Genomic DNA, 57,671 nt, shown 5'->3' with positions numbered 1-57,671 from the left:
TAACGTCGTAGACGAAACTCTTATGCGGGAAGATACGTGACTGCGCCACTTCGTTCTTGGCATGGCCAATCACTAAGCCACTTTGGTTGACATCAACTGCGCTGGTAAACAGGCGAACTGCGGTACCGTCCGAAATCAGCTCCAAGCCCGGAATCGTTCTCAACTCCCATTGAGGGTTTTCAAGGTCCGCGATATCGACACCGCCCTCTTTTGGTACAAAAACCACGGCGCGTGCCGCCATCGCAATGCCGTTAGCATTGATCCACTGCGAAGAATAACCCACACCATACGGTTGAGCACCGTCCCCGTTGCCGGTATCGACGATCTCGAAACCACGCAGTGACGCTTGGCGGGCACGATGGTCATTTAGCCATGATCCACCACCAATCCACCCGGAAACCATTGGGTAAGCTGTCCCCGCTTGATCCCAAACAACGGCTTGCGTCGCAAACGATAAGTTATTACAGGCTTCGCTGTCTGTACCTACGGTACAACTGTGAGCACCTGTTTTATCCGATGAGTAATTGGACCCAAAGACAACACTGGCACTCGACCCACCGACTAAGCGCTGGCCGCCAAAATCAACCGTATCAAAAGCACTGGTTTGGCCATGAGTATCAATAACTTCGTTAATATCAGCCAGCGGCTTCAACTCTGTGACCGTTCCACCATCATACACAAAGCCACGCTTGCGGAACTGACGAGGGTATGCGCCATTATTGTTCTCTATAAAGCCCGCACTGGTAGAACCAATAATGGTACCGTCAGAGGCAAATGTATTGACGACAGAGTTAACCGTTGACCCATCAGCGTCACCTGTCATTGCGCTTAAATCAAGCACAGTGCCGTTATTAATCGCGGTGGAATTCGCTTTGTATCCAGATCCCCAACCCGCACGCTCTCTTGCAATGGCTGACCACTCTGAGTCCCCCCAAGAGTCACAAGTACTGTAGCCAAGGAAGTCATAACAGTAGCGACGTAGATCATCGCTCTCATCAATATCGTTGCGGAAGAACCCCATATAAGGCACTTCATCACGATACGGTTCACCCATGCGACCTAACAAGGTTTCACCCGCGACCTGTGTATCGGCTACCGCACAATTCGCTGTAGTATCAAAACAGTTCAAATCGGCATTAGCGTATTCAGAGACAGCGCGCGCATAAGTGCTGGCTGGCATGTCTGTCACTTCTTCGATTTGATACAGCGCGGCATTCGCTTGTGCAGCTGCGGCAATACTTACTGTCAATACACTTAGCTTAAAGCCATCAATTTTTCGCATTATTGTCCCTTTTGCATTGCTTCTAACTCTTCCCAACGCTCAAAAGCGATTTCGAACTCTTGTTCCGCATCGTTTAAACGTGACAACGTCGCTTTGGTAACATCATCATTCTGTTGGAAAAAGGCAGGATCGTTGATATCTTCCTGCAACTTCGCAATTTCATGTTCAAGTTGTTCAATTTTTTCTGGCAGACTCTCTAACTCACGTTGTAGTTTGTAAGACAGTCGCTTGCTATTCGTTTTTTTCTCGGTCTGCTTTGCCGCTTTTTTCTCTTCAGAAAGGCGTTTCTTTTCAATCCGCTCTGCTTCGAGTTTGGCCTGCATCGCCGCTGAATTAGCGCGTTGATGTTGAGCGTCATGATAACCACCAACATACTCATCAATCTGCCCATTTCCTTCAAAAATCCAGGATGTGGTCACAGTATTATCGACAAAATGACGGTCATGGCTGACTAACAGCAATGTGCCCTCATAGTTGGCAAGCAATTCTTCTAAAAGTTCCAAGGTTTCGATGTCCAGATCGTTCGTTGGTTCATCGAGTACTAATAAGTTACACGGTTTGAGGAAAAGCTTGGCAAGCAACAAGCGGTTTTTTTCGCCGCCGGACAAGGCTTTTACTGGTGTCCGAGCTCGCTTGGGGTGAAACAGGAAGTCCTGAAGATACCCTAACGCATGTCGCGTACGTCCAGCGACGGTCACTTCTTGTTTACCGTCGGCCAAGTTATCCATGACACTCTTTTCAGGATCTAGCACTTCGCGATACTGGTCAAAGTACGCCACCTCTAGCTTGGTACCGCAGTGTAACTTACCTTCCATAGGTTTAAGTTCATCAAGCAGCAGCTTAAGCACCGTACTTTTACCGCAACCATTCGGTCCAATAAGCGCGATCTTATCGCCACGCATAATCGTAAAGCTAAAATCACTGACAATATTTTTGTCACCGAAACAATAGTGAATATTTTCCGCTTCAAACACAATCTTGCCAGAGCGCGATGAAGTATCGAGATTGATGTTCGCTTTCCCCATCACTTCACGTCGCTCACTACGCTCTCGACGCAGCTGTTTCAACGCCCTCACTCGCCCTTCATTGCGGGTACGGCGCGCTTTTATCCCTTGACGGATCCAGGTCTCTTCCTGAGCCAGCTTTTTGTCAAATTCGGCATTTTGCTCGGCTTCTACACGAAGTGCTTCTTCTTTACCATCAAGGTACTTTTGATAATCACCCGGCCATGAGCTTAACTTGCCTCGGTCTAGGTCAACAATACGAGTAGACATCGACTGAATAAAGGCACGGTCGTGAGAAATAAACACAATTGCGCCTTTGAAGTCTTTTAGGTAGCGCTCTAGCCATTCAATCGTGGTCACGTCCAAGTGGTTAGTTGGCTCATCGAGCAACAACACGTCAGGGTCGCAAGCGAGTGCTTTCGCCAGTGCAGCCTTGCGCTGCCAACCACCAGAAAGACTGGCCAATTGTGTCGCGCCGTCCAGATTCAAATCTTCAAGGACTGACGCAATCTTAGTGTCTGTTCGCCACGCATCCGCCAAATCAATCTGTTCTTGCAACTTTGCCAACTTGGCAAAATTACTCTCAGACGCATCGTGTGCGACTTTATCAAGCATTTGATGGTACTGATTCAGTAGTTTACCGACATCGGCCAAGCCTTCTGAAACAAACTCAAACACTGTCCCCGACGCATCGCGAGGCGGATCTTGTTCAAGCCGCGAGACACGCAGCTCTTGCATAAACTGAAGCGTACCGTCATCGAGCTGTACCTGCCCATCCAGTACTTTCATTAATGTGGATTTCCCCGCACCATTGCGGCCCACCAAACAAACACGCTCACCCGATTGTAGAATAAATTCTGCGCGATCGAGAAGCGGGTTATCACCAAACGCCAACTGGGCGTTACTGATCGTTACTAATGCCATGTTTATCTAACCAATCTGTTAACGTCGCCAAATCAAATGGCCAATTCAGCTCAGCGTCTTTATTTTCAAGCTTGAGAACAGGGATTGTGACCCCGTAACGTGAAAAGAGTGCCTCATCAAATGCAATATCAACGATTGAGACCTGATCTGAGACACCGAGTTGAGTGAGGAGCACATACGCCTCCTCACAGAGATGACAGCCTTCCGTGCTGTATAGAATCATAATCCTTTAAACCTAATCAAATACTTATTGATCGTGTGTGATGATCCAACAGTTGTGGATCTGCTTATTGCGAGCAAAGTCGAGTGGTAACGTCTTCGAGGAAATGTTATCCGCTTTCAAGCCTAATGTTTGAAGCTTATCCGCATCCATCTTAAAGCCGCGTTTATTATTCGAGAACACGATGGTTCCACCCGGTCTTAACAGGCGTTTTAAGTTTTCCATCAGCATGATGTGGTCACGCTGCACATCAAATGACTGCTGCATACGCTTTGAATTGGAAAATGTTGGCGGGTCGATAAAGATCAAATCATATTCGCCGTCCACTTGTTGCAACCACTGCAAACAATCTGCCTGAATAAACTGATGCTGACGACCCACTTGACCGTTGTGCGCCATGTTCTCTTGCGCCCAACGAAGATAGGTATTAGACATGTCGACGGTTGTCGTCGATCTCGCGCCACCGACTGCGGCATGCACGGTGGCAGAGCCGGTATAAGCGAACAAGTTCAAGAAATCTTTACCTGCCGCCATTTGACCCAAACGGCGGCGCGTAAAGCGGTGATCAAGGAACAAGCCGGTATCGAGGTAGTCGTACAAATTCACTTCAAGCGTGACACCGTACTCTTGCACTGTCATCGTCTTTTCCGCTTGAGACAGTTTTTCATACTGGTTAGTGCCTTTCTGGCGCTGGCGAACTTTAAGAATCACGTTATTAGGATCAACACCTGTCACGTCAATCGTCGCCCGCATGATGTCCATCAAACGCAACCGCGCCTTCTCTTCGGGCACAGATTTTGGTGCCGCGTACTCTTGAATGACAACGTAACCTTTATACCAATCAATCGCCGCGTTATATTCAGGCAAATCGGCATCATAGATACGATACGCTTCAATCCCTTCGCGCTTCGCCCATTTTTCGATTTTCCCCATGTTCTTTTTCAAACGGTTGGCGAAATCAGGGGCAATTTGTGCCTTTTCTACGGTGACATTGTCACCATCACGTTTCACGGCCCCACCAGTAATCAAATAGGATTTCAGTACCGCGTCGAGCGCACCATTTTTTAACTTATATTGACGATCTGCTCGCATACGCAAACAGCTCAATAATTCATTTGAAGAGGAATAAAACGACGCGGAGCAACCAGAAAATGCAATTTTTAGACGGTTACCCAGTTCTGTGTAGAGGTTTATCAAGGTTGGTGTCGTGCCCAAACGCTCACCATACGGTGGGTTAGACAGCAATACACCTTCACCAAAGCCTTCAGGAGCGGTTAACTGCGTTGCATCTTCTACGTCGAAGTTAATCAAAGCCGCTACACCGGCACGCCCTGCATTCTCACGCGCAATGGTCAAAACACGGCGATCCATATCACGACCAAAGAATGACGTTGTCACTTTCTTCGGACCACGGCGAGCCTTAACGGTGGCTTCCGTTAGCACGCCCTGCCAGATCTCGTTATCAAAATTCTCAAAAGCCTCAAAGCCCCAACGACGACGCTTTAATCCCGGCGCGATATCTGCAGCCATCATCGCCGCTTCAATCAATAGCGTCCCTGAACCACACATAGGGTCAAGCAGGTTCTTATCGGCTTGCCAACCACTTTTCATGACTAATGCCGCTGCATGTGTCTCACGTAGCGGTGCTTTACCTGCTTCAGTCCGGTAACCACGTTGATGCATACCACTGCCCGCCATATCAAGGCCTAAAATGCCTTTGTCACGGGACAAACGCATGTGTACTCGCAGATCAGGTCGCTCGCGGTCAATGTTTGGACGCTCAAAGCCAGCTTTAGTGAAACGATCGACGATCGCATCTTTGATTTTCAACGCACCATACTGGCTATTGCGAATTTCTCGGTTTGTCCCATTAAAATCGACAACGATACGTTTCGATGCGTGGAAGTGGTCTGGCCAATTGATGACCGACGCCCCCAAATAAAGCTCCAGATCATCACGAACCGAAAACTCACTCAACACATAAATAATTCGAGACGCTAATCGCGACCATAAACAACAGCGATAAGCCGTTTCTAAATCGGCTTTAAAGCGCACGCCCGCCCCAACCACTTCGACTTGGCTGGCACCCAGTTGAGTAAGTTCTTCACCTAAGAGATTTTCAATACCACGAGATGTGATAGCTAGATACTGATTCATGATGTCTTTCTTTGAACGATGTTGGCCGAGATTATAACTGATTAACCATCAATAAGCTTATCTATCTAGCCGCTTTTTAGCGCTTATTAGGCCTGTTATTTCTCATTTGACTATTTCATGTCCTTTACTGGCGCAGCCCGATGAATGCACTCCCTCTTGCGTAATGGCACCATTCAACTGTTTCCATTTGGAACCAAAGTTATCCACAGACAGCCCCTCCCCAAGTCCAGGTCGTGTTTCCAAATAGAAACAAAAACAAACACACATCACTCTTAGTTAGTGTGTATTTACTTTAATGCTATTGCCCATTTTCAGAGGACTCATCATTATTTCCTACTGGGAAACACGAGATGGATACTCGCCACAGGGGCTGTAATTAAATTACAGACATCAAATAAACAGGGAAATAATGAACAATTAGAGGGCGTTTTTGGCCGCAATTGCGTGAAATTGCCCACAATTTTGACGGAAAATTAATGCGCTTACATGGTATTGTTGATGCATTATTGGGATAGATATCACTATATCTAGCGCGGTACGATGAGGAGTGAATCGATGACAGACCACCAGCAAGGTCGGATTTAAGCTGCAGATGCAAAAAAGCCAGTGAAGTTTCCCGCACTGGCTTTTCAAAGAATAACGCTGTGTCTCGCTTAACTTACTTTCGCATATTGATGTTTCATCTCATCAAAGTAAGCGATTTGCATTCTGTCGTTCATCACTTTAATGGTATCGCAGAAATTCAGCATTTTGTTGCCATCGAGACTAACGGGCTCTAGGGAAGCCGACATCACTAAACTGGCATTACCGCTATTTTCTACAACGATGAAGTGCCCTTGCCCATGCTCGGTCTCTAATACCACCACTTCGCCAAGTTCTGGCGCGTCAATATCACCACACGCGGTGAAGAACCAACTCTTAGGTAACATAGGCTTATGATATCGATGTGCCGCAATCGCATTCAGCACAAGCTCAGCGCGACGGGGAGCGGTTAAAGGCAAATGATGCACCATATCACTGTAGGTTTGGAATAAGGTCGCATCTTCTACCGAAAACGGGATTCTGCGTGTCGCGTCAGGAATCAAGCGATTAGCGGGAATAGCCGTTTTGAACATCATATCAGCGCCCAAGTCCAGCATCAGTTGCTGCCCTTCAGCGTCATAAAACCAGGTCCATTGATTGTTGGGCTTAAGCATTAGACTGACCCACCTTCCCTGTTGGTTGATACGATGTTGCACTCAGACAACGGCTTTAATGTGAATTTTAATTTGCTAAAGACAAAAAAAAAGGGGAAATCCCATTCCCCTTTTTCGAACACTGCGCTTTGAAATGACTAGATATTTGTCACGATATCTTTGACCAACTTCGGGCCGTGATAAATGAAACCCGAGTAAACTTGAACAAGCTTTGCACCGGCTTCCATTTTCTCTCGTGCGGCTACCGCAGAATCGATACCACCAACACCGATGATAGGAATTTCACCCTTGAGTGCTTCCGCGAGTTTGCGTATCACTTCTGTGCTCTTGTTTTGAACAGGACGACCACTCAAACCACCCGCTTCATCGCAATGCTTCATACCTTTGACCAGTGTACGATCTAAGGTCGTGTTAGTACCGATAACACCGTCCATCTTATGGCGTAGACATGAGTCAGCGACTTGCATAACTTCCTCATCTTCCAAATCAGGAGCAATCTTCAGTGCCACAGGCACATACTTACCATGCTTCTCAGCTAACTCAGCTTGCTTCTCTTTCAGTGCAGATAAAAGCTCATCCAATGCATCACCGTATTGAAGCGAACGTAAATCAGGCGTATTAGGCGAGGAAATGTTGACAGCGATATAGCCTGCGTGTTCGTAAACCTTTTCCATACAGATCAGGTAATCATCTTTACCATTTTCAATCGGCGTGTCTTTGTTCTTACCGATGTTGATACCAATGATACCGTCATATTTGGCTTTCTTTACATTTTCAACAAGATGATCAACACCTTTGTTATTGAAACCCATGCGGTTGATGATGCCCTCTGCTTCTAAAACTCGAAACAGGCGTGGCTTGTCATTACCGGCTTGAGGGCGTGGTGTAACAGTACCCACCTCGATGAAACCAAAGCCCATTGCACCAAACGCGTCAATACACTCTGCATCCTTATCCAAGCCTGCCGCGAGACCGACTGGATTTTTAAAAATCAAGCCCATTGCTTCAACAGGTTTGTAAGGAACATTTTGACGATAGAAGAGATCAAGAGGTGTGCCGGTAAAACGAGAAAGGTTTTGAATAGTCAGTTCATGAGCATGCTCAGGATCCAACTTAAAGATTGCCGCTCTGGCAAGGGAGTAGAACATTACACCTCCAAAAAAAAGCCCCGAATAAACGGGGCATTATTATTCACTGATTTGGTCGACAATTCAAATTTAAAAGCACTAATTCACGCATTGCTACCGAGAACTTGGCGAATTCGTGGACATTACCCACTCGGAACTCCGCTAAAATACTCTCCCATCGTGATATCGCCACCTGATGTTCGTCTAGCCAGGCTTCAACACTTTCAACTGGGTCCGCATTCTCATTCAGGTCGATCACAATGGAAGCTGTCAATTGACGTTGCTGCCAATCCAAATCTTCTCTAAAGGTCGCACGCGCCAATGCTTGCCAATGATTCTCAACACTTTGATGGTTAATCTGATCCAAGAACCAGTGCAGCGACAGTTTCGCCCCCATCACAAAGTATGTCTTAGCAACAAAATCAATCTCTTTATGATGCTCTTCCGCAATTTGGGCAATATCCATTGCTGAGTAAAGGCTACTCATACGTGCAATGGTATTGGCCAAGTCTTGAGGTACGCCGCTATCAATGTAGCGCTGAGCATCACGATCGTGATCCGCCACTTCGTCGTCAACCAAGTAGTTCACTAAATTTTCTTTTAGATCATTCACTACAGGCTGGAAGATCGAAATTTGCTCTTCAATCCCTAGACGATCCTTGGATCTTAAGATCCAACGCGTTGCTCGGCGCAGCATACGACGACATTGATGCAGCATTTGATACTGAACCTTGGCCTCAACTTGATTATCGAGGTCGCGAATCTGCTCGAACAATTGACCAAACTGGAAAATCTCTCGTGCAACAGAATAGGCATTGGCAATGGCAATCACCTCAGCACCCGTCTCATCATGCATACGAGGCACAAAGTTACATCCCATGTCATTCGACATTTGGTTAGCAAGGCATGTCGCAATGATCTCTTTACGCAATGGATGTTGATCCATCGCGGAACGGTATTGACTCTGCAGTTCTGAAGGGAAATACGCAGGTAGCATGCGCGCATGGTAAGGATCGTTGGCAATCTCTTCCGACACCAACTGCTCTTTCAATACCATTTTCGCATACGCGATTAATACCGCTTGCTCAGGTCGGGTTAAACCCAGGCCTTGCTTCTCGCGCTCGGTCAACGTTTCGTCATCGGGCAAGTATTCGAGTGCCCGGTCAATGTGCCCTTCACGCTCTAGATGATGAAGAAAACGAATTTGCTCTTTGAGCGAATCCACACCCGTCATTTCAGACACTGATATCGATTCTGCTTGCCAATAGGCGTCTTTGAGTACGATTTCCGATACCTCATCTTCCATCGACTCGAGCAGTTGATTTCGCTTCTTAACGGTTAAATCGCCACTCATTACTAAGCTATTGAGAAGGATCTTGATGTTGACTTCGTTATCAGAACAGTCGACACCGCCGACGTTATCGATGAAATCAGTATTAACTCGGCCACCCTTCATCGCGAACTCCATGCGTGCGAGCTGCGTTAACCCGAGGTTGCCCCCTTCACCAACAATGGCGACATTCAACTCGTTGCCGTTGACGCGTAGCGCATCATTCGCACGATCACCCACATCTGTATGTGTCTCAGTGGTTGCTTTGACATAGGTACCGATACCGCCATTCCACAGCAGATCCGCCTTCATCTTCAAAATCGCGTTAATCAGGTCATTAGGTGCCATCGATTGCTTGCGCGTCCCCAACATTTTCTGCACTTGGCTGCTGAGCGGGATCGATTTAGATCGACGTGAGAACACGCCGCCACCCTCAGAGATCAAGGTTGGATCGTAGTCTTCCCAAGAAGATCGAGGCAGTTTAAACAAACGCTCTCGTTCTATGTAACTGGATTCTGCTTCTGGGTTTGGATCCAAAAAGATGTGCAGATGGTTAAATGCGGCTTGTAAACGAATATGACGTGATAACAGCATACCGTTACCGAACACATCTCCAGCCATATCGCCCACCGCAATACAGGTAAAGTCCGTCGATTGGCAATCAATCCCTATTTCACGGAAATGGCGTTTAACAGACTCCCATCCACCTTTGGCAGTAATGCCCATCTGCTTGTGGTCATAGCCGTTTGACCCGCCAGAAGCAAATGCATCACCTAACCAGAAGTTGTACTCATCAGAAACTTCATTGGCGAGATCAGAGAACGTTGCGGTGCCTTTATCTGCAGCGACAACCAAATAAGGGTCATCTTCATCATGGCGTACTACACTAACGGGCGGCACCAACTCACCGTCAATTATATTGTCGGTAACATCAAGCAAAGATTGAATAAATATGCGATAGCAACGTTGACCTTCCGCGAAGATTTCATCACGGGTCGATAATGAAGGTTGGCGTTTACAGACAAAGCCCCCCTTCGCCCCCACAGGAACAATAACCGTGTTTTTTACTTGTTGAGCTTTTACTAAGCCGAGTATTTCTGTACGGAAATCTTCACGGCGATCAGACCAACGCAAACCACCACGCGCGACTTTACCACCGCGTAGATGGACACCTTCGATATCTGGCGAGTAGACAAAGATTTCAAATGCAGGAACGGGTGCGGGAATTTCAGGAATTTCACTCGGTTTCAACTTGAAGGCAACCGACGACTTCCAATCCCCGTCCTTGCCTTTCTGGTAAAAGTTAGTGCGCAATGTAGCCAACATCATCTCGACATAGCGTCGCAGAATACGGTCGTCATCTAGGCTCTCAACTTCTTCGAGTTTTTTGTAGATTGAAGTGACAACGTCACCAATTAATTTTTCTGTATTTCGCTTCGCAGGGTCAAAACGTTGTGCAAACAGCTTCACCAGTAACTTAGCTATTTGCGGGTAGGTATTGACGGTCGATTGAATATATTCCTGACTGAATGGGAAGCCAACTTGGCGCATGTATTTGGTGTAACCACGAATGATCGAGACTTCCCTGCCACTGAGCCCTGCATTCAAGACCAGTTGGTTAAAGCCATCGTTCTCAAAACGGTTTTGCCAAATGCCCGCAAAGGTATCCTGGAAACGATCCCGCGTTTCCGCAAGATCATGATTTGACTTCGCATTATGGAGCATCTCAAAATCAAGGATCCAGAAAACACGCCCTTCATTGGTGACGATCTCATACGGCGCCTCACCGATGACACGTAACCCCAAGTTTTCAAGCATTGGCATCACATCGGATAAGTGCAATGGCTCATCACGGTGGAAGAGCTTCAACTTTAATTTCTTAGAATCACTGCTCTCTTCTTGCGGACGGTAGAGTGACATGGCGAGCTTGTTGGTTTCATTCAAGCTTAAAAGCTGTTGAATGTCTGCCACTGCACTGCCCGGCAACATATGCTCTTTGTAAGAACGCGGGAATGCACGAGAGAACTGTTTACCAACTGGCGTACCTTCATTCTCACCAAAGTGCGCCACCAGCGCCTCTTGCAAACGATCGTCCCACGATGAGGCGGCTTCCATTAAGTTGCGCTCCAGCAATTTCACATCAATATCAAAATTATTGTTATCTACACGAACAATATAGTGCGTTCGCGCAAGCGGGCTTTCAGAGAAGAAGGTGGTAAACTCCACATCCTGCTGAGAACCGAAGTAGTGCTTAAGTAACGATTGTGTTTTGCTACGTAGCTCAGTGTTGTAACGCTCTTTTGTGGTATACACCATGCAGGAGAAGAAACGACCAAAAGGATCACGTCGGACAAAGATCTTCAACAGATCGCGATCTTGCATCTTGACCACACCCGACCCAACATCAAGCATCTCTTTTTCAGAAGCTTGAAACAACTCATCACGCGGGAAAGTTTCAAGAATGTTTTTGAGGGATTTCCAAGAGTAAGACTCAGGTGCGTAATCACTCAGTTCCAGAATCCGTTGTACTTTATTGTTCAACAACGGAATGTTGTCGACACTCTGGTGGTATGCAGTTGCCGCATATAAACCGATAAAGCGATGCTCGCCAATGACTTCACCTTTCTTGTTGAACGTCTTCACACCCACGTAGTCGGTATAAGCAGGACGGTGAATTTTCGATTTAGTATTGCCTTTCGTTAGCAGGAGCACCTGAGGCTTGCGGGCTTCCAATCGCGCACTTTCCGGCAAAGATGACAACTTGATTGGGCGAGTGCGATCGCTGTTCGCCAAGATACCTAAGCCATCATCACCCGCGGGAACAAGTTGATGGTCACCCTCAATGGTTTGTAATTCGAAATAGTGATAACCCATGAAAGTAAAGTTGTGCTCGCACACCCAGTTCAAGAACTCGGCGGCCTCTTCTTTTTCAATCGGATTCTCTGGAAACTTGCTTTTCAACAGTTCTGCTTTGACTTGCTGCATCTTATCGCGCATTTGCTGCCAATCGTTGACGACTTGGTCCACATCAGCCAATACCGTTTCAAGTTCCTGTTTCATCGCTAGCATCTGTTGATCATCATTGAGTCGATCGATCTCAATATGAAAAACGGATAGCAATACGCCTGTCTCTTCACAGACTTTTTCGATTCTTCCCTCTTTATCTCTGCAAAAACGGTGCGGGCCATTAAGCATCATATGACTCGTCGTTTCCCGGCGACCTAATGTCATACGCACTGACTCAACTAAGAAGGGTCGGTCAGGACAAATTATTTCTACTACCGTGTGGGTAGATTGCCAACCATGTTGCGCCAAGGTTGGATTAAACACTCTGACAGAAAAATGGTTTTCTTTATTATCATTGAGGTGCTGCCATAAACTCATTACGGCACCATAAAGGTCACTCTCATTTCTTTCGACTAGGTCGTTATCATCCAACTGCGTTAATAGTTTTTTTGCCAATGCTTCGACTAAAGAACTCGCTGGTGGATCTACTTTTTCTTGAATCAATCGATACACTTTTTCGAGTAATACAGGAACAATGGGTTGCAATGCTGTCATCGGAGATGCTCCAACTTTGTAGTGTTTTTATAGATTTAGTATAGAGAGAAAAAGCACAGATGCTCGGACAACATTTTAACGCTGAGTTAACGGAGTGTAATAGAGAGTTGATTCACAAATAGTAAATTCTATGGGGAAAATAAGAAGAAATCAGACATTAACCTAGTCTATCCATCTGTTTTATGCGGTTATTTTCATCAATAATGATGCGAAAACGACCATTAATTCCAGCATGAGTTAAATAAGGTCTGAATCGTGTTGCAGGTAATTGTAAGCGCAACCCCTGTTCACATTCAATTAACACGGTTTTTGCAACCCCATTGTAGTGCTGCATAAAGAGGTGGTAGGAAATCGATATTCGAAAAGTATAAGCTTTCATCTCGCCAGAAACCAAAAAAAGGATCAATGTTTTACCATTGATCCTTTTAACGTTTCTCTAATTACTGTTCAAGCGCTTTATTAATTTTCTCGAACAAATCTTTTGCTAGACCATCAAGCTTAGCCAGTTTTTCCAAGCCTGATCGCATCAAGCGTTGGCGTGCTTCATCATAGCGTTTGAACTTCAGCAATGGATCAATCAGGCGAGATGCAACCTGTGGATTAACACTGTTTAACTGCGTCAACATGTCGACCAAGAATTCATACCCTTCGCCAGAACGGGCATGGAATCGCAATGGATTCTGGCCACAGAAAGAACCAATCAGGTTCCGGCATCGGTTCGGATTTTTGATATTGAATGCAGGGTGTGACAATTGAGCCTTCACGACATCGAGTGCATTTTCTGCTGGGTTCTTTCCTTGTAACATGAACCACTTATCCATGACGAGACCATCATGTTGCCACTTGTCACTGAAGTCAGCCATCAAGGTTTCACGACAAGGCAGCTTACCGGTATTGGCCGCATCCAATGCCGCTATCGTATCTGTCATATTATTTGATGAACGATATTGTGCCTTCACTAACTCATCGCCCGCCTCTGTTAACGCCAAAAAGCGAAGACAGGTGTTACGCAACTTCCGCTTGTTGATTGACGTATGCTCTACATCATAGTCAGCTTGAAGCAATTGATGGTACTTTTCCGTCAATGGCTCGACCATTTCCGACGCAAGGGTTTGACGAATAAAGCCTAGCGCGTTCGCGATCGCGTCGACATCAGCAACATCATACCAACCAGCGACTTCAGATTCGGTTGGTAGCGTTAACATCTCGGCCACGAATGCCGGTTCTAATTCCGCGTTGGTAAGTACACCTTCAAACGCTGCAATCACGGCCAATGGCAGCTCAAAAATGTTTTCTTGTTGCGATAAAGTGACGTTGTGACGAATATGCTTGGCCAGCAACATCTGCCCTGCATCCCAGCGCGCGAAGTCATTAGTGGCATTGACCATCAAGAAGCTCAGCTCTTCATCGGTATAATCGTAGTGCAACTTCACCGGTGCTGAGAACTCGCGCAGCATGGAGATTACAGGTTTTTCTTCAATATTTTCAAAGACAAATGTCTGGGTTGCTTGCGTGACATTCAAGACATTATCAACCGAACCACCGTTAAGGATCAACGGTAATACACGCCCATCTGCACCATACAGTTCGATATCAAACGGAATATGTAGTGCCTGCTTCTCCGCTTGATCTAACGTTGGCTTCGTTTCTTGTGACACGGTCACAGAGAAAGTTTTGGCTGTTGCGTCGTAATCAGTTGCCACCGTTAACTCAGGCGTACCCGATTGGCTATACCATAAACGGAACTGCTTCAGATCTGCACCTGACGCCTCTTCCATTGCGACAACAAAATCTTCGCATGTCGCTGCTGTACCATCATGGCGATCAACATACAAACGCATACCGGCTTGAAACTTCTCTTCACCGAGCAAGGTATGTAGCATACGGATAACTTCACTGCCCTTTTCATACACGGTGAGCGTATAGAAGTTATTCATTTCAATCACTTTTTCAGGTCGGATTGGATGTGCCATAGGGCCAGCATCTTCTGCGAACTGCGGGCCTCGAACAATGCGAACATTGTTGATGCGATTGACTGCACGTGAGCCTAGATCCGAAGAGAACTCTTGGTCACGGAATACAGTAAGACCTTCTTTAAGGCTGAGTTGGAACCAATCTCGGCAGGTAATGCGGTTACCGGTCCAGTTATGGAAGTACTCATGGCCAATGACGGCTTCTATGCCGAGAAAATCTGCGTCCGTTGCTGTCTCTGGCTTAGCCAATACAAACTTAGAGTTAAAGACATTTAAGCCTTTGTTCTCCATCGCGCCCATATTGAAAAAGTCGACTGCAACAATCATATAAATATCAAGATCGTACTCTAGGCCAAAACGCTCTTCATCCCACTGCATTGAGCGCTTTAACGACAGCATGGCATGATGCGAACGATCTAAGTTGCCTTTATCGACATAGATTTCAAGGGCTACTTCGCGACCACTCTTGGTGGTAAAGGTATCTTCGAGAATATCAAAGTCACCGGCGACAAGGGCAAAGAGGTAGCTTGGTTTCGGGAACGGGTCGTGCCACTCTACCCAGTGACGGCCATTTTCTACTTCACCTGCTGCTACCCGGTTACCATTACTCAGTAGTGACGGGAATGACGTATCCGCGATCACTTTGGTTGTAAAAATGGCCAGATTGTCTGGACGGTCCAAGTAGAAGGTAATACGTCGGAAACCTTCTGCTTCACACTGGGTACAAAACGCGCCTTCAGAAAGATAAAGTCCTTCGAGTGACGAGTTTTCTTTCGGATTGATTTTGGTATCAACCGTCAACTCAAACTCCGCAGGGACTTGGTGGATCTCAATCCCACCTTCTGTTAACGCATAGTCGGTATGTGCGACACCGTTAACCGCTAAGGCAACTAAATCAAGATCCTCGCCTGCAAGCACTAACGTTGAAGCTTCACTATGAGACTGACGCACTACCTTGTTCACAGCACGAACATGGGTGTCAGTTTCTTGAAGATCAAACGTTAAATGCACATGAGTGATAGAGAAATCTGCAGGTTTATAATCTTTACGATACTTCGCGGTCGGTTTATCCGCCATAATCCTTTTCCTTGTAAACAGCGTTGTTACTTAAATCTTAACTCACAGCCAGCAATGCTCTGCATACTGTGATCAATTGTCAATTCAGCCTTCTTTATATACGTCATGTGTCACCTTTGACATCAGCGCTGCCTCAACAAAGGATAAAACGTACGGCTTAATGAAAAGAGGCCAACTATTATTCTGATTTAATCCCAATCTATAGTAATTCTCAACTACAAAAGCCAAAAAGCCCGGCAATTGCCGGGCGCTAGCTCAGATGTTGGACTTATTTTCTTTACAGCGACTTAGCTCACACTATTGGCGCTCGAACACCGCTTCCATACCAAACTGCTCGTTGCTCAATGTCAGTGTATCGGAAGCCAAACTATAGCGGCTATCATGCTGACCATCTTCATAGATCAATACCAAATGATCATCTTCGATGAAGTAAATACCACGATGCTCGATAAAACGGCCGCTGCCATCTTGCGTGCTAAACGAAAACAAAAAATCGGGTCTTAGATTAATCGCCATTTTTACTTCGCCAATCACATCCACGCCATCAACGGACGAACTCACCCACTCTCCGGGGAGGTTTTCTGGAGCGAGTTTTGTAAATCTCGCACCATCCAATAAAAACTGATTGTAACTCAACTGATAATCGTGCGTTTGAGTTGGGTGCCCTTCAGCAGTAAGAGACAGGTTATCCTCATCGATATCGTAGAGACCGTTCCACCCGTCAATTTCTCCATCAACTCTCAGCAACCGTATCGCATAAGTGTAATCTGAAACAAATTTAACATGCATAGCACGATACTGTTTGCCCTGGCTTTCTATCCCATCTTCCGATGGACTAAACCAGTACCAATCACCCAGTAAAAGCGGATAATCAAACTCCGTTAGGTCATCTGCTTTTGCGACGAATGCCGACATCAACAGCATAAATCCAGCAATCAATCGAAATACCATATGCACCCCACCTTTAGTCTTCACCTTTTAACCTTAGTGGCTAGCCGTGAATTCCTCTAGGGTATTAATAAAAATATTGATATTTCGTTATGCGAATTTTCCATGCGATTTTTGGAGACAAGGATCACGAAAACAGTGATTTATTACATACAAAACGAATAACAGGCAGCAAGAGATGAGCATAAAAAAAGACAACTTTCACTAAAAAAGTTGTCACAGTATACGCAAGCTAAGAAGTAAAAGGGGCACAAATGCCCCTTTTGATTCTATGAGATATTTAGCATATCCAAAGTGATTTTTGCTGCCTCATTCAGATACACGTCAGGGGCTTCATAGTCCTTTGGTACATCCTCCAAAGATTCAAATGGTGCTTCACCTAATGATTTCTGACGAATGTTTAATCGCTCTAATCGCGCTTTATCTTCGCTGGCCTCTTCGTCCCGACGCGTTTGATAGTTCAAAGAGATCGAATTGCGATCTTTTTCAGCTTGGTAACGCGCAATGTCGTCTAGGATAAAGCCAAACTCCATATCACCTTTAACACGAGATTCATGCTGCTTTGTCAACGACGCGACTTGCTTGGTCTTGTCTTTCACCTGCTTGAACTGAGCCGGTTTAATACTGTCCCAAGGCAAGGCATTGTCTTCAACACTTTCGCCAGTTTCACTCGGGTCTACCGCAGAAGGAAACGCAATATCCGGAACCACACCGAGGTGTTGTGTACTGCCACCGTTGATACGATAAAACTTCTGAATCGTATATTGCACGTGACCCAACGCGTTATCAAACAGATCATAGATATGGTTTAAAGAGCGATGCTGTTGTACGGTCCCTTTACCGAAAGACTGTTCACCAACAACAACAGCGCGACCATAGTCTTGCAATGCTGCCGCAAAAATTTCAGACGCCGATGCGCTGTAACGGTTAATCAATATTGTCATCGGGCCATCGTAGTAAATATGCTGATCGGAATCGCCATTCACTTTAACGCGTCCATAACTGTCACGTACCTGAACAACTGGACCGCCCTTGATAAATAGCCCCGTCAAAGCAGTTGCTTCAGACAAGGCGCCACCCCCGTTATCACGCAGGTCGATCACGATACCGTCTACGTTTTGCTCATTCAGCTTGGCGAGCTGAACTTTGGTGTCTTCACTCAAGCCGACATAGAAGCTCGGGATCTCAATCACCCCTACACTCAAATCACCAAACTCGAGCACCTCAGATTTCACCGCTCTATCTTCTAGGCGAATCTTATCTCGTACAATTGTGACAGAGTAACTTTTTGCGTTAGGGCCTTCTGGCAAGATTTCCAGTCGGACTTTTGTCCCTTTCGGGCCTTTGATCAGTTGTACAACATCATCCAAGCGCCAACCGATCACATCTACGACATCGCCTTTCTCTTGGCCGACACCTATGATGCGATCACCCGGTGCAAGTTGCTTTGAGTTTGAGGCTGGCCCACCAGCCACCAGCGAACGAATCACCGTGTAGTCATCCTCCGTTTGCAACACCGCACCAATTCCCTCAAGCGAGAGATTCATTTCGGATTGAAACTGTTCAGCGTTACGGGGTGACAAATAGCTAGTGTGAGGGTCGACTTCACGGGCAAACGCGTTCATGTAAATCTGAAAAACATCTTCGTTTTTCGTTTGTACAAGACGTTTGATCGCATTGTTATAGCGTTTGGATAGGGTTTCTTGAATTTCTTCCCACTCTTTGCCAGCTAACTTAAGATTCAGTGCATCATATTTGACACGACTATACCAAAGAGCATCGAGCTCTTTATTGTCTTTCGGCCAAGGCAACTCACTTCGGTCAATGATGAACTCTTCATCATTGTCAAACTTCATTGGCTCATCGAGCACAGTCAATGCATATTGATAACGCTCAAAGCGACGTAACAATACTCGATTAAAAATTTCATAAGCCGCCTCTGACTTGCCTGATTTGAGCTGATCATCAAACTCTGACGCCCATTTATCAAACTCGTTGATATCGGATTGCGTTAAGAAATTCTTATTGTAATCAAGCATTTCTAGATAGCGGTTAAAGATACCTTCCGAGAAATCATCATCTAAGGTGAACTGCTTGTAATGGGATCGTGTGAAGCGTGATGTGACACGTTTACTGGCCGTTGAATGCTGCTTTTCAGCTTGCAGGGCGGGAATGTCTTCAACAGTGTATTTTGCCTCTAGGGCTTGCGCTGTTGCCGCTAGCATCATGCCAGCAGCAACAAGAGAAAAGCGGAATCGACAATTCATGCGTCGAGGTATCTCCTTTACGAACGCAGGTTCTCCGCTTTCACAGCCATGGTCAAGCCATTGGCTAAACGGACGCGAACCCCGTCCTTACTGATTTCAACAATGGACGCTGGCATGTTGCCGCTACCCATATTTATGTTTACTTGTTTACCAACTTGAATCTCGTCAGCATTTAGTTGACGCGTTTCAACCGCTGGCTTTTCATTTAGCTTAGTCGTTTTTTTCTTATTGTTTCTAGGTTTAGCAGATTTTGCACGTACTTTTTGTTCTTTTTTGTCAGCATTTGATGACTTTTTAGCTTTTTCTGCCTGCTCTTTACGACGCTCACGCGCTCGAGCCTTACTATCTTCAAGTGCTTTCTTCGCGTGCTCTACATGCTCTTGCTCAAGCTCTTCACCTTCTTGACCGTCCAGATCAACACGTTTTGCACCCGGTTTCACACCGTGAAGGTAACGCCAAGATGAAGTGTACTGACGCAGCGCTGCACGTAGTTGTGTTTTACTTACTTTAGGATCGTCAGTAAGACGCTCTGCTAGGTCTTGGAAGATGCCAATTTTAAGAGGTTTAGCTTCGCCTTCCAGCGTAAAACATTTAGGGAAACGTTCAGCAATATATGCGATAACTTCTTTGCTGTTCGTTAGCTTTTCAGTGTTTTCCATGAACTTTCTCAACAGGTGCAAACTTAAGCGTTTGCAGGTTATACAATAAAATTAAAGTTGCCCGCTATTATAGTGTGCTCTAAACGAAAAACCACCTTTGTCGGCGGCGTTAGAGATGTTTTTGCACAGATTCTACAAAGGCGCGCAATCCTTCTTCATCTTCTTCATCAAATCGACCAATGATTGGGCTATCGATATCCAACACCCCCACACATTGCCCCTTGACAAATAAAGGTAAAACGATTTCTGAGTTACTCGCGGCATCACAGGCAATATGCCCTTCAAAGGCATGCACATCGACAACACGCTGTACCTCACCTGTCGCGACGGCAGTGCCACAAACGCCGCGACCCACGGGAATATGCGTGCAAGCTGGTTTACCTTGAAAAGGGCCAAGTACCAATTGGTCTCCATCCATTAAATAGAAACCAACCCAGTTAATTTTCTCTAATTCAAGATTTAGCAACGCGCTAAGGTTAGATAGGTTTGAAATGCGGTTATCAACCCCTTCCATCAAGGCCACCGCTTGTTGGGTCACACGATGGTAAAACTTTTGCTTGTCTGTCATTTACTTCTCATATTTATTGCTTGATGCCTTCACTCGGCTTCCAACGTTGGGAAGTCAGCGATTGTGCACGCACGGCAAGCATCAACGTTTCTGGACCTGAGTATATATCACTTACCGCCCACCAAATTCAATCAGCAGCAATAAATATCAGCGCCATCAACATACTGATGTAACACTGTTAATCCATCTAAAACCGCTAAATTATTGGCTAACATCATAAGAATAGTTGCAGGAATAGCAACAATTCCGCTTTTTTTGTAACACTGACAGTGCAAAAGCTTTTATACTAGCGGCAGATAAGGTCTCAAATTCAGGATGTTATGCGAGAGTAGCATCAAGCGCGACAGACCCAAAGGGAATGCAACCTCACCGTGTCGACAACTCACTCACACATCACATTTTGTCCTGGCTGTGGACTGGCACTTAACCTTGATCAACCAGGTCATGGTGAAAGTTGTTTCTGTCCTCGCTGCCAAACGCGTTTGGTCAAGGGGAAAATGCTCCGCTTCAATACAGAAATAGCGCTTTCGCTCGCTTGTTTGACACTGTTTGTCCCTGTCCTGTTCATGCCCTTACTTACTATCACGCTGTTTGGCGTGAAAATACCCGCTACACTGCCAGATGGTGCCCTTCAATTAATGTTGAATGGTTTTCCTTTTGTTGGCGCACTATCCATGTTTTGTGGCGTCGTCGCGCCAGTACTTTATGTCATCACTGTGCTGCTCACCCATCTAGGTCTGGCAATGAAAGTAAAGCGGTTATTTGCCTCTGGGGTCAGAACGCTCGCATTTTTAAAGCACTGGGTAATGATTGATGTGTATCTAATCAGTCTTGCTATCTCTTGTTTCAAAGTAAGGGATTATGCTGATATTGAGTTTGGTATCGCGCTATACGCACTCATAGCCTGCCAAATTTTATTGATCATCTTACTTAGCCGAACCAGTATTCATCGCTATTGGGAACAGTGGCAAAGCGTACCCAAGTTCACCGTTCTTCTTCCCGAGACGCTTATCCAGTGCCATCACTGCCTCGCAGTGCAGTCGCAAGGTAAGTCACACTGTCACCGGTGCAATCAGACGCTTTCTCATCGACAACCACAAAGCCTGCAGCGCACTTGGGCCTATTTAATCGCCGCCACCGTTTTTCTGTTGCCCGCTAATTATTACCCCATATCCATACTCATAACGAACGGGTCGCGACTGGAAGATACTATCTTTTCGGGCGTCCTTTCTTTAATTAACAGTGACATGATACTGATCGCTATTATTATCTTTACCGCCAGTATTTTGGTGCCGGTAGCGAAAATCGCCATTCTCGCCTTCTTACTTGTTTCTATTCATAAGCAATCGAAACAGGGTTACAAAAAGCGCATGGCGTTACACCGTATCGTTCAATGGATCGGTAAATGGTCCATTATGGACCTGTTTGTCATCTCAATTATGATGACTCTACTCGACCGAGGCCAAATTCTCGACTTTACCCCTGGCATTGGGGCGATAGCGTTCGGTATCGTGGTGGTGCTCACCATGCTCGCTGCTGAAAGCTTGGATTCGCGTTTACTTTGGGACAACTATGACAACGAACAACCTACCTAACGCAGAAATAAAAAAAGACCGCTCTATCTCCCCGTTGTGGATACTACCGCTGTTATCGCTCGCGTTAGCTGCTTGGCTGGTTTATGGTGCTATCAATGAAGCGGGTACTCGGATTATGATTCAGTTCGATACCGCGCAAGGACTGGTACCTGGACGCACGCCTATTCGATATAAAGGTCTAGAGATCGGCATGGTCAGAAAGGTCGAGCTTGCCGATAACCTCTCGGGTATCACGGTATTTGCCGATATCTATCCCAAAGCTCAAAATACCCTCAGCCAAGATACGGAGTTTTGGCTTGTCAGCCCACAAGCATCTCTAGAGGGTATCAGTGGGCTAGACGCACTCGTTGCCGGCAACTACATCGCGATTATGCCGGGTGAAAGCCGCGAATCTGCCACCGAATTCGTTGCGTTGAAAAGTGCCCCTGTCGATGCCAGTCACATTGATGGTTTACCCATCTCACTGACCAGCCCAACCCTCAATGGTCTCTCGGTTGGCTCTAAGATCTATTATCGTCGTATCCCAGTGGGAGAAGTGACCAACTATGCATTGAGTAGTGATAGTCAGAGTGTTCAAGTCAATGCCGTGATTCGCGCTCCCTATGAATCCTTAGTCAAAACATCTTCACGTTTCTGGAATATCAGTGGGCTACAAACACAGATAGGCTTTGATGGCGTGGATATTCAAATGGAAGGCTTATCTACCTTGATTCTTGGTGGTATCGCTTTCGATTCCCCTCTCGATGGCGAGCTAGCCGAAGAGAACCGTCATTTCCGGCTCTATGACAGCATCAATATGGCAGGTAGAGGCACTGAAATTCAAATCATCTTGCCCGAAGACAATCAAATGAGTCAACGCGGTAGCGCTATCGTATATAAAGGCCTTTCTATTGGTGAAGTCACCCAGATATCGTTAGATGATAATCAAGAACAGATTATCGCAACAGGCCTGATCGAGCCCGCATTTCATCACTTGTTAACCCAAAATAGCCGCTTCTCTATCGAGCAAGCGTCCATCAGCTTAAGCGGTGTCAAAAATCTTGGAAACTTAATCACTGGCAATTATCTGCGACTCATTCCTGCTGACGGCGAGCCAAGTCAGATGTTTACCGCGACAACGGAAAGCAGCTACTTTATCAATGACAGTAACAACACCCGTGTCACGCTGTTTTCGGAAGCCTCATTCGGTATGTCTCCAGGCGTCACCGTTCGTCATCGCGGGATTGATGTTGGGCAGATTGCCGAGGTGCGCCTCGAGGACGAGCGCGTTCGCACCGAACTGGTGATAGATCATAAATATGCTCACCTGATCAAAAGTGATAACCGGTTTTACGTCGATAGCGGCTTCCAAGCGGAGTTGAGTACGGAAGGTGTCACCGTCGACATCTTACCATTCAAGCGACTGGTAAGAGAGTCCCTCTCGTTTACGAGTGACGGTAACACCACGCCAGCCAAGCAATATCCACTTTATCAAAGCAAACAGGCCGCACGAATTGCGTCTGGGAACGCCGAAGGACACAAACGTTTTACGCTGATTCATGAGAAAAAGCCCGGCATTGAAATCGGCAGTGCGGTGCTCTACAAAGACATCAAAGTGGGTAAAGTCGCTGAATACCAGCTCAAGGGCGACTTTGTAGTGATCGGCATAGATATTAGTAACAACTTTACCTACCTAGTAAATAAACACACCGTCTTCTGGAACTACTCTGGTATCAGCGTTGATGCGGGCTTAACGGGCTTTAGCATCGAGACAGGCCCCTTATCAACCATGGTCAATGGCGGCATCGCCTTTCATGAGCAAGCTGGCATTGATAATAAGCTGAAGGGTCACTTTCGACTCTTTGACAATGAACGCGCCGCCTCTCGCACTGGCACCATTATTACCTTACGTGCCGATGATGCGGGCGCGATCTCCAAAACGACGCCTATTCGATACCGAGGTGTGACTGTTGGCCAAGTACGCCAAACCATCCCTGATTTTGAGCAACAAGATGTGATTGTTGAAGCCAACATCTACCCGGAGTATGTTCATACAATTACCCAGTCAGACAGTTATTTCTGGGTGGTAAAACCCAAGCTTAGCTTAACTCAATCTGAAAACCTCGAGTCTCTGCTCACAACTTACATTGCCGTAGACCCGGGCTCAACACGTCAAAAAGCAACCAAATTCGCGTTATTCACCGAACCTAAGGGCAGTCAAGGGATGCAGCTTACCCTTCAGTCGCCAATGAGCTATGACCTCACAGAAGGTGCACCTGTCTTGTTCCGTCAAATGCAAGTAGGCGAAGTCAATACTGTCTCACTCGGTGAGTTAGCGGATCGCGTGGACGTGCGTATTACGATATACAGCCCCTATCGGCATCTTGTCAGAAAAAATACCGTATTTTGGAATCAATCTGGGGTCGAGTTTAATTTAGGCTTTACGGGAGCGTCCGTTGAAGCTGGCACTTTGGACTCTATTTTAAAGGGAGGGATCTCGTTTGCTACGCCGCCCGCCCCTCTCCAAGCAAGAGCGAGCAGTAATACGCCGTTTCTTCTTCACGCTTCACCACTCCCTGAATGGAAAAACTGGCGTACCGCCATTCCTCGCTAAACTGCCTGTGTCAATCCTAACGCCATCGTGCCCCGCTCGATGGCGTTTTTTATTTTACTTGTGCTAAACTCGCGCCATTCTTTCCCGCCGAGTCTTAACTGTGCACAACAATATCTATATTCCTGCTGACTACATCGAAACGCTCCAATCTACATTGCCTGAGGGAGTCGCGTTAGAAGAGGTACTCGAAGCCTGCAAACGCCCGCTACGAAAGAGCCTTCGCGTGAATACACTCAAAACATCAGTAGACGCCTTCCTCGAGCGGGCAGCAGAAAAAGACTGGCATCTCATCCCTATTCCTTGGTGTAAAGAAGGGTTTTGGTTTGAGGGCGACGAGTCAACAACGCCCTTAGGGAATAGTGCAGAGCATCTGGCAGGTTGGTTCTACATTCAAGAAGCAAGTTCAATGTTACCTGTTAATGCACTACTCGCGAATAACCCTAACCTTGACGCTGTGCTTGATATGGCATCAGCGCCGGGCTCGAAAACCACGCAACTGGCGAGTGCGATGCAACAGCAAGGCATCCTAGTTGCCAATGAATATGCCGCCAGTCGATTAAAGGTCCTCGCCGCTAACGTGCAGCGTTGTGGCATTGCCAACGTTGCGTTAACGCACTTCGATGCGAAAATTTTCGGCGAATGGCTACCTGAAACGTTCGACTCAATCTTGCTTGATGCGCCTTGCTCTGGTGAAGGAGCAATGAGGAAAGATGAAGCGGCCATGAAGAACTGGAGCGTCGCGTCAACGCTAGAGATAGCGGAGATCCAAAAAGGCTTGATTGAAAGTGCATTCTTTGCCCTTAAACCCGGCGGTACCCTTGTCTATTCAACGTGTACGCTGAATCACCATGAAAACCAATCGGTTTGCCAACACCTTTGCGATACATTTGGTGACGCTGTCACCATTGAATCGCTGAGTGATTTATTTGACGGCGCGTCCCAAACAGCCACGCCTGAGGGATATCTTCATGTCTATCCCCATATCTATGATACAGAAGGCTTTTTCGTTGCTAGATTCAAGAAGAACCATGCCGTCGACCTACCTAAAACCAAGTCCAAAAAAGGTAAGTTCCCATTCTCGCGCATTGAAGTGAAGCAGGCCGATGCGATAACGTCACAGCTCAGCAAAGACCTCGGTATTACGCTACCCGATCAGTTCTCGCTATGGCAGAGAGATAAAGAAGTGTGGATGTTTCCCGACGCGATAACCCCTATCATTACCCAAGTTCGTTACCAACGTATTGGGGTGAAACTCGCTGAGAGCCACAAGAAAGGCGTGCGTTGGCAGCATGAAGGCATCATGGCGCTTGCCTCGTTAACGGATAAAGAAACCATTTATCTCAATGCGGAAGATGCTCAAGCGTGGTTCATGGGCAGAGACATCCGCCCCGATGGACTCTCAGGAACAGGCGAAGTCATCGTGAGCTATAAGTCGATGCATATTGGCCTTGGTAAATGGGTGGGGAACCGAATTAAAAATGGGTTACCTCGCGATCAGGTACGCGATACAAACCTATTTAAAGATTGACCCCTTGTTGCCTTATCAGCGCGAAGTGAAAAAAGAACTATTGCGACTTTTATCATTAATGGCAATTTGTCATCTTTGCACTATAGTTAGAATTATTAAGCAATCACAATTAGCGCAAGGCTCTTAGGAGCCATTCCCCTAAGCCCGAGACAGGAGTCGTTTCGGGCTATTTTTTTGCTCACAATTTCCATTCCCAAGCATCAGCGATAGGCCCGCGTGATACACCGCCCTCAGTGATAAATCATTCAAATAATTCGAACAACTTGCACACCTTCTTTCGCTTTTCGGTACGGAAAAACTTCGATATGCTTACTCTCAGTCACCAAGGAGTTAACCATGACCAATGTATTAGTATTAAAAAGTAGTATCTTAGGACCACATTCTTCATCAGCAAAACTGATCGAGCATTGGGTGGAACAACAAGGTAATAACATCTCATTGATTGAACGTGATCTTGTCGCAAATCCACTACCGCTCTTAGACGCAAATGTCCTCGCTGCGTTTAGTGGCAAAGCGCTTAGTGAAGAGCAAGAACAGCTACTGGCATTGAGTGATCAGCTCATTACAGAGATAAAAGTCAGCGATCTGTTGGTCATTGGTGCGCCTATGTATAACTTCAGTGTCCCAACGCAACTAAAACTCTGGGTTGATCTTATTGCACGCGCTGGTGTCACATTCCAGTACACTGAAAACGGCCCACAAGGTTTATTGAAGGGCAAAAAAGCCAAAGTTATCACGACTCGCGGTGGCCTTCACCAAGACAAAGAAACAGACAACCTGGTCCCCTACTTGAAGACTGTACTTGGGTTTGTTGGCATAGAAGAGGTGGAATTCATTTATGCGGAAGGACTCAGCATGGGAGAAGACATTGCCAATGAACATCTCTCCCAAGCTAAAGCAGCGCTAACAGGAAGCTAATTCAGCTTACTTAGGAATATTAAACTGGCGCTCGTTGCTGCAAGTAAAGGTATAGTAGCTCTTACGGTCATGGAAGACTTTAAAGCCCTGCCCTGTACAATAAGCGCCATTCAACTCATGCATCATCTCTAATGTCTTTTCATCTTTTACCAAGAAGAAGCTGTCATCTTCACAGATGATACGAATTTTACCGTCGTCGCTGTGAGAGTAGGCTTTTACATTCGCAGCGCAGAGTTGATAACTGACATCTAAATATTCATCAGCGCGCTGATCTACACTTTTTGCACATCCCACTAACGCTAGACACACTGCTAGCAATCCAAATCGATACACGTGCATATCTCCTTAATATTCGACGATTGTCATTAGCCTATAACAAATAGACAATTGATCAACCATTTAGCCCGTTAATCTTTGTAAGATCTTGCTGTATTTTCTACAACAAAATCAGAACACGTCTAAAAATCCCACTGCAGGTAAAGTGTATTGTAGTTACTACCACCTTTGATACGGCCAAACTGCGAGGCACTTTCAAAAATTGCCGAGCGATGATGCATACTGTAACCAAACCAAACGTGATCCCAGCTCGGCTTGTTAAACACATCACCCACATTCACATCAAGTGACAAATCAATGTAGTTAAGCAACTTACTCGGCTTATACCCTTTTTCGTCCATCTCTTTCTGTTCAACTTGGGTGATCTTGTTGACGTAAGACAGACCTTCCCCGACACCCAAGCGCCATCGAACAGGCCACGTGAATGTTTTGTACGCTTTAATGGAAAGCACATATTCAAGGCCTGTCGCTTGCTCATCGTTCTTGTGATGCCAAGCTAAGCCAGGGCTAAAATAGAGATCCAATGGATAGCCAAACAGATTGTCAGCGATTGGATGCCCATAGAAAAGGGAGCTCATACGGTTATCATCAGGATCACTTTCCCAATTTCCAGCTAAGATATCGCCCATATTTGAAGGGGTTGCAAAGCCGTAAGACGCACGCCAGTACGACTTCATATCCAAGGCTTTGCCACGCTCTGCTGGGTTATTGAAAATACCGAACCCTAAGAATACTTCAGATTGAAAATCGCTATCGATAATCGAGCTATTTTGCACTGAACTATCCAAATAAGTGAGCTGTGCACCACCAAGCAGGTAGAGGTTTGAATAGACATGATAGCGAACATCAACACCAGCCGTTACATCAAAGCCACTCGACAGACTATCTCCGATACCGCCAAAATAGTGCTCAGAAAATTTACGTGTTTTATGGCGAAGGCCGATGTTAGGCATAATTTGCCAGTCGCCGGTATAAATATCACCTTGCAGGGTCAAGTTACTGTGCATACGTGAGTGAAGATCCCACATCGCCTCTAAATTGACATGCCATTGCTCTGATAAGCCGTAACGCAATTGCACACCTGCATCCGCTGTGTCTCCACCCGCCGCATTTTGCAGGCTTTTAGGCAAGTCAATAAAACGCATTCTTAACAGCGCGTTGAGTTCAACACTGTCATCTTTCCAAGCCGTAATGTGGCCTTCAGTGCCATTGATTTCTAACCAATCATTACGGTAGAACACCATAGGGATAAAGCTAGTCACATAGCTATCTGCCGTATCAAACGGGATAGAGGCGACCCGAAATCCCGCCGCGACACCCCACTCTTCATGAGATTCAACAGTAACTTCTTCAACCTGATCAGTGGTGTTTGCCAGAACGGGTGCGCTTCCTAGCGCGAGCAGTGATGCGAGTATGAAACGAGATGACACAGTAGAACGCCCAATTGATGTAACAGAAAACAAAACGAGCTGCAGTCTAGCATGAGTCGCATTCAATCTGTAAACCGAATCACAAAACTGCGATCGCCTATGTAAGTCATTATGTATAGGATTTCATTACAAATGCATGCTCTTTTTATCACTGTCAGAATGACGAATCCGGCGCTTATCGCTAAGCCCCACTTTTGCTAGTCAATATGACTACTCAAGCGTGTTGATAATTCAGGATTTGCAAATCAAATTCGGGGACGTTAAGAACAAAAAAGGCGCCATCGGCGCCCTAATCTGATCAGTGAATGAATTAACCTTCTAGCTGATCTTGCTGTTTTTTCATCTCAACGAGGTCATGACGTTTGAACTCTTTGATGGCTTTGCTGATCTCACGGCGCTCTTTTGAAAGCTCTGCGCTAATAATGATGTGATCATCTACGCGATCTTCGTAGTCACCCTTCATATTCTCAATAATCACTTGTACATCTTCAACAGACATTGTTGGTTTGATGTACTCCAATAGGTTCTCAAGAAGCTCAACACGCTTACGGTTGTCGCGGATTTTACGATCGTTATCCAAGATTTCGCGCTTCAGTTTATTCTTACGACGCGTTTTTCTCACGAAATCCAGTAAATTGTTCATAGTTTGTTCCTTCGGTAAACCTTTGATAAGAATTACTTCGTTTATATCAAAAAATCGCTCAGATTCACATCCTAGCTATCAATAAGTTTTCACTGACGGCGTCCAGTAAACCGAAAGTTAATGACACTTCGATGATATGCTTCAGTAGTCGCCTAATATTGCATCAATATTCGATAATACAATTCAGATTAGTCATTCATTGCTGAACAATCGAAAAACACAACATAACCCAAAAATTGCACCTAGCCCACCATCGCAATTGACAATTTAGAAATTAAGAATACGAAGCTCACAAACCAGTCATTATCTCTAACCAAGGCAACTAAAAGTCAAAACGACAGTTTGATTAGTTAATTTTTAACACATATAAAGTTTAAACAACTAAAGTATCAGAAAAACAACCACAGCAGACTTGTTACAAAGGTATAAGTAGCATTAACTCTTTACTATTCAGAGGGATAAAAGCTTGATTTAGACGTGAGTCAACGCATTCTAAACGAGAAAATCCTGTAAGAAGTTGTATGCGTGGGGGCTTTTTCACAATTTCTATCACGCTTTCAAGAAATTATGTTGCCTATCTTGATTTCACCACCTAATATGCCCTATGTAGCTCGATGCTGAGCTAGATTGTTACAATATGCAAAGTTTTCTGTTTACAGTACCTCTTGCTAGAGCTAGAACCTGAAGAATCTTTTCTATTGTCCACTCTGCGACGCATTCGGTTAAAGCGTTGGCGTAGCACATCGCGTGATTTGTAGATTTGTAATTCAGGAGACAACATGTCTAAAGCAACAGGCACCGTTAAATGGTTTAACGAAGAAAAAGGATTTGGTTTCATCACTCAGGACAATGGCGAAGGCGACGTTTTTGTTCACTTCCGTGCAATCTCTGGTGACGGATTCAAAACCCTAGCTGAAGGCCAAAAGGTTGCCTTTGATAAAGAGCAAGGTCAAAAAGGCCTTCAAGCTGCGAACGTAGAAAAGATCTAATTCTACTGACATCCAGTTTTCAGAAAGGAGCCCTCGGGCTCCTTTTTTTGTTGCCATGCCGTTTGGCTGTTCACAACATCGTCATTCCTTAAAACAAACCCTCGCAAAGCGGTAAATAGTTGTCGTCCTCTCGGAACAGAACCCGTTACAATAAGCAGATACTCTTTTGCGATAGATTTCAAAGGTCACTTGGTTATAGGCTAGATATTGCGTGAATCGCGAGTCACCCTACCATAAGCCAAGTATCACCTGGTAAGATTATGAATGATACTCAACAAGCCACCTTTTATTGGTTAGATTACGAAACGTTTGGCACCGATCCCGCTAGAGATAGAGCCTGTCAATTCGCTGGTGTACGTACAGACATGGATTTCAACATTATCGGCGATCCTCTTGTCATTTATTGCCAGCCAACAGATGACTACCTCCCCGCTCCAGAAGCTTGCTTAATAACCGGGATCACGCCGCAGTTAGCAAAAGCAAAAGGGCTAAGCGAACCAGAATTTATTCGCGCTATTCATGATGAAATCAGCAAACCGAATACCTGTGTTGTGGGTTACAATAATATCCGCTTTGATGATGAAGTGACACGCCATCTGCTTTATCGCAATTTCTATGACCCCTACGCTTGGGCTTGGCAAAACCGAAACTCTCGCTGGGACTTGCTCGATGTACTGCGCACCTGTTTTGCATTAAGACCAGAAGGCATTGAGTGGCCGATTGACGACAATACTGGCCAAGTCAGTTTCAAGTTAGAAAACCTCTCAGTGGCAAACGGTATTGAACACGAGAATGCCCATGACGCCATGGCCGATGTCATCGCCACGATTGAGATGGCGAAACGCGTAAAACACGCACAACCCAAGCTTTTTAACTTCCTTTTTGAACTGCGGAACAAGAAAAAAGTTCAAGCACTCCTCGACCCGGTCAATATGACGCCCGTCGTACACATTTCAGGCATGCTAGGCAATGAGTGCAGTAACACCAGCTGGATGGTGCCTATCGCTTGGCACCCAACAAACAATAACGCTGTGATCACAGTGAATCTCGCCAAAGATCTCTCACCACTCTTTGACCTTGATGCGGATGACTTGAGAACTCGCCTTTATACAAAGCATAGCGATCTTTGTGAAGGCGAACTGCCCGTTCCGCTCAAACTCATTCATGTGAACAAATGTCCTGTGGTTGCTCCAGCGAAAACCCTGACGGCGGAAGACGCCGCCCGCATCGGTATTGACCGACAATACTGCCTTGACAACTTACAGCGATTAAAAAACAGTCCAAGCATTCGTGAAAAAATCCTGAAACTCTATGCCGATGAGCCTGAATTTAAGAGTAGTAAGCCACCATCGCCCGACGCCACGCTCTATGATGGCTTTTTCTCATCGTCAGATAAGTCAACGCTCGATATCATTCGCCAAACTGCGCCTGAAAAACTTATCGATATGCCACTCAACGTCGAAGATTTGCGGATCGCGCCACTCATCTTTCAGTACCGAGCGCGTCATTATCCAATGACACTCGATGAGCACGAACAAAAGCGCTGGGCATTACATCGCAGAGAGTTATTTGAAGCTCAACTCCCACAGTATATGCTCAATCTCGAGAACTTAGCGCTGGAGCACGAACACGATACCTCTAAAATGAAAATTCTAGAGCAAGTCTATCGATACGTTGAGAGCATAGCGTCTTAACCTTCTGTTATTAAAAATAATTATTTGCAATCACAGCGTCAACCTTCGCAGGTTGGCGTTTTTTCCTGCTGCATTCCTTCACCACACCTATACTAAAGGGAGCGGTGTTGTCATGACTTGAAGGCAGTAGATATGACCATTTCCACACTTAATAAATGTTATCAATTCAGCGGCGTACGCTTTGAGTTCGATGCCATGCAGTTGGTATGGGACAATGGCGTTGTCACGCCGCTCACGCGACAAGAAGCACATTTACTCGACATTCTGTGTTACAACGGCGGTGAAGTGATTTCCTACAGCATTCTAACGAATACGCTTTTGGCGATTCATATCGAGGGGAAAATCATTCCAATTTCCGCGCTTATCGCGCGTATCAATGCAAAGCTAGGCCAATTTGGTGACCTCCAAATCCACCACATCGAAGATTTTGGTTACCGGATTTCCCCGTCAGACCGCCACACAAGTAACCCCGCGCCAAAGATCTCTGCCACAAAAGAAAGCACGCTACCCGCGGTGACAAACCCACTAGATAGCAAGTTACGTCGCTCACGACGAGGGCCTAAATCATCGAAAATAGTCATGGCGTTTATTCTATTGCTGATTATTTAACCAATCGTATATTCATATCTGGAGACACTTCGCAAAACGCAGTTTCAATGTAACATGTAATCGGATACATCATTAAAGAGTGATCGTGATCACTTAATGGCGTATTAAAACGCCTTAAACTGCACTCACTCAATAAAGGATGTCTGACATGAATGCAGAATTTTTAACAGCGCTACACAAATTACCTGACAGCATACAGGTGTTTTTCGAACAGGAATTTCCGAAAAACAGCTTCAAAGCCAGCTTTACTGCAGAGCAATGGCTACGACTTCAATCCGTATCTGAATTAGATGACACACAGCTTAAGCTCTCGCTTTTACCGCTCGCGGCAAGCTACTCTGTTGCGCCACTCTCCAACTTCTACGTCGGCGCAATTGTCGAAGCACTCAGTGGCAACATCTATTTTGGTGCAAACATGGAGTTTCATAATGTCGGCATCGCCAATACCGTTCACGCAGAGCAGTCGGCTATCACGCACGCATGGTCTCGTGGCGAAAAAGGCATTCGTAACGTCACCATAAATTACAGCCCTTGCGGCCACTGTCGCCAATTCATGAACGAGCTATCAAACGCTGAAACCTTGGTTGTTCAACTGCCCGATCACAAGCCACAAACATTGCATCAGTTTTTACCTGATAGTTTTGGACCAAAGGATCTCGACCAACCTGAGGGACTTATGGATGCTTCAACTCTAAAGGTGAACTACAACAGCGGTTCAGCATTAATTCGCCAAGCTGTAGAGTCGGCAGCGAAGTCTTACGCACCCTACACCCATAGTCACTCAGGTGTGGCATTGAAAGTGACAAGCGGCGATATTTTCCACGGCATGTATGCGGAAAACGCAGCATTCAACCCTAGCCTGCCCGCAATTCAAGTCGCGCTCATTCAGTTAAACATGGCGGGTGAAAAGATCACCAACATTCAGGAAGCTTGTCTGGCTGAAGTGAAAGGCAGCACCATCTCCTATCTTGCCGAATGCCAAGCACTCCTCGAGCAAATCAATCCGGACATCAGTTTTGAGTATGTTGTCGTCACGGCAGAGGTTTCAAGAAAGACTCAAGGTGCCTGCGCTTAAATTCGTTCACTCAAGATAACGACTGAGAAACGAAACTGTAAAAGATTAGGCTGCATACTGCAGCCTATTTCGTTTTTTCTCGTTAAAAATTGACCCTAAATCCTAACTTTGCCTCCCAATCAATTGCCATGCTGTCCAAATATAAGCTGGGAGAGAGATCAACATAAAATGTCATTGGTGCAGATGTCATGCTCGCACCAATGCCTGGTGCTAAGGCAATTTCATCATGGCGTCGATCAACATAATGTCCTCCCACAAACAGGTACATCGGGGTATTACTTACCGGAAACAGTTTATTGACCCCAAAGCCAAACTGCTCATCTAAACTTACGTTCACACGTAAAGAGTCAAACTTAGCCTCTACTCCCCAATAAGGTTGTCCAACAAATATACCGACCCCTGTGCTCGCAGTTGCTATATTCGTCCATAACAACAAATGGCAAAGCGCTGCTCTGAATAACATCTTTCTCATTAAATTAACAACTCACTTATAGATAGGAAAAATAATGGCTGCTTCTTTATAAACTGAACAATAATTTCTTTCGGCATCACCTTCGTTTATACCGCATTGAAAACTTGTTTTTTCTCAGCCCTTATTGGAAAACGCCGACGGTAACAGAGCCACATTAGAACGTCTTCCCCTATAGGAGAACGATGACAAACATCTGACAATATTGATGACTTAGTCATCACGATGTTAATGGCTGAAATAATTTACTACCACCAAGGCGCAAACGTTTGCCTTCTGCTGGTTATTCGGTATTATCGCCACACTATTTTCTCTATTCAGAAGGTATCCCGTTATGTTTGGAACGGCACTCACTCCTAATGCAACACGCGTATTACTTTTAGGCTCAGGTGAGCTAGGTAAAGAAGTCGCTATCGAATGCCAGCGACTCGGCCTGGAAGTTATTGCAGTTGATCGCTATGAAAATGCACCTGCCATGCACGTAGCACATCGTAGCTACGCCATAAACATGCTAGACGGTGATGCGTTACAAGCCATCATCGATAGAGAGAAGCCGCACTACATCGTGCCTGAAATTGAAGCAATCGCGACGGATAAACTGGTTGAACTAGAACAACAAGGCCTGAATGTTGTACCGACCGCCAACGCAACTAAGTTAACCATGAACCGTGAAGGTATTCGCCGCTTAGCCGCAGAAACGCTTGAGATCCCGACTTCACCTTATGAATTCGCGAGCGAGTTTGAACACTTCAAGCAAGCGATTACACGCGTTGGTATGCCTTGTGTCGTCAAACCAATCATGAGCTCGTCCGGTAAAGGCCAAAGTGTTATTCGAACCGAAGCCGATATTGAGTCAGCATGGCAATATGCGCAAGAAGGTGGCCGAGCAGGTGCCGGACGGGTCATTGTTGAAGGCTTCGTCGACTTCGATTATGAGATTACATTATTAACAGTACGTGCAGTGGATGGCGTACACTTTTGCGCACCTATCGGACACCGTCAAGAAGGGGGTGACTACCGCGAGTCATGGCAACCGCAAGCAATGACAGACAGTGCATTGAAGGCCGCTGAAGCGATGGCTGAGAAAGTCGTGAATGCCCTTGGTGGGTATGGTCTGTTCGGTGTAGAGCTGTTTATTAAAGGTGATGAGGTTATTTTCAGTGAAGTCTCTCCACGCCCTCATGATACAGGCATGGTCACGATGATCTCGCAAGACCAATCTGAGTTTGCACTTCACGTAAGAGCATTTACGGGGCAGCCTATCGGTGGTATTTGCCAACTTGGCGCATCGGCATCCGCTGTCGTGCTTGGCAACGGCACATCCAATGCGATCCAATTTAGCGGTCTAGAGAACGCATTGGCAATGCCGTTGACGCAAGTACGCTTGTTTGGAAAGCCAGATATCAATGGAGAGCGCCGCCTCGGTGTGGCACTGACTCGTCGTCAGGATTGTGAGACAGCAATTAATGATGCTGTTACCGCCGCTAATGCAATCAAAGTTCACTACTAGCGAAAAACCACGTGCATAGTAAAAAGGAGCCTATTGCTCCTTTTTTTGTATCAACCAAACGCGCTCATCAAACCTGTCTTCATCATCCGTGACAAAGGTCTCTAAGCACTGGCAATCATGCTCAGAAAACAGCTGAACAATGTCTTCATCACTAATAAAGAACGGCGGCCCTTCACGCTGAGGCTCACAGCCAACTTTGGGGACGATGTTAATCAACAACAAACGCCCACCAGCCACTAACATAGACATCAGATGATCGACATACCTTTGGCGTTGTTCAGGCGCTAAGGCAATCAACCCAGCCCTATCATAGGCCAGTTCAAACGGTGCATCGTTTCGAAACATAAAGAAATCGGTCTGATGAATCGTCAATTCATCAAGCGAGTAGATACGATGACGGGGTGATAACTGGGTCATCGTAGGAATAAGCATCTGCTCAGAAAAGAACGCATTAACAGCAATATCACTGAGTTCAACGCCCACGACTTGCTGATGCCTTGCGCATAGCCAATCGATATCCAATGACTTGCCGCAAAGTGGGATAATGACACGTTCATCGGAACTGGGTGTTAAGTGAGGCCAATACTTTATCAATAAAGGGTGAACAGCTTGTTGGTGGAATCCAATCCGATTCTCTGCCCAACGTGCATGCCAAAATTCATGATCCAACGTTTTACTTCTCTTACGCCTTTAGTGGGTTTTTCGGTGCTTCATAGAACCAACCATGAATAGGCTTATCTGAAGCCAGCGTCGTATATTCGCTGTTATGGTGCTCTTTTTCAAATCGAGTATGGGCTAAAGAGAGAGAAATCTCGGCTGCAGAATAAGGGCCTTGCGCAACGATTTCCCAAGCACGGCGTGCATCTTGCTCAGTCTTGAAGCTACTCAAGCTCTTAACCTCACCGTCAAAGCGATGTTCTGCAACGATGTAAAAGACACCTTCAATCTGCTCAACCCGAATGTCAGACACCTGTTTTCTTCGTCGGGCAGTCACGAGGTCTGGTAGCAGTATTGTTTTCATCTCTATCTCATCATTCCATCTGAAAAATTATCTTACGATAATAATACTTCATTTTTGAAAACAATCTGATATCGGCCTCACAATGTAACAATTTGCAAACAACCGTGTGTCAATTTGTTACTCACAACCGAGGTGCTGCAATTTTACTCAAAAAGGGGTTGATCTTTCCCAACACAAGAACTACTGTATGTAACAACAGTACTGTACATCAAAACAGTTTGGAGCAGATATGGAACAGATCAATTTCAACACCCTTCACAACCGTTACTTCACAGACGCTTCGTCGTTCAAAACAAGATCAACGGCAGGTTTGCAATTTGATGTACAGGATAAAGGTAGCTTTGGTTTTGCCATGTTATTGAAAACACTTAAAAGCTTAAGTCAGCAAGATAAATGGTTGCTTTTTATCGGCGGTGATAGTGTTGTTGACAGAAAAGTATTGAAGGCGGCTGGCGTTGATGTCCGTAAGATTCGGGTAGCGCGTCCTAAAAACCCACATCAAGCGCAGCAATTTATAGAAGAAGCAGCAAAGCATAGCCACTATGCTGCCGTTATTTGCAATGTTAATTTAGCCGACGTCAGCCAAGTCTGTGAGAGTCAGCCGCTATTAAAAGTGAACTTTTCTCAACGCGCCGTTCACTAAGTTTTAACAAACTTATGCCTGTGTTTTGTCATAAAGTGTCACGATTAATTTATCTTGATAATCTACTTTATTTTCGACTCGGCATTGACACTCGTCTTGGATGATTTGAATTTGTCTTTCTTCTAAAGCATAAGGAAGAATAACATCCAGATTATAGATACCGTGACGCTGCGCCACTTTTATCAACCGAACAATATTGTCTGTATCACTGTAGGAGATCGATAGTGAATGCATTGCTCCAGTATAAAAATCTGGGTCTTGGTTTGTGGTGAACAATTCACGAATAACATCGCTAAAATCGACTTTATTTTGCAAAGCGTGCGATAGAAACTGCTCATAGTTGAACTGACATACAGGTGTGTTTTTATCTTCCATGATATACCTGAACTCTATTACTTCTCGAATGGCTAGACTGGCGACTTTTTATTGGCGCTACATGGCCTGTCGCTACTTTTAATTCAACATACTCCCTGACATTATCAACCAAATCTACACGTTTAATCATGTCAAATTTCGCTGTTTTATAGTCACAGGGCATGTTCTATCCCCTATTACTATCTGAATCTAGGCTCAGTCGCAACAGATAAACGCTCAAATCGAGAAAATAAGATCAAGCTGGAAACATCTCCTAAAAAACTAAATTACATTACCATACCCATGTTTACATGGCATGAGCAATATTCATCTTAATTGACAACTCTATTAAATTCCCTTGCCTAGCTGATACTAGCACTCAACACCAGCAGACTGAGCAATATCGAGTATAACGTCAAGGCAGGTTTGTGCCGCTATCATTAACCCTCTCACGATCTCTTCCAGTGGCATTGACGGTAATGTTGAATCAGTCACCTGCTCAGGCAATAACGGGATATGGACGAATCCATGGCGGACCTGTGTGGATGCTAAGTAGTGCTGAATCGCATAAAAGAGGTGATTGCAAACAAAGGTACCGGCGGTATTGGAGACCTCCGCAAGAATGCCCTGATTATTGAGCGCCTGCGTTATCGCTTTGATAGGCAATGTTGAAAAATAGGCCGCCGGACCTTCAGCAATGACTGGCTCATCAACGACTTGATTTCCCTCATTGTCTGCTATCCGGTAATCATCAATATTGATTGCGATTCGCTCAGGTGTCATCGCCGCTCTACCGGCAGCTTGCCCAACCGTGATCACGACATCAGGCCGATATTTTTCAATGGCTGATACCACCAACTCCGCCGATCTGTACCTTACAACAGGCACGGAGCACGCAACAATCCTGCCCCCTTTCAGTTGTCGGCCGTCAAGTTGCTTTACAGCCTCCAAGGCTGGGTTTGTTTCACTACCGCCAAAGGGCTCAAACCCTGTTATCAGCACAGTTTTCAACGATTCATCCTTCTTAATCTGATGCTTGCGGTTACTTTACAAGCGACCAACGCTTTCCATTAACCTAAGAGACAAAAAAAGCGCCTCGAGAGGCGCTTACTGTTCACAGTCAGCAATTATCGAATACCGTTAAGAAACTCAGCGCGAGTCATTGAGCTTTTCTTAAACAAACCACCGAGGGCGGTGGTGGTTGTCGAGCTGGTCGCGTCTAACACACCGCGTGCCTTCACACAGTAGTGGGTTGCATCAATGCTTACCGCAACATCATCACTTTCAAGTAGTGTCTGCAAGGCAACTAAAACCTGCTGAGTTAATCGCTCTTGGACTTGTGGTCGCTGGGCAAAAAAGCGCACAATACGATTAATCTTCGACAAACCAATAATCTTACCGCGAGGAATGTACGCGACTGTCGCTTTACCATCGATGGTGACAAGATGGTGTTCACAAGTACTCGTCAAAGTGATGTCTTGTACACGAACCATTTCGTCACACTTCATCTTGTTTTCAATCAAGGTGATTTTTGGAAAGTTCTTGTAATCGAGGCCAGAGAAAACCTCATCAACGTACATTTTTGCAATTCGGCTCGGCGTCTCTGTTAGACTATCATCCGTCAGATCCAGTGAGAGCAGTTGCAGAATTTCAGACATGTGATGCTCAATGCGCTGCTTCTTCTCTTCACGATCAACGTTGACTTCGGTCATCGGCGTTTCGAGTCCACGTGCCGCAAGCGCGTCCTTCACTTTTCTTGCCGATTCACTCAATTCTGGCATTTTACCTCCCAATGCGTTAAGTGCACCATTGCCAGTACCACTCATTCAGGCCAAAATGACCTAAAAAATAATGACGAAGCATACCTGCATTACAGCCAAATTACACCTGCTATTTAATGCGGTTATATAATCAAAGGAAATGTCCATGGACGCATGCTCAACACCCGACCTTATTAGTGTCGAACAGGCCCTAACTTCATTGTTAGACAAGGTTTCCCCACTCAACGAACACTTTCAATGTACATTGAATGACGCACTCGACCATGTCATTGCAGAAGACATTCTCTCCCCCGTCAATGTGCCTGCCTTCGACAACTCCGCCATGGATGGATATGCCTTTGCTCATAACGAGGCACTCACGACCTTCACCCTCATTGGAACAGCGATGGCGGGCCACCCATTTACTGGTGACGTAAAACCGGGGGAATGTGTACGGATCATGACAGGGGCAGCGATGCCGTCCAATGTCGATACCGTTGTCATGCAAGAACAGGTAGAACGGCTAGACGAGACCATCACCCTGACGGTTGTTCAGCCCAAAGGGAACAATGTACGTCATGCAGGCAGTGACCTTATCAATGGTGCGACTGTTGTCGAAAAAGGGACCCTGCTATCCGCGCGACATATCCCGTTGCTAGCAAGCATTGGCGTCGATAAAGTCAGCGTCTACCGCCGTCCTCGCATCGCCTATTTTTCTACCGGTGATGAGTTAAAACCGCTTGGTGCCCCCCTAGAGTTCGGTGAAATCTACGACTCAAATCGCTACACACTCTCAGCACTCATTGAGAAAACAGGCTGTGAAGGACTCGACCTTGGCATAGTAGAAGACAGCCCAGAAGCAATTGAGCGCGCGTTTAAAGATGCTGCTGCGCAAGCTGATATTGTCATCACCTCAGGGGGAGTCAGCGTCGGTGATGCGGATTATACTAAGCAGGTACTTGAGGAAATTGGCGAAATTGGTTTTTGGAAACTCGCCATTAAACCGGGTAAACCGTTCGCTTTTGGTACCATCAATAACAGCTATTTTTGCGGGTTACCGGGCAACCCCGTTTCTGCGCTTGTCACCTTTGCTGAACTCGTTCGCCCATTAATCAGCAAGCTTGGTGGTGAATCGAAGCCCTTTGAGCCACTGAGACTGCCTGCCATTGCGGAGGGCGCGTTCAGAAAACGCCCTGGTCGCCTTGATTTCCAACGTGGTATTTATGAAATCAACAATGGTGTTATCACGGTGCGCTCAACGGGACATCAAGGCAGCAATGCGTTTAGCTCGATGGCAGCAGCAAACTGTTTTGTTGTCATAGAGAGGGAGCGAGACAATGTGGAAGTGGGTGACACCGTCACAATTGAACCCTTTGATGCTATCCTAAATTAATCGCTATTCCCGAATATGAAAGAATAAAAAATGCCGCCCTATTCAGGCGGCATTTCAGTATTTGAATGCAACGTCTCGATTACTTATCGTTAAGGCGGATCCCTTCACGTTCAATCACAATCAGGCCTTGTTTGTACAAGCCACCAATGGTTTTCTTGAATGTCGCTTTGCTGGTACGAAACTCCTGAAAGATCGCCTCTGGCGATGACTTATCAGAAAGAGGGATATATCCCCCTTTGCGCTCTAGTGACGTCAAGACTTTATCTGCCAAATCATCAACTTTGCCGCGGCCAAGTTTTTGAAGCGAAAGATCAATTTTGCCATCTGGGCGAACATTCTTCACGAAGGCTTTAAGGCGTTTGCCAATAAACAACTTACCAAACGACTCCGTCTTGAAGATCAACCCCCAATGCTGATGGTCGATAATGGCTTTATAGCCTAAGTCGGTGATCTCGGCTATCTGGATCTCTACCTGCTCTCCACGCTTGTATTTTGCGGGTGATTGATCGAGAAACTTGTTGAACTTAGTGGTGCCGACAATACGCCCACTCGCTCGGTCAGTATACACACGTACTAGCGTTGATTTGCCTTCTTGTAGTCGGCAACGTTGTTCGCTGAAGGGCACTAAAAGATCTTTATCCAAGCCCCAATCAAGAAAAGCGCCGATCGCGTTCACACCAACGACCTTAAGCAGTGCGAACTCGCCCACTTGCGCCAAAGGTTCCTGAGTCGTGGCGATAATTTCATCTTCAGAGTCGAAATAGAGAAACACGTCTAGGTCATCACCGATTTCAGCATCAATCGGCGCGTACTTCCTTGGCAATAGAATATTACCGAAATCTTCGCCACCATCGAGGAACAGGCCAAAATCAACCAGTTTGTTAACGCGAAGGCGGTTATACCGACCAATTTTAATCATGTTGTTATTCTCTATCTAAACTCGCAAGACGGCGGATTATACGTAAACCCAGCAGCAAAGTCAGGTAAGTTGTCTGACTAACGGCAGTTTTTTTGCAACCAGCGATCGAGCTGATTCCCAAAGGCCATTTTGTCAGCTTGGCTAAAGGCGGCTGGCCCACCCGTTTGCACTCCACTGCTGCGCATAGTCTCCATAAAATCACGCATTTGGAGACGCTGACGTATGTTAGACATGTCCATCACTTCACCTCTAGGCGTGATGACAAACCCTTTTCGCTCCAACACATCATTTGCCAACGGGATATCCGCAGTGATCACCAAATCCCCTACACTCAAGCGTTCAACAATGGTGTCGTCCGCGACATCAAACCCCGCAGCAACCCGTTCCGCTCGTATAAATGGCGAAGGAGGCACAGAAAGATGATGATTGGCGATAAGCACAAGTGAGACTTTTTTACGCTCAGCAGCGCGGAAAAGGATAGCTTTAACTGGGTTTGGGCATGCGTCGGCATCGACCCAGATAGTGACAGCCATGTAGAGCCCTCAGAAAAAATGCCATTGTATACTTAGCATTGCCCCTCACGCAATTGCCGCCCATGATACTCCCCCCCTCAAGATGCTTGAGTATGTACCCTGAATTAGGCGGTGAGTGTCGTCCCGCTATAGGCTGAGTTTACTAACAATATGTCGGGCGATAGGAAAACAAGAGGTCGCTGCTGGCGACGGTGCATTGCACACAACCACACTATGCTCAGTATGGTGAAATAGAAAGTCATCGATAAGCTCACCTTGTGGCCCAACCGCTTGCGCTCGAATACCGGCAGGGTGCGGTTCTAAATCGTCGAGCGTCACATCAGGGCAGTATTTACGCACTTGATCAAGGTAGCCCCGTTTCCACATGCTATTTCGCAGCTCTTGCAGCGCCATTTGCCAGTGTTTCTTGATGAGGTGCTGAAACCCCTTATAACCAAACATTTCCAAGCTGTCACTAAAACTGAACGCCCAACGTGCATAACCATCTCGAGAGAAATTAACCACAGCATTTGGGCCGACGGTAACATCACCATTAATCATTCTGGTTAAATGCACGCCTAGAAAAGGCAGGTTAGGATCTGGAACAGGGTAAATAAGATGACGCACTATCTGACGGTGCCGTTCTGGTAACCGGTAGTATTCTCCCCGAAAAGGGACCATTTGAAAATCAGGGGTACCACCGAGCATAGTCACTACTTTATCCGCATTAATCCCGACACAAGCGACTAATTTCCCAGCTGAAATCGATAACGTACCGCACTGGCATTCCACGCCTGTTTCTGTCTCTGTCACTGTTTGTAGTGGCTGTCCGTAGTAAATTGCGCCACCTGCTGCCAAAATGTCTTCCGCGAGTGATTCCGCGATGGTCGCATAATTGACGATACCCGTGCTTGGTACAAAGATCGCGCCCTCACCCACGACATTGGGTTCAAAGTGGTGCAAGTCACGATTGTTTAAGCACTCTATTTTGATACCGTTTTCCACCGCACGATCGGCCAACCCATCCAAACGACTATACTCTTCTTCGTTGGTGGCAACTAAGAGCTTTCCACATTCGAAGTGCGGGATAGATTTCTCGTCACAATAGGTTTTAATCTCGTGATTGCCCTGTTTGCAGAACGCCGCTTTTTTGCTTCCCGGTTTGTAGTAGACACCAGCATGAATCACACCGCTATTGTGCCCTGTCTGGTGCATTGCGGGGCCCTTTTCTGCATCAACGACAATCACAGAAAGAGTGGGAAATTGAACCTGAATCTCGCGCGCCGTTGCTAAGCCAACAATCCCAGCGCCTACGACCAATACATCAGCGGTTTTATCCAATCTCGCCCCCTTTCAACATCATTCTTTGGCCACTAGCCATCCTTGATCCATAGCATACCGCACCAGTCCTGCAGTGGATGTGACGCCGAGTTTCTTTTTTATTCTCAACCGATGGGTTTCAACAGTTCTGACGCTAATATTCAATATTTTCGCAATGGACTTGTTACATTCACCCTGCGCAATTTGAAGTAGAACATCTTTTTCGCGGTCAGTAAGCCCATCTTCCCCTTTTGCTGACATCTCCGTCATTGAATTAAATAAACGCTCTGAGACACCAGAACAAAAATGTGTACCACCTTGATACACCGTCTCTATGGCAGTAATTAACTCTTTGGAAGGCACATCTTTGAGTACATATCCCCTTGCTCCCATCTGCATCGCGTTCACAATGTACTCTTGATGATCATGCATGGATAACATAATCACTTTCGTTGCACTGCCAGAAAGCGCATTCAGGACCTCGATGCCACTCATCTTCGGCATATTGATATCCGTAATCAAAATGTCAGGGGCTAATCGCTCGACTTCTTTCAGTGCGGCAGCACCATTACTCACGGAAGCAACCACATCAATGTTAGCTTGATGTGCTAAGCGTGCTTCTAGCCCCTCTTTTACGAGTAAATGGTCATCGGCTAAAACAACTCGAATCATGCTGGTTTCCTTTTAGTCGCTCTCTCTTGCAAACGCGCAAGAGGTAGACTTAAACGAATTTCAGTTCCCTCACCCGCGTAAGCACGTATTTGCACGGCACCACCGAGATTTTCTATCCGTTCTCGCATATTTCTGAGTCCCAACCCACTGCCTGTTTGTCGAGTCTGAGCGGTAAATCCCGCGAGTCCAATGCCGTCATCGGCCACTGTCATCAAAAGTAGGTCAGCCTCTTGTTGTATAATCATGTCAACAGCAGAAGCAAAGGCGTGTTTTTCAATATTCAGTAAGGCTTCTTGCGCAACCCGATATAGTGCAAGCTCGGTTTCTTTCGACAATTGCACAGCATCGATATCATGCTCAAACGTAATCTCCAGCTCACTGCGATGCCGTACTTCCTCAACGAGACTATCCAACGCAGCAATTAACCCCAGATCATTTAACGTTACCGGGCGCAAGTCTCTTGAAATACGACGCACCTCGTTAATTGCATTATCAATGTTGACCTGAGCATGTTGCACAACGGTCTGCATCTCTTCCAATCGAGAACTGCATAGCGCCATTTCAAGTCGGTATTTCACCGACGCGAGAATTTGGTTTATACCGTCATGGAGATCGCGAGATACCCGTTCCCGTTCAGACTCTTGCGATTCAATGATTCGCCGGTTGAGCAGCTTGAGCTTATCGTCAGCAACACGACGTTCACTGATATTTATCGTCGCACCGAAACTGGCTATCAGGGAGATTGCCACCAGCAAAATCACGCAGAGTAAAACCGCGGCTTTTTTAATTCTTTCATTAAACTGAAAGTAGATTTGTGCTATTTCGTTCTCAATGTCATCAACATACACCCCGGTGCCCAGCATCCATTGCCATTTATCTAGGCTCACCGCATAGCTTATCTTATGTACGGGCGTCTCACGTGACGGCTTATGCCAGTGGTAGTTGACGAAACCGCCGCCATTGCGGCCAACGTGAATAAGGTCTTGCAGTAGCTTTGTGCCATTAATGTCTTCAACATCCCACAAGTTTTGTCCAATCACATCCGGTTGATACGGCAACACGAGGCTGGTTCCATCCCAAGTGTAAACAAAGAAGTAGCCGTCTTCACCGTAGATCATTTGATGTAAGATGGCTTTCACCTCTTTTTGTGCCAGTTCATCATCGACACTGGCCTTATCGTAAATAGGCCGAATCGACGCGAGGGCGAGTTCTATATACTGCACCAGCTCTCTCTTTTTGGACTCTATCACACTGGTTCGGAGGATATTCACCTCATCCTCTGCCAACTCAGACGCTTGTTTAAACACGATCACAAAAGAAAGCATACTCACCAGCATCAATGGCACGATAGACAGCAGCACCACTTTCCACCGAATTGAGATCCTATTGATTCCAGCGATAAGCATACCAACTCCTTTTTGAACGCTTTTCTCACCGACCATGGCATGCGGGTTGGTACGTATTACTACGTACGTCAACTCGAAAACTACGCAGCCAAGTGCCGCGTTGTTACTCATAGTAGTTCACCTTTTTCGCAGCTAAGCTGTTCTTGTTAACAAATTGTTACCTATCTCTATTTAATCCGCTCAACGTGAAAAGGGACTTACCATGAAACTTTGTCTCACAAAATTAAGTATTTCTGCTCTTGTCGCGACCAGCCTCGTCGCAGCAACGCCAGCGATAGCCGCAAAAAAAATCCTATTAAAAACACCCATTGCCTTCGGTACACATCTGCCCGCCCTTGGCACACCCATCAAATGGTACTCAGAACGTATTGAAGCCACATCAGGCGGCACTATTCGGATGAAAGTCTACGAGCCCGGCAAACTTGTGAGTCCCCCTGAAATTTTAGACGCAGTTTCGAGCGGCAAGGTCAATTCTGGCTATGCAACCGCAGGTTATTGGCAAGGTAAGCTGCCTGCAGCCGCGATTTTCTCGGCGGTACCCTTTGGCCCAGAAGCGGGTGAATACATGGCTTGGCTCTATTTCGGTAACGGCTTGAGCCTCTATCAGGAGATGTATGACCAAGGTGGTTTCAACGTCAAAGTATTACCTTGTGCGATCATATCGCCAGAAACATCGGGGTGGTTTAAAAAGCCGATTGAAAAACCCGAGGATCTCAAAGGCCTGAACATGCGCTTCTTTGGACTTGGCGCGTCTGTCATGGAAAAACTTGGCGTAGGCACTGTGCAACTGCCCGGAGGCGAAATCTTTGGCGCGCTTGAAAAAGGGGCCATTGATGCCACCGAATTCTCTCAGCCAGCCATAGACCAACGCCTAGGTTTCCATAAGATTGTCAAATACAACTATTTTCCCGGTTGGCACCAGCAAGCAACCGTCTTTGAACTCTTGATCAACAAAGACACTTGGAACGACATGGATGAGGCTCAACAGATAGCGGTCGAGACAACCTGCATGGCTTCAATGACTTACTCCATTGCAGAAGGTGAAGCAATGCAGTTCGATGTCATGAAACGTGCTCAACAAGATGGTGTCGAAATCCGCTACTGGAACGATGAAATGTTAACCCTGTTTGAAACCACGTGGATGGAAGTGGTTGATGAGAAGAAAAAGGCTGACCCTTTCTTCGCCAAGGTATGGGCAGATCTCTCTCAGTTCCGGGCTAACTACGATATCTGGGAAGCAAACGCGTTCTTACCAAGAGCACAAAAATAACCACGGTTAACAGGGAAACAGTGCTCCGCTATCTTGCGGAGCGCTGGGAGTTTTCGTATGTCAAAGTCTCACTCTTTATTTATCGCCGATGCCATCGACACCCTCATTCGACGCGCTGGACAGCTCTTTTCTTTGGGCTATTTACTGCTCATTGGTGTGATCATTTTGCAAGTTGTTTTGCGCAAAGGGTTCGCCAACGGCTTAATCGCCCTTGAAGAGCTACAGTGGCATCTTTACGCTGTCGGCGTCATGTTCGGCGTCTCCTACGCTCAAATCACCAATACCCATGTTAGAGTCGATCTCTTCTACCATCGCTTTTCAGACAAGACGAAAAGCATTGTCGAAATTTTTGGCATCTTATTTTTTATGCTGCCATTTATGTTTGTCGTCTTCTATCACTCTCTAGAGTTTGTTTATGAAGCTTGGCGAGTGAATGAAAGTTCTGACAGTCCCTCCGGCTTACCTTGGCGTTGGCTCGTGAAGTCAGTCATTCCCGCCAGTTTCTTCCTGCTAATGTTAGCGACCTTATCAAGGTTGATTCGCGAAGTGGCGGCGCTACAAGGAAAAAAGTCAACAATGAGCAACATCATTGATGTGAGCTCATAACTCTACCAACGTACAGGCTAGGAAGGTAAGAGAGTTCTTATGGACGCTAATGAAATTCTCGTCATCGGTATGTTTGTTTCCTTCATATTGATGCTATTTACAGGAATCCCAGTCGCCTATGTACTCGGCGGCATCGGTGTCATTTTTGCTGGAGTTGGCTATTTGGCCGATCTCCATTTCGATACGTGGACAGGGCTAGATTTCACCACCTTGGGATTGGTGGTTAACCGCATCTACAAGATAATGGATAACTGGATCTTAGTGGCGTTACCCATGTTTATTTTTATGGGTAACATGCTAGATAAGTCCGGCGTTGCGGAAAAGCTCATGCATTCCATGCAGGAGTTGTTTGGCAAAGTTCATGGCGGGTTAGCTATCACAGTGACGGCAATTGGCATTATACTCGCCGCTTCAACGGGTATTATCGGTGCCTCCGTTGTTTTATTGGCAGTAATGTCACTTCCCTCCATGTTAAAGCAGGGTTATAACGCCCCATTTGCCTTAGGGACGATTGCCTCAGCAGGCACACTCGGTATTTTACTCCCCCCTTCTATCATGCTAGTGATCATGGCCGACCAACTCGGCCTTTCGGTCGGAGATCTCTTTATGGGCGCGGTGATTCCCGGCTTGATACTGGGCAGCCTGTACCTCATCTATCTGTTTACGATAGGTAAACTACGCCCCGATTTCGCTCCCGTTCCTGAAGGTGCCCAACGTGCGGACTGGGCTGCTATCGGCAGAGTGTTTAAAGCGATATTACCCACGGTTATTTTGATTTTTGTTGTCCTTGGGTCCATTTTTGCGGGAATCGCTACACCGACAGAAGCCTCAGGCATTGGTGCGCTCGGCGCTTCCCTGCTCGCCGCTTATAATCGGAAACTCAATTGGCATGTCATCAAAGAAGTCGCATTAAGTACCTACAACACCACAGCGTATATCTTCGCGATCTTTCTCGGTGCAACTTGTTTTGCTCTCGTTCTAAGAGAACTTGGTGGGGATGAGCTGATTGAGAGCTTCTTGACTGGGCTACCCTTCGGTCCTTATGGGATTATCGCTTTTATTCTGGTGATCATTTTCTTGCTTGGCTTTTTCTTAGATTGGATAGAAATTACATTAATTGTTTTGCCCTTAATCGCCCCCGTCATTGCAAGTTTGGGCATTGAAATTGATGGTCATGGGGTCGTGGACAACCCATCGCTTGTCTGGTTCGTCATGCTCGTTGCTATGGCGTTACAGACTAGCTTCCTGACACCACCAGTAGGGTTTGCGCTTTTCTATCTCAAAGGTGTCTGCCCGCCCGAGATAAAGCTAAACCAAATCTATCGCGGTGTGATTCCCTTTATCATCCTGCAACTCGTCGCCTTGGTTGCCCTCATCATCTGGCCACAGACCGTCATTTGGCTACCCTCTGTTGCCTACGGCTAAGGCAATTTTCGGAATAAATAATGCAAAAAGCAGTGCCTTTGCACTGCTTTTCTCTGCTCAATCATCCCAACTATAGGTATTAAGCGCGAACCGTATAACGTGACAACATTTCACGCTGATTTTCGGCAATCTCGGCGACTTGTTGCGCATTCAACAACAGTTTATCCAACTGTTGATTATTTGCCTCTGCTTGCTCCGCCACTTTCTCGACCGAACGGCCAACTTCAATCGAGGCATGCTCTTGCTGTTGTGTCGCAGCAGCAATCATCACCACTTTCTCGTTCATAGAGGCGACAACCGACTCAATTTTGTGTATTGCGTCGCCTACATCACCAGATAGCACCATGGTATGCGTCATCTCCTCACGACTTTGCTTCATCGCGTGATTAGCCTCTTGCGCTGAGTGATGTAAGGCCTCTATCGATGAACGAATCGAATCCGTTTGCGCATTCGTTTCTGAAGCGAGTTTTCTCACCTCGTCAGCAACCACCGCAAATCCGCGCCCCTGCTCACCCGCTCGAGCCGCTTCAATGGCCGCATTTAATGCCAGCAGGTTAGTATTCCCCGCGATAGAACTGATCAAATCGACCACTTCAGTAATGTTGTTAACGTGCTTATCCAGTGCCTCCATCCGCGATTCGTTAACCGCAAATTGCTGTTCAAGCTCTTTGAGCTTTTTCATACTTTGGCCGATCACCGCAACACCCTGAGAGGCCAAGTCACGCGCTTCTTGCGCTTCTCGCTCCGACTCTACCGTACTCCCTGCGATTTCCTTGATGGAAGACTCCAGTTGGCCTATTGCAGAAACAACCGTCGATAAGTCTGAAGCTTGGCGTTGTAGTCCCTGCTTGGAAATATTGGTGGCAGATAAACTGGCGGAGGATGCTTGGTGCAACGCTTCACTATTGTCGGTCACCAATGCAATTGTTTCGTGATTATTACTTTGTGACTGGTTCAATAACTTAGCGAGAATTGAAAACTCTCGCGGGGCTTTTTCATTCGCCGTAACAGTTAGATCCCCTTTGCTCATCGACGTAACGACCCCATCGATGTTGTTGAGTGATTTAGACACGAGACGACTTACCCAAAACCCGGCGACAACCGCAAACACTAAACCAATAGCACTCAATATCATAAGCAAACGGCTCGCTTGGCCATTAGCGATAAGTACCCCTTGCTCTGCATCTGCTATCAGCATTTCAGACTGAGAGGTCATCGAGTCCAACTGCGACATCATAATAGAAACTTGCGTTTGCATCTCAGCGACTTTTTCATGCTGCTGCTCAAGTAATCGCAGTGTAGACAACTGTTTATTAACAATGCCATCTTCCAAGAACAGCCCTCGCACCATTTCCATAGGCATAGTCATACTTGGATAGGTCAGGAGCGCATCATCGATACTAACCAATTCTTGCCACGCGTAGTTCATACCTGCCATGTTGGTCACACGGAGTTCGCGTTCATAATCTTCGGCTTTATCTAGCACTTCAGATGTCAACAGGTTAACGAGGTGACTCGCCATCTCTAACGAGTGATTAATGTAATTGGTGACATGATTACGTGCGTCATAATCAGTCGCATAGAGCTCTACACCGATGCGAGACATTTCTGAACGCGATGAAGAAACGGCGTAATTCATCATCGGCTTGGCCTTCTCAATCGCGTCAACATTAGTGATAATTTCACCTTGTAGCAGGTGTACTTCCTCTACAAGCGATTGAATCATCTGCAATTCTTCTGAAAAGCGATGTGCCTCTTCTTGCAACCAAGGCATATCATATCGTCTCGCGAGTTCGGCGAGCTCCGAGACCGACTCATCGATAGCTGAAGCGTTGATGTTGAAGAGTTCGTACGACTGACTCAGTTGATCCATCGTCTGGCTTGTTGCCATCTCATTCATATTTTGCTGAGCTAGAAGAGAGCTTTTAACGATGATCGCACTCGCGTTAGCGACGGGTAATGCCTTTGCGGATAATGAGTCAAACTCGACCGAAATGTTATTTAATCCTCTCGAGCCGGAAAATGAGAGCAGTGCACCGATAGTAACCAGTAAAAATAAAACAAACTTGATACAAGAGACTAATGCGACCGAGTAAGATTGAGTCGATTTACTGTTTTTCTTTTTCGTCGACATTGATTTACCTTATATCCTAAACAAGTAATAACATTTAAAGACGTTGATAAGGTAAATTGTCTATATGACAAAAATATTTCAACTACCTCTTTAGTCAGGGTAATTTACAATATTTAAATAAAATGAAGGCGTTAAATTATGCATCTATAATGTGTCATTATATTGACATCGCGCCAATATAATCACCATTAATGACAACTATATTACTATCGAGTCACATAGTTCTGTGCAAGACGCTCTGCAATTGCAGAATCGAAGAGATTTTTAACCAAACTAATGTAATCTTCAAGAAAGGCAATTTGCTCATTGGTCGGACAACAGGTCCATACGGAAGAGAGCACTTCACTGAGATCTTCCATCACATTGTCCGCTTCTTGCATCAGCTTGAATCGGAAGTCAGCATCTAGGTCAGGGTTCTGCTGAAAAACCACCATGAGGTTCGAGGCAATCATGTCCATCACAACGTCTTCTATACACTCTTGCCCGCCTTCTTCACCACCTTTCTCGAACAGTGCTAGATGCTCGGTAAAGTGTTCGATCAGTGCATGATAACCTTCTGACTCTACGACCATAACTTCCTATTTATCCTCAAAAAACTTGTTGCCACAACTGACAAGGTATTCAACTCTCTCGCGAGTGTCAATCGTCTAACGGAGTATTATTAATATATTAGACCCCATTAACGGATAATGCCCTAAATCAACGACACTCGACCTAGATTTGATGCGATTTTGTGCGTTCCATTCGAATATCAAACACCATAAAGAAGTCTTAAACTGGATAAAAACAACACTAAAATCCGAAGGTTAGCATTTAGCCTTGAAGTGCAACAGCAGAGAGTGAATCACAGTGCATTGTCACTCTATTCCTACCCGTTTCCTTAGCATGATAGAGCGCCTCATCCGCTTTCTTCAGCCAGTCATCACATGATTCTATCGCAGGTGAATGTAAAGCAAGACCGATACTGATTGTCACCGGGATAGTGTCCGTTCCCGAGATCACGGGGTGTGAAGCGATAGATCGTCTCAAAGACTCGGCCAAGTCGAGCGCTTGTTGTTGCGACACATTTGGCGAGAATGCGACGAACTCTTCCCCACCAAATCGCCCACAGTGACCAATCGAAGATAACACCTCATTCCACTCTTTTGACACATAGCGAATAACATCATCACCTGTTTGATGCCCATAGGTATCATTCACTTTTTTGAAATGATCAATATCACAAATAAACAGCGCCGCAGATGTTTCAGGTTCATTATTAATCTGCACGTACGCTTCTTTTAATAAATTCTCCCAGTGTCTACGATTAAATAACTGCGTCAATCCATCTATTGAACTAATTCGCTGTAATTTCTGATTATATGTGCGCAGATTCATTTTATTTCTAGCAATATCAGAAACGTCATTTATTTTTATGCAGACATGAGAAACTCGTCCTGACAAATTAAATAGCGGTAAAAAAGTGACATCTTGATACATGACTCTTTCACCACCTGTCAGCGGACAAAAATTGTGAAATGGAAAAACATGGGGACGATTTTCCCAACTACTAAAACCACTCGCACCTGTCGTAATAACCTGTTGAATTCGATCCATCATCCAACTGCTCGGCAAATCGCTTAACACATCAAAAAGACGCTCACCCAGCACTTTATCCGAATTTAATCCGGTATAAGCTTGCGCGAAACGATTCCAAACCGTAATTTTTGCACTGTCATCAACGACAATGATCCCAGCATCGACACTGTTTATCACTTGAACAAGTGTATGAAACTCAGATAAATTTAAATCTCCGCTCATACCGTCCTCATTACTTTTTCCCACCGTTGCCCTGCGCCTTCATCCATTAAGAAAAGGACATCACAGTGGAAATCACTGTCTGCTGAGGTATAACTGTATTCAATGCTAAGACAATTGCCCTGTTCACTCTCTTTTTCGGTATGCATTCCCTGCTCCATCAGTGCTGATTCCACGACGACTGGCGGTCTAAGTGAAAACTCAATTAACACTTGCTGAGAGAGCGACACAAGAAAAGTCGATACCAATAAATTTGCGAGGTCTAGCACTTTTTCATTCGAGTCAGCGTGATCATCATCGCAGCCTAAGCGCTGAACAAACTTCTGCTTGTCTTTGCCCTGCATTGCAACCAAGGCTTCACCGTGAATGCCACCACCAACAAAACGTTGGGAGACAGACAAAATCTCCTTGTTAGAGCGAATATCGTCAATGAGCATCACAATTTCGCTCGAGGGCATTTCGCCAACTTTTGGCAACGGCATGTTAATGAACTCGCCTAGCTGACGCGCAATCACTGCCGCCCCCCGTCCAAGCGCAACATTACTGATCTCTTTAAGCTGCCGCTTGTAGTCAATATCCACCTCTATCGGCGCTGAGGTCGCGACATCTGTGACATAGAGATATTTTTTGACGACATCATGCACGTCTTGCTTTTGAAACGGTTTATTAATGAAATCTACCGCACCACTTTGAAGGCAGCGCTTACGCGCTTCTGGCTGTATATCCGCTGAAATAACAACGATAGGTAATTGAATGTGTTGATTTTGAAGTTCTTCCAATAATGCAAAACCATCCATTACTGGCATCGTGAGGTCAAGAAAAAGCAAATCGAAGCTTTTTCTTTCTAACAGCATCAACGCATCCCAGCCATTCTCTGCTGTTTCAATATCCCACTCTGGATCTAGACAAGCCGCCAAACGGTTACGCACCATTGGCGAATCATCACAAATCAGTATATTCACGCCCAATCCCTCGACATGGTGATATGCTCACGCTATTGTGACCTTGCTTCAAAGTTAACACTTTTCGATAAAAAGTGGCAATGCGCTGTTAAAACCTTGGACACTGCGCAATAATCTACAATATTAATGTTTCTCTTTTGTCACATTCTCACAAACATTTCGAAGTAACAGAATTACGCGTATCGACTATTATTGCGATAGATGCGCGAATTTTAAGAAAGGAACGCTATGAAAAAGAATAAAGTTGTGACTGCCGACGACATTTTGCTGAAACTTTGCAAATCCATCTCGACAGTTTTGAGCTCTGCCACCGCTTCTCATGTGAGCTACTCAGGCATGGTTCAAAAGATAAATAAAACGAGTTTAAAACCGGATATCGGTTGCTTCGTGTTATTTGACGGGGGTTTCTCTGGATTGGTTGTCATCAACTTCTCATCGCAAGCAGCACTCGAACTTTACGGCAAATACATGCAATCGATGGGCTTCCCATCCGAGGACTTAGCCATCTTGCACACCTCTGATGAAGTCTCTGATGTTTTAGGTGAGTTGATGAACCAAATCGTCGGCGCCTTCACAACAATGATCCGCAAAGAGCTGCAGATATCGATCACGCAAAACCAACCAAAAATGCTAGCACTCAACAAACAAGTGGTGCTTTCAGTCGATACGAATTTGGATCGCCCTCAAGTTCGCCGAGTCAGCTTCACGACCGAAACAAACAATATCTTTTACCTAGAGTTAGCGATGGATAAGACTGAGTTCATCCAAATCGATGAGTTCGAAGTTCAAGAAGACATCGACCCAGATGTTCTGATCGCGATGGAAAAAGAGAAAAGTCAGAACGCATCAGCAAATAAACCCGCAGCGGCGAGTGCAGCAGATGATGTCGACGACGACTTGTTTGATAGCTTAGGTATCTAAAACGCTTATCAACTCAACAAATTTGCCCGAGATCACTCTCGGGCTTTTTATTGCTAATCGCCAGGACTCAGGTACCACAAAATGTCTGATAGTCTTTATCGCCATCGACGGGTGAGTCCTGATAGTTGATTGTTGCATCTTGCATTTCGTAAGGGCGCGAGAGCACAGCAACGAAAGCGTGGAGCTCACTGAGATCCCCTTGTTCACAGGCTGACAAGATACGTTCGACGTGATGATTGCGCGGTATGACGAGCGGATTCACTTGTGCCATCACGGTAACGGGCGACACGGACTGCTTCTCTTCCACCTGACTCAGCACGTCTCGCCACGCTTGAACCCAAGTTTGAAATGCGTCGCTTTGTTCTGACAGTGCAACATCATCACTACCGCCCAATAACGCGCCCAGAAAGACGAACGTCTGTGTGTAGTCACGCTTCTCAACTTGCATAAGTGCCAACAAATCATCAACAAGCTTTTCATACTGCTCGATATCTTCCGTTTCGATACCAAGTTTTCTAAGCATCATGTGATAGAACGCATATTCAAAGTCAGCTTTGAATTGAACAATCAGCGGCTCGAGTTCTTTGAGACCCTGTTCCTGTGCGTCTCCGTACAAAGGCAGTAAGCTCTCCGCCAATCTGGCAAGGTTCCACTGTGTAATCGGCGCTTGGTTGCTGAAACAGTAGCGTCCTTCCGTATCGATGGAGCTATAAACGGTCTCTGGATGATAAGCGCCCATCATGGCACAGGGACCAAAGTCGATAGTTTCTCCACTGATCGTGGCATTATCTGTATTCATTACTCCGTGTATAAAGCCAACACGCATCCAGCCAGTCAGTGTTTCAATCTGTTTTTGCATCACAGCACGAATAAATGCGGTCACTTTTGTAGACGTGTCTTTCGCAGTGATCTCCGGGTAGTGACGCGCAATTGCATAATCCAACAGCGCCTCTAGAACACTTAAATCACCTTGCTGAGCGGCATATTGAAAAGTACCAATGCGTAGATGGCTCTTTGCTATTCTCGTCACGACCGCACCTGGTTCAGCGCCAGTGCGCCATACGGTTTCGCCCGTTGCAACGACAGCAAGCGTTCTCGTCGTGGGAATACCCAGCCCTGCCATCGCCTCGCTCATAATAAACTCGCGTATTGCAGGCTTTAATGCACAGCGACCATCACCACGTCGGGAGTATTTTGTTTGCCCAGACCCTTTCAAATGCACATCGAAACTTGCACCATCTTCACTTTCTATCTCAGCGATAAGATGCGCTCTACCATCTCCAAGTTGAGGATTGAAACCACCAAATTGGTGTCCCGAATACGCTAAGGCAATGGGTTGTTGCTCATCCAGCAACTGATTACCACTAAAAATCGCTGCCTTCTCGTCATCACTAAAGCGCCTTAATCCAAGTTGGTTAGCTAAGGCCGTATTCCAGCACAGAAGCGAGGGGTGATTCACTGGCGTTGGCGCAACAGTTTGATACATAACAGCATTAAGTGATTGATAGGTTTGGGTATATTTCACTCTTCACACCTTAATGAAACAATTCATTAACAGGATATACCGAGACGCAAGCCACCTCAAGTAACAACCCGCCTACAATTCTCAATATAAATTTACAAACAAAGCATTTAAAAACAGAGAGTTAAGCAAAGTCGCAAGTAAAAATTGTTCAAGCCGTGATATCACCTGCATAACCGCTGCATTCATCGCGCGCCCACAACCACCGTCTGATAAATTGAACGGCAGTTTTTGTTTTTAGGTCTTCACTATGTCTTCTAAAATTCCTAGCCTTCAAGCCCTAAGGGGCTTCGCGATTCTTGGGGTTCTCGTCATACATTGCCAATGGCTTATCACGGGGCCACTCGTTAATGACACACCCTGGTTTGGTTTAGTTGCCAATCAACTCAGTCGATTTGCCGTACCCGTATTCTTTATGCTGTCTGGATACTTTTTCTACCCAAAACTCGCCAACACAGGTCATTACCGTCGTGATCCTATTTGGAAGACGTTATTCCGTTACTGCGTTCCCCTCTTTAAACTGTTTATCGTTTGGTCCGTGGTGTATCTGTTACTTCCCTTTAACTTGGGTACCGTTATTGAGCAAGGGTACATCGCAGAGCGAACGGGATACTTAACCTATTTGTCTAGCAAAGGCCTCAACCCGTGGTTCGAAGGAGGTATCGAAGTATTGTGGTTCTTGCCCGGTCTCATTTGCGCGATGCTCATTACCACGGCTCTGCGCAGCTATTGGCGCGTACTTTGGATTGCCGCCATTGGGCTCTATCTCTATGGTTTAGCCGCTGGCAGTTATGCAGTCCATACTGGCTGGGAAAGTCCACTGTTTACTCGGAATGGACCATTTATGAGTACGCTTATGGTACTTATCGGTATGCAGCTTAGACAAAATAATACCGTTACGTTCATGCTAGGTGGGCTCTTCGCCTTGATCGGTGTCCTTGGACATTTAACTGAAGCATGGTTCCTTTCCAAGGCCGGCGTTGATTTTAACATTCATGACTTTTTGCTGTTTACACCGTTATGGGGAGCTGGGCTCGTTATGATGATGTTGTCCCGTCCCGAGTTTGGACAGCACCGATTTTTGCAAACCTTAGGCAATCAAAGTCTGGGGATTTACCTCATCCACATTATTTTCGTCATTCTGTTCATGAACCTTCAAGGTCTCATTCCTGCACTAAGTGATTGGAAAGAGTACCTTATTATCCCATTTACACTCTTCTGCTCACTGGCGAGCATTTGGGTCATTGACTCCTCCCCGCTACGTGGACTATTTCTGCGCAACCATAGCCAGCGCAAAGCCAAGCCCAATCTGGCGACGCCGTAATCTGCACTCGCCATCTTTCACACGGCTT

The 57,671-nt window shown here is 45.9% G+C and carries 48 protein-coding genes (1 of these 48 running past the window's edge); 16 read left to right on the top strand and 32 right to left on the bottom strand.

What is annotated here, in order from left to right:
• From TSUB_RS07735 to TSUB_RS07675, 13 genes are all read right to left on the bottom strand, one after another.
• A protein-coding gene (locus TSUB_RS07735) for a DUF3466 family protein (protein WP_087017685.1) crosses the window boundary here: on the bottom strand, window positions 1-1,282 show its 5' portion. 545 nt of this gene lie to the left of the window's left edge; 1,282 of the gene's 1,827 nt are visible here — the first part of the coding sequence; its start codon is at window positions 1,280-1,282; the stop codon falls past the left edge of the window.
• Entirely contained in the window at window positions 1,282-3,210 is a 1,929-nt protein-coding gene (gene uup / locus TSUB_RS07730) for an ATP-binding cassette ATPase Uup (protein ID WP_087017687.1), read from the bottom strand. The genes TSUB_RS07735 and uup overlap by 1 nt, the downstream gene beginning before the upstream one ends.
• Window positions 3,188-3,436, bottom strand: a complete 249-nt coding sequence (locus TSUB_RS07725; protein WP_192867823.1) for a glutaredoxin family protein — start codon at window positions 3,434-3,436, stop codon at window positions 3,188-3,190. The genes uup and TSUB_RS07725 overlap by 23 nt, the downstream gene beginning before the upstream one ends.
• A gap of 21 nt (window positions 3,437-3,457) precedes the next feature.
• Window positions 3,458-5,587 (bottom strand): bifunctional 23S rRNA (guanine(2069)-N(7))-methyltransferase RlmK/23S rRNA (guanine(2445)-N(2))-methyltransferase RlmL, encoded by a 2,130-nt coding sequence (gene rlmKL, locus TSUB_RS07720; RefSeq protein ID WP_087017690.1) that lies wholly within the window; start codon window positions 5,585-5,587, stop codon window positions 3,458-3,460.
• A 653-nt stretch (window positions 5,588-6,240) separates the two neighbouring features.
• On the bottom strand, window positions 6,241-6,783 hold the full coding sequence (locus TSUB_RS07715; RefSeq protein WP_087017692.1) for a cell division protein ZapC: 543 nt from the start codon (window positions 6,781-6,783) through the stop codon (window positions 6,241-6,243).
• Between the two features lie 137 nt (window positions 6,784-6,920).
• Window positions 6,921-7,931: a quinone-dependent dihydroorotate dehydrogenase gene (gene pyrD, locus TSUB_RS07710; protein WP_087017694.1), complete on the bottom strand. Its 1,011-nt coding sequence runs from the start codon at window positions 7,929-7,931 to the stop codon at window positions 6,921-6,923.
• Window positions 7,932-7,974: 43 nt separating this feature from the next.
• Complete coding sequence (locus TSUB_RS07705) at window positions 7,975-12,801, bottom strand: NAD-glutamate dehydrogenase (protein ID WP_087017696.1); 4,827 nt, start codon at window positions 12,799-12,801, stop codon at window positions 7,975-7,977.
• 157 nt (window positions 12,802-12,958) lie between these two features.
• Window positions 12,959-13,180, bottom strand: a complete 222-nt coding sequence (locus TSUB_RS07700; protein ID WP_087017843.1) for a DUF2835 family protein — start codon at window positions 13,178-13,180, stop codon at window positions 12,959-12,961.
• A 61-nt stretch (window positions 13,181-13,241) separates the two neighbouring features.
• Complete coding sequence (gene pepN, locus TSUB_RS07695; RefSeq protein WP_087017698.1) at window positions 13,242-15,851, bottom strand: aminopeptidase N; 2,610 nt, start codon at window positions 15,849-15,851, stop codon at window positions 13,242-13,244.
• 297 nt (window positions 15,852-16,148) lie between these two features.
• Window positions 16,149-16,802: a lipocalin family protein gene (locus TSUB_RS07690; protein ID WP_087017700.1), complete on the bottom strand. Its 654-nt coding sequence runs from the start codon at window positions 16,800-16,802 to the stop codon at window positions 16,149-16,151.
• A 266-nt stretch (window positions 16,803-17,068) separates the two neighbouring features.
• Window positions 17,069-19,066 carry a carboxy terminal-processing peptidase gene (gene prc / locus TSUB_RS07685; RefSeq protein ID WP_087017702.1) on the bottom strand — a complete coding sequence of 666 codons (1,998 nt, stop codon included), beginning with the start codon at window positions 19,064-19,066 and terminating at the stop codon, window positions 17,069-17,071.
• 17 nt (window positions 19,067-19,083) lie between these two features.
• The gene (gene proQ / locus TSUB_RS07680) at window positions 19,084-19,725 is read right to left on the bottom strand and encodes an RNA chaperone ProQ (RefSeq protein WP_087017704.1); all 642 of its coding nucleotides are present in this window, start codon (window positions 19,723-19,725) and stop codon (window positions 19,084-19,086) included.
• 109 nt (window positions 19,726-19,834) lie between these two features.
• A complete protein-coding gene (locus tag TSUB_RS07675) occupies window positions 19,835-20,293 on the bottom strand; it encodes a GAF domain-containing protein (protein WP_087017706.1) in 459 nt (152 codons plus the stop codon).
• Window positions 20,294-20,664: 371 nt separating this feature from the next.
• Between TSUB_RS07675 and TSUB_RS07670 the strand changes: the two genes are divergently transcribed.
• From TSUB_RS07670 to TSUB_RS07655, 4 genes are all read left to right on the top strand, one after another.
• Window positions 20,665-21,888 (top strand): paraquat-inducible protein A, encoded by a 1,224-nt coding sequence (locus TSUB_RS07670; protein WP_087017708.1) that lies wholly within the window; start codon window positions 20,665-20,667, stop codon window positions 21,886-21,888.
• Window positions 21,866-24,481 carry a PqiB family protein gene (locus TSUB_RS07665; protein ID WP_087017710.1) on the top strand — a complete coding sequence of 872 codons (2,616 nt, stop codon included), beginning with the start codon at window positions 21,866-21,868 and terminating at the stop codon, window positions 24,479-24,481. Before TSUB_RS07670 ends, TSUB_RS07665 begins: the two co-directional genes overlap by 23 nt.
• A 100-nt stretch (window positions 24,482-24,581) precedes the next feature.
• Window positions 24,582-26,009: a 16S rRNA (cytosine(1407)-C(5))-methyltransferase RsmF gene (gene rsmF / locus TSUB_RS07660; RefSeq protein WP_087017712.1), complete on the top strand. Its 1,428-nt coding sequence runs from the start codon at window positions 24,582-24,584 to the stop codon at window positions 26,007-26,009.
• A 336-nt stretch (window positions 26,010-26,345) separates the two neighbouring features.
• A complete protein-coding gene (locus tag TSUB_RS07655; RefSeq protein WP_087017714.1) occupies window positions 26,346-26,927 on the top strand; it encodes an FMN-dependent NADH-azoreductase in 582 nt (193 codons plus the stop codon).
• Between the two features lie 6 nt (window positions 26,928-26,933).
• On the opposite strand, the gene TSUB_RS07650 is transcribed toward TSUB_RS07655, so the two are convergent.
• From TSUB_RS07650 to TSUB_RS07640, 3 genes are all read right to left on the bottom strand, one after another.
• Window positions 26,934-27,260: a hypothetical protein gene (locus tag TSUB_RS07650; protein ID WP_246616419.1), complete on the bottom strand. Its 327-nt coding sequence runs from the start codon at window positions 27,258-27,260 to the stop codon at window positions 26,934-26,936.
• A 125-nt stretch (window positions 27,261-27,385) separates the two neighbouring features.
• Window positions 27,386-28,693 carry a MipA/OmpV family protein gene (locus TSUB_RS07645; RefSeq protein ID WP_246616418.1) on the bottom strand — a complete coding sequence of 436 codons (1,308 nt, stop codon included), beginning with the start codon at window positions 28,691-28,693 and terminating at the stop codon, window positions 27,386-27,388.
• A gap of 310 nt (window positions 28,694-29,003) precedes the next feature.
• Window positions 29,004-29,336, bottom strand: coding sequence for a DUF496 family protein (locus TSUB_RS07640; RefSeq protein ID WP_087017718.1), 333 nt, complete (start codon window positions 29,334-29,336; stop codon window positions 29,004-29,006).
• Window positions 29,337-30,115: 779 nt separating this feature from the next.
• Between TSUB_RS07640 and TSUB_RS07635 the strand changes: the two genes are divergently transcribed.
• The 4 genes from TSUB_RS07635 (at window position 30,116) to cdd (ending at window position 33,703) form a co-directional block, all read left to right on the top strand.
• Entirely contained in the window at window positions 30,116-30,325 is a 210-nt protein-coding gene (locus TSUB_RS07635) for a cold-shock protein (protein ID WP_087017719.1), read from the top strand.
• Between the two features lie 260 nt (window positions 30,326-30,585).
• On the top strand, window positions 30,586-32,019 hold the full coding sequence (gene sbcB, locus TSUB_RS07630; RefSeq protein WP_087017721.1) for an exodeoxyribonuclease I: 1,434 nt from the start codon (window positions 30,586-30,588) through the stop codon (window positions 32,017-32,019).
• 132 nt (window positions 32,020-32,151) lie between these two features.
• The gene (locus TSUB_RS07625) at window positions 32,152-32,628 is read left to right on the top strand and encodes a helix-turn-helix domain-containing protein (RefSeq protein WP_087017723.1); all 477 of its coding nucleotides are present in this window, start codon (window positions 32,152-32,154) and stop codon (window positions 32,626-32,628) included.
• Window positions 32,629-32,776: 148 nt separating this feature from the next.
• Window positions 32,777-33,703 carry a cytidine deaminase gene (gene cdd, locus TSUB_RS07620; protein ID WP_087017725.1) on the top strand — a complete coding sequence of 309 codons (927 nt, stop codon included), beginning with the start codon at window positions 32,777-32,779 and terminating at the stop codon, window positions 33,701-33,703.
• Window positions 33,704-33,785: 82 nt separating this feature from the next.
• Here the strand turns inward: cdd and TSUB_RS07615 are convergent, their stop codons facing one another.
• Entirely contained in the window at window positions 33,786-34,175 is a 390-nt protein-coding gene (locus TSUB_RS07615; RefSeq protein ID WP_087017727.1) for a hypothetical protein, read from the bottom strand.
• 331 nt (window positions 34,176-34,506) lie between these two features.
• Between TSUB_RS07615 and purT the strand changes: the two genes are divergently transcribed.
• Window positions 34,507-35,682, top strand: a complete 1,176-nt coding sequence (gene purT, locus TSUB_RS07610; RefSeq protein WP_087017729.1) for a formate-dependent phosphoribosylglycinamide formyltransferase — start codon at window positions 34,507-34,509, stop codon at window positions 35,680-35,682.
• A gap of 30 nt (window positions 35,683-35,712) precedes the next feature.
• On the opposite strand, the gene TSUB_RS07605 is transcribed toward purT, so the two are convergent.
• Entirely contained in the window at window positions 35,713-36,351 is a 639-nt protein-coding gene (locus TSUB_RS07605; protein WP_087017731.1) for a class I SAM-dependent methyltransferase, read from the bottom strand.
• A 13-nt stretch (window positions 36,352-36,364) separates the two neighbouring features.
• Window positions 36,365-36,703, bottom strand: coding sequence for a hypothetical protein (locus tag TSUB_RS07600; protein WP_087017733.1), 339 nt, complete (start codon window positions 36,701-36,703; stop codon window positions 36,365-36,367).
• Window positions 36,704-36,932: 229 nt separating this feature from the next.
• On the opposite strand from TSUB_RS07600, the gene TSUB_RS07595 reads away from it, so the two are divergent.
• Entirely contained in the window at window positions 36,933-37,346 is a 414-nt protein-coding gene (locus tag TSUB_RS07595; RefSeq protein WP_087017735.1) for a SulA-like leucine-rich domain-containing protein, read from the top strand.
• 12 nt (window positions 37,347-37,358) lie between these two features.
• Here the strand turns inward: TSUB_RS07595 and TSUB_RS07590 are convergent, their stop codons facing one another.
• The 3 genes from TSUB_RS07590 to folE all read right to left on the bottom strand — a co-directional run bounded on the left by TSUB_RS07590 (window position 37,359) and on the right by folE (window position 39,481).
• Entirely contained in the window at window positions 37,359-37,721 is a 363-nt protein-coding gene (locus tag TSUB_RS07590; RefSeq protein WP_087017737.1) for a hypothetical protein, read from the bottom strand.
• 351 nt (window positions 37,722-38,072) lie between these two features.
• Window positions 38,073-38,711 carry a pyroglutamyl-peptidase I gene (pcp, locus tag TSUB_RS07585; protein ID WP_087017739.1) on the bottom strand — a complete coding sequence of 213 codons (639 nt, stop codon included), beginning with the start codon at window positions 38,709-38,711 and terminating at the stop codon, window positions 38,073-38,075.
• Window positions 38,712-38,827: 116 nt separating this feature from the next.
• Window positions 38,828-39,481, bottom strand: coding sequence for a GTP cyclohydrolase I FolE (gene folE, locus TSUB_RS07580; RefSeq protein WP_087017741.1), 654 nt, complete (start codon window positions 39,479-39,481; stop codon window positions 38,828-38,830).
• Window positions 39,482-39,626: 145 nt separating this feature from the next.
• Here folE and moeA point away from each other — a divergent pair, with 145 nt between their 5' ends.
• On the top strand, window positions 39,627-40,853 hold the full coding sequence (gene moeA, locus TSUB_RS07575; protein ID WP_087017743.1) for a molybdopterin molybdotransferase MoeA: 1,227 nt from the start codon (window positions 39,627-39,629) through the stop codon (window positions 40,851-40,853).
• 79 nt (window positions 40,854-40,932) lie between these two features.
• Here moeA and TSUB_RS07570 read toward each other — a convergent pair whose 3' ends face one another.
• From TSUB_RS07570 to TSUB_RS07550, 5 genes are all read right to left on the bottom strand, one after another.
• Window positions 40,933-41,772 carry a CvfB family protein gene (locus tag TSUB_RS07570; protein WP_087017745.1) on the bottom strand — a complete coding sequence of 280 codons (840 nt, stop codon included), beginning with the start codon at window positions 41,770-41,772 and terminating at the stop codon, window positions 40,933-40,935.
• 77 nt (window positions 41,773-41,849) lie between these two features.
• Entirely contained in the window at window positions 41,850-42,305 is a 456-nt protein-coding gene (locus tag TSUB_RS07565) for a YaiI/YqxD family protein (protein WP_087017747.1), read from the bottom strand.
• A 126-nt stretch (window positions 42,306-42,431) separates the two neighbouring features.
• Window positions 42,432-43,625, bottom strand: coding sequence for an L-2-hydroxyglutarate oxidase (gene lhgO, locus TSUB_RS07560; protein ID WP_087017749.1), 1,194 nt, complete (start codon window positions 43,623-43,625; stop codon window positions 42,432-42,434).
• An 18-nt stretch (window positions 43,626-43,643) separates the two neighbouring features.
• Window positions 43,644-44,276 carry a response regulator gene (locus tag TSUB_RS07555; RefSeq protein WP_087017751.1) on the bottom strand — a complete coding sequence of 211 codons (633 nt, stop codon included), beginning with the start codon at window positions 44,274-44,276 and terminating at the stop codon, window positions 43,644-43,646.
• Window positions 44,273-45,793, bottom strand: coding sequence for a cache domain-containing protein (locus TSUB_RS07550; protein ID WP_246616417.1), 1,521 nt, complete (start codon window positions 45,791-45,793; stop codon window positions 44,273-44,275). The genes TSUB_RS07555 and TSUB_RS07550 overlap by 4 nt, the downstream gene beginning before the upstream one ends.
• A 91-nt stretch (window positions 45,794-45,884) precedes the next feature.
• On the opposite strand from TSUB_RS07550, the gene TSUB_RS07545 reads away from it, so the two are divergent.
• From TSUB_RS07545 to TSUB_RS07535, 3 genes are read left to right on the top strand one after another with little or no spacing between them, the layout of a single operon-like run.
• Entirely contained in the window at window positions 45,885-46,952 is a 1,068-nt protein-coding gene (locus tag TSUB_RS07545; RefSeq protein ID WP_087017753.1) for a TRAP transporter substrate-binding protein, read from the top strand.
• Window positions 46,953-47,009: 57 nt separating this feature from the next.
• The gene (locus tag TSUB_RS07540) at window positions 47,010-47,558 is read left to right on the top strand and encodes a TRAP transporter small permease subunit (protein ID WP_087017755.1); all 549 of its coding nucleotides are present in this window, start codon (window positions 47,010-47,012) and stop codon (window positions 47,556-47,558) included.
• 39 nt (window positions 47,559-47,597) lie between these two features.
• On the top strand, window positions 47,598-48,983 hold the full coding sequence (locus TSUB_RS07535) for a TRAP transporter large permease (RefSeq protein ID WP_087017757.1): 1,386 nt from the start codon (window positions 47,598-47,600) through the stop codon (window positions 48,981-48,983).
• A gap of 79 nt (window positions 48,984-49,062) precedes the next feature.
• Here the strand turns inward: TSUB_RS07535 and TSUB_RS07530 are convergent, their stop codons facing one another.
• The 4 genes from TSUB_RS07530 to TSUB_RS07515 form a co-directional block, all read right to left on the bottom strand.
• Window positions 49,063-51,117 carry a methyl-accepting chemotaxis protein gene (locus TSUB_RS07530; protein ID WP_087017759.1) on the bottom strand — a complete coding sequence of 685 codons (2,055 nt, stop codon included), beginning with the start codon at window positions 51,115-51,117 and terminating at the stop codon, window positions 49,063-49,065.
• Window positions 51,118-51,323: 206 nt separating this feature from the next.
• The gene (locus TSUB_RS07525) at window positions 51,324-51,689 is read right to left on the bottom strand and encodes a DUF3802 family protein (protein WP_087017761.1); all 366 of its coding nucleotides are present in this window, start codon (window positions 51,687-51,689) and stop codon (window positions 51,324-51,326) included.
• 241 nt (window positions 51,690-51,930) lie between these two features.
• On the bottom strand, window positions 51,931-52,917 hold the full coding sequence (locus TSUB_RS07520) for a diguanylate cyclase (RefSeq protein WP_087017763.1): 987 nt from the start codon (window positions 52,915-52,917) through the stop codon (window positions 51,931-51,933).
• Window positions 52,914-53,876 carry a response regulator gene (locus TSUB_RS07515; protein ID WP_087017765.1) on the bottom strand — a complete coding sequence of 321 codons (963 nt, stop codon included), beginning with the start codon at window positions 53,874-53,876 and terminating at the stop codon, window positions 52,914-52,916. The genes TSUB_RS07520 and TSUB_RS07515 overlap by 4 nt, the downstream gene beginning before the upstream one ends.
• Window positions 53,877-54,104: 228 nt before the next feature.
• On the opposite strand from TSUB_RS07515, the gene TSUB_RS07510 reads away from it, so the two are divergent.
• Window positions 54,105-54,797, top strand: a complete 693-nt coding sequence (locus TSUB_RS07510) for a DUF3334 family protein (RefSeq protein WP_087017767.1) — start codon at window positions 54,105-54,107, stop codon at window positions 54,795-54,797.
• A 67-nt stretch (window positions 54,798-54,864) separates the two neighbouring features.
• Here TSUB_RS07510 and TSUB_RS07505 read toward each other — a convergent pair whose 3' ends face one another.
• A complete protein-coding gene (locus TSUB_RS07505; protein WP_087017769.1) occupies window positions 54,865-56,322 on the bottom strand; it encodes a protein adenylyltransferase SelO in 1,458 nt (485 codons plus the stop codon).
• Between the two features lie 247 nt (window positions 56,323-56,569).
• On the opposite strand from TSUB_RS07505, the gene TSUB_RS07500 reads away from it, so the two are divergent.
• The gene (locus tag TSUB_RS07500; protein WP_087017771.1) at window positions 56,570-57,643 is read left to right on the top strand and encodes an acyltransferase; all 1,074 of its coding nucleotides are present in this window, start codon (window positions 56,570-56,572) and stop codon (window positions 57,641-57,643) included.
• Window positions 57,644-57,671: the final 28 nt, after the last annotated feature.

Source organism: Thaumasiovibrio subtropicus (assembly GCF_019703835.1).
GTDB classification, from domain to species: Bacteria; Pseudomonadota; Gammaproteobacteria; order Enterobacterales; family Vibrionaceae; genus Thaumasiovibrio; species Thaumasiovibrio subtropicus.
Note: the sequence above shows the minus strand (reverse complement) of the source record. Positions and strands in the feature narration are given on the sequence as shown.

What these genes read in the sequence shown, in the direction of transcription:
- uup (WP_087017687.1), bottom strand. Translation starts at nt 3,210, where the DNA reads ATGGCATTAGTAACGATCAGTAACGCCCAGTTGGCGTTTGGTGATAAC.
- rlmKL (WP_087017690.1), bottom strand. Translation starts at nt 5,587, where the DNA reads ATGAATCAGTATCTAGCTATCACATCTCGTGGTATTGAAAATCTCTTA.
- TSUB_RS07715 (WP_087017692.1), bottom strand. Translation starts at nt 6,783, where the DNA reads ATGCTTAAGCCCAACAATCAATGGACCTGGTTTTATGACGCTGAAGGG.
- pyrD (WP_087017694.1), bottom strand. Translation starts at nt 7,931, where the DNA reads ATGTTCTACTCCCTTGCCAGAGCGGCAATCTTTAAGTTGGATCCTGAG.
- TSUB_RS07705 (WP_087017696.1), bottom strand. Translation starts at nt 12,801, where the DNA reads ATGACAGCATTGCAACCCATTGTTCCTGTATTACTCGAAAAAGTGTAT.
- TSUB_RS07700 (WP_087017843.1), bottom strand. Translation starts at nt 13,180, where the DNA reads ATGAAAGCTTATACTTTTCGAATATCGATTTCCTACCACCTCTTTATG.
- pepN (WP_087017698.1), bottom strand. Translation starts at nt 15,851, where the DNA reads ATGGCGGATAAACCGACCGCGAAGTATCGTAAAGATTATAAACCTGCA.
- TSUB_RS07690 (WP_087017700.1), bottom strand. Translation starts at nt 16,802, where the DNA reads ATGGTATTTCGATTGATTGCTGGATTTATGCTGTTGATGTCGGCATTC.
- prc (WP_087017702.1), bottom strand. Translation starts at nt 19,066, where the DNA reads ATGAATTGTCGATTCCGCTTTTCTCTTGTTGCTGCTGGCATGATGCTA.
- proQ (WP_087017704.1), bottom strand. Translation starts at nt 19,725, where the DNA reads ATGGAAAACACTGAAAAGCTAACGAACAGCAAAGAAGTTATCGCATAT.
- TSUB_RS07675 (WP_087017706.1), bottom strand. Translation starts at nt 20,293, where the DNA reads ATGACAGACAAGCAAAAGTTTTACCATCGTGTGACCCAACAAGCGGTG.
- TSUB_RS07665 (WP_087017710.1), top strand. Translation starts at nt 21,866, where the DNA reads ATGACAACGAACAACCTACCTAACGCAGAAATAAAAAAAGACCGCTCT.
- TSUB_RS07655 (WP_087017714.1), top strand. Translation starts at nt 26,346, where the DNA reads ATGACCAATGTATTAGTATTAAAAAGTAGTATCTTAGGACCACATTCT.
- TSUB_RS07640 (WP_087017718.1), bottom strand. Translation starts at nt 29,336, where the DNA reads ATGAACAATTTACTGGATTTCGTGAGAAAAACGCGTCGTAAGAATAAA.
- TSUB_RS07635 (WP_087017719.1), top strand. Translation starts at nt 30,116, where the DNA reads ATGTCTAAAGCAACAGGCACCGTTAAATGGTTTAACGAAGAAAAAGGA.
- sbcB (WP_087017721.1), top strand. Translation starts at nt 30,586, where the DNA reads ATGAATGATACTCAACAAGCCACCTTTTATTGGTTAGATTACGAAACG.
- TSUB_RS07625 (WP_087017723.1), top strand. Translation starts at nt 32,152, where the DNA reads ATGACCATTTCCACACTTAATAAATGTTATCAATTCAGCGGCGTACGC.
- cdd (WP_087017725.1), top strand. Translation starts at nt 32,777, where the DNA reads ATGAATGCAGAATTTTTAACAGCGCTACACAAATTACCTGACAGCATA.
- TSUB_RS07615 (WP_087017727.1), bottom strand. Translation starts at nt 34,175, where the DNA reads ATGAGAAAGATGTTATTCAGAGCAGCGCTTTGCCATTTGTTGTTATGG.
- purT (WP_087017729.1), top strand. Translation starts at nt 34,507, where the DNA reads ATGTTTGGAACGGCACTCACTCCTAATGCAACACGCGTATTACTTTTA.
- TSUB_RS07600 (WP_087017733.1), bottom strand. Translation starts at nt 36,703, where the DNA reads ATGAAAACAATACTGCTACCAGACCTCGTGACTGCCCGACGAAGAAAA.
- TSUB_RS07595 (WP_087017735.1), top strand. Translation starts at nt 36,933, where the DNA reads ATGGAACAGATCAATTTCAACACCCTTCACAACCGTTACTTCACAGAC.
- TSUB_RS07590 (WP_087017737.1), bottom strand. Translation starts at nt 37,721, where the DNA reads ATGGAAGATAAAAACACACCTGTATGTCAGTTCAACTATGAGCAGTTT.
- folE (WP_087017741.1), bottom strand. Translation starts at nt 39,481, where the DNA reads ATGCCAGAATTGAGTGAATCGGCAAGAAAAGTGAAGGACGCGCTTGCG.
- moeA (WP_087017743.1), top strand. Translation starts at nt 39,627, where the DNA reads ATGGACGCATGCTCAACACCCGACCTTATTAGTGTCGAACAGGCCCTA.
- TSUB_RS07570 (WP_087017745.1), bottom strand. Translation starts at nt 41,772, where the DNA reads ATGATTAAAATTGGTCGGTATAACCGCCTTCGCGTTAACAAACTGGTT.
- TSUB_RS07565 (WP_087017747.1), bottom strand. Translation starts at nt 42,305, where the DNA reads ATGGCTGTCACTATCTGGGTCGATGCCGACGCATGCCCAAACCCAGTT.
- TSUB_RS07555 (WP_087017751.1), bottom strand. Translation starts at nt 44,276, where the DNA reads ATGATTCGAGTTGTTTTAGCCGATGACCATTTACTCGTAAAAGAGGGG.
- TSUB_RS07550 (WP_246616417.1), bottom strand. Translation starts at nt 45,793, where the DNA reads ATGAGTAACAACGCGGCACTTGGCTGCGTAGTTTTCGAGTTGACGTAC.
- TSUB_RS07545 (WP_087017753.1), top strand. Translation starts at nt 45,885, where the DNA reads ATGAAACTTTGTCTCACAAAATTAAGTATTTCTGCTCTTGTCGCGACC.
- TSUB_RS07540 (WP_087017755.1), top strand. Translation starts at nt 47,010, where the DNA reads ATGTCAAAGTCTCACTCTTTATTTATCGCCGATGCCATCGACACCCTC.
- TSUB_RS07535 (WP_087017757.1), top strand. Translation starts at nt 47,598, where the DNA reads ATGGACGCTAATGAAATTCTCGTCATCGGTATGTTTGTTTCCTTCATA.
- TSUB_RS07530 (WP_087017759.1), bottom strand. Translation starts at nt 51,117, where the DNA reads ATGTCGACGAAAAAGAAAAACAGTAAATCGACTCAATCTTACTCGGTC.
- TSUB_RS07525 (WP_087017761.1), bottom strand. Translation starts at nt 51,689, where the DNA reads ATGGTCGTAGAGTCAGAAGGTTATCATGCACTGATCGAACACTTTACC.
- TSUB_RS07520 (WP_087017763.1), bottom strand. Translation starts at nt 52,917, where the DNA reads ATGAGCGGAGATTTAAATTTATCTGAGTTTCATACACTTGTTCAAGTG.
- TSUB_RS07510 (WP_087017767.1), top strand. Translation starts at nt 54,105, where the DNA reads ATGAAAAAGAATAAAGTTGTGACTGCCGACGACATTTTGCTGAAACTT.
- TSUB_RS07500 (WP_087017771.1), top strand. Translation starts at nt 56,570, where the DNA reads ATGTCTTCTAAAATTCCTAGCCTTCAAGCCCTAAGGGGCTTCGCGATT.